The organism is Bradyrhizobium semiaridum (assembly GCF_020329505.1).
Classification (GTDB): domain Bacteria; phylum Pseudomonadota; class Alphaproteobacteria; order Rhizobiales; family Xanthobacteraceae; genus Bradyrhizobium; species Bradyrhizobium semiaridum.
On sequence record NZ_JAGKJJ010000015.1, the window covers coordinates 114,845 to 171,009 of the forward strand.

Below are 56,165 nucleotides of genomic sequence, written 5' to 3' on the forward strand. Positions count from 1 at the left end.
TGTAGTCGGCGATCGAGCCGGAGCCGAACACGCCGCCCATCACGCCGCCCGGCATCAGCGTGTCGGAGGCGAACAGCAGGCCCTTGTCCGGGTCGAACAGGGTGATGCAGGCCGAGGTGTGACCCGGCGTGTACATCACGGTGAGGCGGAAATTGCCGAGGTCGATCAGATTGCCTTCCTCGAGCCAGAGGTCGATGTCGATCGGCACGTTCGGCTCGTTGAACATCTTGCGCAGCATCGAGAAGTCGTCGCGCAGCATGATCTTGTTGGCGGCGAGCCGGTGCGCCGCGATATAGGCGCTGCCGTGGAATTGATAGGCCGCGCCGATATGGTCGAGATGCTCGTGGCTCAGCACCACCATGTCGATCATGTCTGGCGTCACGCCGATATGGCCGAGGCAGGCGACGAGGTGCGGATAGTTGGTCGACAGCCCCACATCGATCATGATGGTGCGCTTGCTGCCGCGCACCAGATAGGCGTTCGCCGCGCGGTTCTTGAAGCGGACCTGGTAGACATCATCGGCGGCCTGGATCAGGCTCGCGACCTCGGTGTCGAACAGCGTCTTGAACGGGCTCGGGCGGCGGTCGCTCATGGGTTGGCCGCCGCTCGGTAGGTGACGGCATTGGAGGCGCGCAGACGCTTCGACAGCGCATCCATCACCATCAGCGCGAAGGCCGGCTGCTGGCTGACGAGATAGACGAAGCGGGCGTGGTTGATCCGCATCACCCGCGTGTGGGGCGCGGCGGCGATCGCGGTGGCCGAGCGCGCCGAGCCGTCGATCACGGCCATCTCGCCGAAGAACTCGCCCTTGCCGAGGCTGACGATGATCGTCTTGTTGCCGCCGTTCATCTTGGCGATCTCGACCTTGCCGTCGAGCACGACGAACAGCTCGCGGCCGGTCGAGCCTTCCTCAAAAATGACGTCATCGACATCAAATTCATTGATGCATTTCTCGATCGTCATGGCCGTCCTGCCTTCTGGCTGGATGTCGGTGGTATGTTAATCGGGAAAGCGGCTGTTGCAACGGAGTTGGCGCGGATTGCCGCAGGGCAACATCGCCCAAATCCGGCCCGGAAAACTCCCTAAAATTTGGGTAATGCGCCGTGGGGGTAAGGATTTCGCAAGCAATAAAAGTTACCGAATTGTCAACCCAGTCTGGAGACTTTGAACGTGAGTGAGCAGCAGAGCGAGCCGGTGAGCAGCCAAGCCGGCGCCGAAATGGCGGCGAAAAGCGAGCCAGTGTCGGCCGCGGCCCATGTTGAGGCTCCCCTGCTTTCGCCGGAGCAGGAAGAGACCGCCCCCAAAGCCGACGCCCCAAAGGCGGACGCACCGAAGATGGACGCGCCCAAGGTCGAGCCGCCGCCGCTGCCGTCTGCGCCCGAGCCGAAGATCGAACCGACCCGGATGGATGCGCCGAAGATCGAGACCGGTAGCCGCGAGGAGCCGCGTTTCCCCGGCAAGCTGATGATCATGGCCCCCGGCGACCGCAACTGGGACCATGACGCCTCGGCCTCGAAGCCGGCCCCCGAGCAGCCTTCGAAATCGACAGGCAGCCGCCGGTTCGCAGCGATGGCGGCGGTGGTGGCGCTGGCGACGGTGGCCGGCGCGATTGGCGGCGCGCTTGCGACCGCCGGGCTCGGACATCTCGGCCGCACCGATGTCGCGGCTGCACAGGAGGCTGCTGCCAAGGATGCTTCAGCCAAGGAGACGGTCGACGCGTCGATCGCCCGGGTCGAGTCCGAAATCGCGACGCTGAAGGCCAGCATCGAGCAGACCGCAAAGGCCGGTCAAGCCCAGTTCAGCAAAGCCAACGACCGGATCGAGAAGGTCGAGAAGGCGCAGGCGGAGCCGCTGGCCAAGCTCGCCAAGCTCAGCGAGGCCGTCGACAAGCTCCGTGCGCCGCAGGCCGCGGCTGCCGGGGCGGCGACGCCCGTCGCCGCCCGCGAAGTCACCGGCACCGTGGCGCCGCCGCAGGCCACCGCCGCCGCTGCGGCGCCGGCCGCACCCAAGCCCGAAGTCGGCCGCCTGCCGGTGGTCGAAGGCTGGTCGCTGCGCGACGTCGGCCATGGCAGCGCGCTGATCGAGGGCCGTGGCGGCATCTATGAGGTCTATGCCGGCGATCCCGTTCCCGGCCTCGGCCGCGTCGATGCGATCCGCAGGCAGGACGGCCGCTGGGTGGTCGTCACCAGCAGGGGCCTGATCGTCTCGCGCTGATCGCCTGGAACACGACACTACCGAGGCGCTTCACCGCGATGTGAAGCGCCTTTTTTCTTGAATAGGCTTTGCCGCGCGGTGTTAGTGGAGGCATGAGCCGCGCGCTGCGATGCCTTCTTGTCATGTTCCTCCTGCTCTGCGGCGCCGCGCCCGTGCGAGCCGGCGACGACCGCGCGCTGGAGCGTGGCACGGCGATCATCGATCCCGCCATCCTGCGCGCGCTCGATCAGGGCCGATTGGGGCTCGGCCGCATGCTGGCGCCGGAGCGTCCCGCCGGCACGCCGCTGCCCAACAGTGAGCTGTTCAAGCTGTCGTCGATGCTGCCGGTGCGCGAGGCGCTGACGCGGGAGTTCGATCGCTATGTCGAAAGACACAGCGCCAGCCTGCCAAACGAGAGCATCGGCGTCGGCGAGGGCTTTGCCTTCCAGCTGTTCGACCGTGCGCTGCTCGATTCCGCCGACGTCCGCTTCGTGCTTGCAGGCATCGTCAACCGGATGGACCGCGCCTATGTGGCGCCGGATAACTGCGGCGAGATCCGGCTGATCTATCGCCTGACCCGCACCGACCTGCCGCCGATCGGCGAGAACGCAGTGTCGCAGCGCCTGCCGATGACGCTGAACCTGGTGCTGAAGGCGAAGGGCGAGGGCAACGACGCATCGCTGACCTGCCGCGAGATCGCGCGGCGCTGGCTGGCCGCGGGCAGCGCATCTCCGGCGATGGAGCAGCTCTCCGGCAAGAATGGTCCGCTCGACCTGATCAATGACCGTAATATCCAACGCATCGAGACCAATTTGCAGATCGCGCATGCGCCGAAATCGGCGGTGCGCGACTTCCGCACCGACTATCTCATGAAAGTGTTCGACTACGATGCTGCGGCAAAGCGCTTTGCGGAAGCACCGATGGAGAACCAGATCGATCGCGACCGCATTCTCGCCGACGAGGAGCTGCGGCGCGACTTCAAGACGTGGCTGCTCGACCCCGCGCATTTTTCCGAGCTCGATCGCGGCACGCTCGTGATCCCCGAAAGATTTCTCGCACGGGCTGCTGTTGCACCGACCCCGGCCGGTTTCGACGTCAGCGACCTGCAGCCGGAGTTCGGGCTGGTGCAGGGCGAGGGCGCATCCGGCAACGCGGTGTTCTCGGAGGGCGACGTCGTCGGCGCCTTGAAGCGGGCCGCCGCCGACGGGACCAGGCTGCAGAACATCCAGTCGCTCGCCGGCTTCGAACGGCGGCTCAACGACGTCACCTGCGCCGGCTGCCACCAGACTCGCGGCATCGGCGGTTTCCATTTTCCCGGCGTCGACTGGATGGCGGCCAAGCCGTCGAATTCGACGGTGGTACCGGCCTCGCCGCATTTCTTCGGCGACCAGGTCCGCCGCCGCGATATTCTCACGAGCTTCCGCGACGGCGAGGTGCCGGATTTTTCACGCAGCTTTTCGAATCGCCCGCAATTGCGTGGCAGCAGCGAACTTGCCGGCACCGAATACAGCGACGGCTGGGGCGCGCATTGCTATCTGCCGGCGGCGAAACCGTCGGAGACTGATCGCAGTTTCCGCGGCTGGAGCTGCGCCGAAGGGCTCGCCTGTCAGGTCGCGGGAAAGACCTCGCACATGGGGATGTGCTTCGTGAAGGGGCGGTAACGGGGCGGGGACCGGCACGCGCTGGCGTCATTATTTGATGCTATATTGCGGGTCGCGACCAGGACCTGAACGAGCCCTCGAGCGGAGACCGGCCGATGAGCGCCCCCGAGCAAGACAAGCAGCGCAATCGCGAGATCGCGACCAACGAGGCCGAGCGCGAGGCGGTGAGCGCCGTCCGCGTCAGCAGCTGGGCGATCGGGCTCACAGTCATCGTCGGCATCATTGCCGTGGCCATCGTCTGGGCCTGGATGAGCCGGTGAGCTTGCTTCACCGCACGCCCTGCGCACCCGTCGTCCCGGCGAAGGCCGGGACCCATACGCCGCGGCGGGTGTCGTGAACGGGACTCGCCGTTCCAGCAGCGCGCAGCAATCCGCATTTGTGGTTATGGGTCCCGGCCTTCGCCGGGGCGACGCCGAGGAGGAGCGAGGACTGTTCGCCTACGCCACCGCGCCGGATGCGCGCAGCTTCTGGATCGTGGCCTCGTCGTAGCCGGCCTGCCGCAAAATCTCGTCGGAGTGCTCGCCGACCTCGGGCGGCTTGCGCGGCTGCACCTTCCTCGCGCCGTCGATGAAGATCGGGCTGTTGACGGTGAGCATGGTGTCGTTCTCGAAGCGCACCAGCACCTCGTTCTCGATCATCTGCTTGTCGTTCGGGATGTCGTCGAGGATGCCGACCACGCCGAACACGAGGCCATTGCCGTCGAGCACCTTGCGCCACTCGGCGAGATCGCGGGTTGCGAAGATCTCGTCGAAGATCTTGATCAGCTCGACCGAGCGCGCGTGGCGATCCGCCTTGGTAGCGAAGCGCGGGTCGGCGATCAGGTCCTCGCGGTCCATGCAGCGCGCCAGCGTCGGCCATTGCCGGTCTTCGTTGAGCAGCGACAGGATGATCCAGCGGCCGTCCCTGCATTTGTAGTGGTTGGTGACGGCGTTCAGCGCCTCCTCGCGCGGCTTGCGCTTCTTGAACGTCGCGCCGGCGAGCTTGGCCTGCGCCAGCACGCCATTGGCCCAGACGCCGTTGGCCATCAGATTGGTCGCGACATGCGAGCCCTTGCCGGTCTTCTCGCGCTGGAACAGCGCGGTGACGATCGCACCATAGAACGCCATCGCGCAGGGATGGTCGCCCATGCCGGCGACCGACCGCGCCGGTGTGGTCTCCTCGTCGGCGCGCACCAGGTCCATCAGGCCGGAGCGGGCCCAATAGGCATTGGAATCGAAGCCGGGCTTGTTGGCCTCTTCGCCCTTCTCGCCATAGCCGGTGAAGGAGGCGTAGATCAGCCGGTCGTTGAGATGGGCGAGGTGGTCATAGGTGATGCCGAGCTTGGCGCGCACCTGCGGCGGCATGTTGGTGATGAAGACGTCGGCTTCAGTGACCAGTCTGTAGAGCACCTGCTGCGCCTCGGGCTTGGTGAGGTCGAGCGCCAGGCTCTTCTTGTTGCGCGCCTCCAGCATCCACGCGAAATTGTGCTCACTCGCGGGGTAGCCGGGCAGATTGGGCAGGTTGCGATAGGGATCGCCGGTCCCCGGCGGCTCGATCTTGATGACGTCGGCGCCGAAGTCGGACAGCACGGTGGCGGCCGCGGGCGCCGCGATGAAGCTCGCGCAGTCCAGAACCTTGAGCCCGTCAAAAATGCCTTTGTCCATCGTGCCGTCGCTCCCGTGGCGCCTTGTTGGTGTTTTTCCGGTGGCTGGAATATCGCATGCGATGATCCCGATCTGGGGCCATTTGACCCATGTTGACGGGATGATGCAACGGCGCTCTTTGCGGGGCCTCATTGCGAGCGAAGCGAAGCAAATCCATGCCTCGTGGCTGGAGTGACCGGGCGATCCAGTATTCCAGAGACAGTCGTTATTGAGCCGATAGGCCGCGGGTCGCCCGGTCCATGTGCGCAATTGCGCACAGGCCGGGCGATGACAGCGGTGGGTGACGGGACTGAGAGCACCTATCCTACAACACTACTCCACCCCCGCCATGAGCGCCGCGTTGCCGCCCGCAGCGGCGGTGTTGATCGTCACTGTCTGCTCGGTGGCGAAGCGGGCGAGGTAGTGCGGGCCGCCGGCCTTGGGTCCGGTACCGGAAAGGCCGCTGCCGCCGAATGGCTGCACGCCGACCACAGCGCCGATCATGTTGCGGTTGACATAGATGTTGCCGACCTGGAGGCGATCGATCACCTCCTCGATGGTGTCGTCGATGCGGGAATGGATGCCCAGCGTCAGCCCGAAGCCGGTCGACTCGATCGCGGTGAGCACGTCGCCGAGCTTCTCGGCGCGGTAGCGCACGACGTGCAGGATCGGGCCGAACACCTCTTCTTTCAGCTGGCCCGCCGCCGACAGCTCGAAGATGTGCGGCGCGACGAAATTGCCTGACGGCGCCGCGCCGGCGAAATGCACGCGCGCTTCCTGCTTCATCTTCGCGATGTGCGCATCCAGCCGCTCCTTGGCCTCGGCATCGATCACCGGCCCGATATGCGTCGACGGATCGGAGGGATCGCCGAGCTTCAATTCGCGCGCGGCGCCCGCGATCATCTCGATCATGCGGTCGGCGACGTCGTCCTGCACGAACAGCAGCCGCAGCGCCGAGCAGCGCTGGCCGGCGGAACGAAATGCCGACATCACGACATCGTCGGCGACCTGCTCGGGCAGCGCGGTGGCATCGACGATCATCGCATTGATGCCGCCGGTCTCGGCGATCAACGGCACGATCGCGCCATCCTTGGCCGCAAGGGTCCGGTTGATCGACCGCGCCACCTCGGTCGAGCCGGTGAAGACGACGCCAGCGATCTGGGGATGGGCGACCAGCGCGGCGCCGACTGCGCCGTCGCCCTGGACGAGATGCAGGGCGGCCGCCGGCACACCGGCCTCATGCAGCAGGGCCACCGCCTCAGCCGCGATGCGCGGCGTCTGCTCGGCCGGCTTCGCAACCACCGCATTGCCCGCCATCAGCGCCGCCGTCACCTGGCCGAGGAAGATCGCCAGCGGAAAATTCCATGGCGAGACCGCAACGAAAACGCCGCGGCCGCGCAGCACCAGCACGTTGCTCTCACCGGTCGGTCCCGGCATTACGTCGCCCGCGCCGAACATGGTTCGCCCGAGCGCCGCGTAGTAGCGGCAGAAGTCGGTCGCCTCGCGCACCTCGGAGAGCGCGTCGTCCAGCGTCTTGCCGCCCTCGCTCTGCAGCAGCGCGATGAAATGCGCGCGGCGCTGCTCGAGCAGATCGGCGGCCTGGTCGAGCATGGCCGCACGCCGCGCCGCCGGCGTATCGTTCCAGGCCTTGAAGCCGCGCCGCGCGGCGGCGACGGCGGCGTTCGCCTGGTCGGTGGTGGAGAGTGCGACGGCGCCGGATGCTGTCTTGCGCTCGGCCGCTATCGCCGCCGTCAGCGCGTCGAGCGCCTTGCGTTCGCCGAATTCGATGCCGTGCGAGTTCTCGCGCTGCGGCCGGTAGAGATCGGCCGGCGCCGGAATGCCGGGATGGCCGGCATTGGCGTCGGCGCCGATGATCCCGGCCGGCCGGCGCAACAGGTCGGCGATCGGCACCCGGTTGTCGGCGGCGAGCGCTACGAAGGAGGAATTGGCGCCGTTCTCGAGCAGGCGGCGCACCAGATAGGCGAGCAGGTCGCGGTGGCTGCCGACCGGCGCATAGGTGCGATGGGCGATCTCGGGACGATCCTTGCCGAGCTGCTCGTAGAGCGCTTCGCCCATGCCGTGCAGCCGCTGGAATTCGAAGCTGGCCGGATCGTCGGCGAGTTCGAGGATGGTCGCGACCGTCAGCGCATTATGCGTGGCGAATTGCGGAAACAGCCGTGGCCGCAGGCCCAGCAGCTTGCGCGCGCAGGCGACGTAGTTGAGGTCGGTCATCGCTTTGCGCGTGAACACCGGATAGCCGTCGAGCCCGCGCTCCTGCGCGCGCTTGATCTCGGTGTCCCAATAGGCGCCCTTGACGAGGCGCACCATCATCCTGCGGTTCAGGCCGCGCGCGAGTGCATCGACATAGTCGATCACTTCACTGGCGCGCTTCTGATAGGCCTGAATGGCGAGGCCGAAGCCGCTCCATCCGGCGAGCGATGGGTCGGCGAACGCCGCAGCGATCACGTCGAGCGACAATTCCAGCCGGTCGGCCTCCTCGGCGTCGACGGTGAAGTTGAGATCGAACGCCTTGGCGCGGCGCGCCAGATCGATCAGTTGCGGCACCAACTCGGTCATCACCCGCGCGCGGCTCACCGCCTCGAAGCGCGGATGCAGCGCCGAGAGCTTCACGGAGATGCCGGGACGGTCGGGCAGGGGGTCTTGGCCGGCCGCCTTGCCGATCGCATCGATGGCGCGGGCGTAGGATTCGAAGTATCGCCTGGCGTCATCGGCGGTGCGGGCGCCCTCGCCGAGCATGTCGAAGGAATAGCGCGAGGTGCGCGCCGCATGCGACTGCGCGCGCGCCAGCGCCGCCTCGATGGTCTCGCCGAGCACGAAATGGCTGCCCATTAGCCGCATCGCCTGCCGCGTCGCTGCGCGCACCGCCGGCGCGCCGAGCCGCTTGGTCAGCCGCCCGATCGTGCCTTGCGGCGTCTCGCCGGGCTGGATCACGCGCGCCGACATGCCGAGCGCCCAGGCCGAGGCGTTGACCAGGAACGCGCTCGATCGGGTCTCGTGGTGGACGAAGTCGCCCTGGCCGAGCTTGTCCTCGATGAACTGGTCCGCGGTGCGCGCGTCGGGCACCCGCAGCAGCGCCTCCGCCAGCACCATCAGCGCCAGCCCCTCCTTGGTCGAGAGCGCGAACTCCCGCAGCATGTCCTCGACCCCGCCGAGCGGATCGTCATTGGCCCTGATCGCCTCGATCAGGCGCGTCGCGCTGCGGTCGATCCGCCCCTCGCGGTCCGCGCCGAGCTCGGCATCCTGGCGCAAGCGGGCGGCGATGGCGGCGTCATCAGGCGCGTAGGGCGCGCTGAACGGCGGCGGGACGGGGGACGGGTCAGGCATGGCGGTTCCCTTGGATTGCACGGAGATCACCTACGCGCTCGTGAACCGTAGTTCGATAGACAAATTAGCAGATTTGCCTTAGAAAATCCGGATTATATCATACTAAGCCGGACATATGACAGATATCGACAAGACAGACCGCAAAATCCTCTCGATCCTGCAAGGGGATGGGCGGATTGCCAATGTGGAATTGGCCGAGCGGATCGGCCTGTCGCCGACCTCGGTCGGCGAACGGCTGAAGCGGCTGCAACGGGATGGCTTCGTCGAGGGCTACGGCGCGCGACTCAATCCGCACCGGCTCGGCCTCGGCCTGCTGGTGTTTGTCGAGGTGCTGCTCGACAAGACCACGCCCGACGTGTTCGAGAAGTTCGCCAGGGCCGTGCAGACTGCGCCCGAAGTGCTGGAGTGCCACATGGTGGCCGGCGGCTTCGACTATCTGGTCAAGGCGCGCGTCGCCAACATGACCGCCTATCGCCGGTTTCTCGGCGAGACCCTGCTGGCGCTGCCGGGCGTGCGCGAAACGCGGACCTACGCGGTGATGGAGGAGGTCAAGCGCGACGCGCCGCTGCCGGTCGGTTAGAACGTGATCCCACGCGTAACGGACGCGAAGGATTTCTGCAGAGGTCTGTGGTCAAACAGCAACGCCCCGCTCGATGTGATCGACCGCCATGCTCGCGGTGTATTGGCATCGTATTCCTGGCACGGTAATCCCTGCTGCCAGTTGGGGCAGCGATCATGAAAGAGACCGATCAGCCGATACGAACGATGCGCGCCGGGTTTGCCGGCGCATTGGCTGGGGTCATGCTGCTGCTGCCGTCAACGGCTCCGGCCGATGCGGCCGAGCTCAGCGCAGGCATTGCCCAGCTCTACACTTCCGTTTCGATCTATCCGCCGTCGGCGACCTCGATGACGGTCTGCTACGGCTTCGTCTGCCGGCGCCGCGAGACACTCGACTTCTCCGCGGCCGACAGGGCCGCGCTGACCAAGATCATGGCGAGCGGCCGCGCCAACGCCGCCGCCGAGCGCGCGGCCGTGCAGAAAGCGGTGATCTGGTTCGATCGCCGCATGGGACCGATCCTCGGCACCGACAAGCGGGTGCCGAAAGCGGATTTCCGCGCCAACGACGACAAGCACAATTACGATTGCTGGGACACCACCCGCAACACCACCAGTCTGATGCTGGTGATGCAGATGTGGAACCTGTTCAAGTTCCACGACATCGGCAATCCGCATTACCGCGGCTTCTCGCTCGGCCAGACCCCGCACAACACCGCCGTGCTGGTGGAGCGCGCGACCAAGGTGGAGTGGGCAGTGGATCTATGGCCGCGCGGTTATTTGCAGGCACCCGACGTCATGACCGTCGCCAAATGGGTGACCGAAGATTGAACGGCTGGCATTGGTGGCGCGGCGGTCGCGCCTGCGGCCTTGGCGACAATGGCAATGCCGGCGCAGGCAAACCGAACAGGTGATACGCTTCGGCACGCCGGTGCTGGCGGCCGCGAGAAAATCGAACGCCCCGACAATCCAACATGTGGCGCGCGGGCAGGTGCCCGCCCCGCCGAACGTCACGTTGTCTGGGTTGCTGGTTCGGCCTCACCCCCGAACGTTGTCCGAGAGTGCGCCGCTAGGTCCGGCGCGGTCGCGCTAGACCTTGAGGTTCTCAGCCGACGTCTTGCCGCGATTTGCGATCTCTTCGTATTCGACTGATTGACCCTCGTTGAGCGTCTGAAGACCAGCCTTTTGGACTGCAGAAATATGCACGAAAATGTCCTTGCCGCCCGATGCGGGCTGGATGAATCCATAACCCTTGGTCGGGTTGAACCACTTCACGGTACCTTTGGGCATTCCAGTCGTCTCCGCGGAATCAAATCGAAACAGACCCGCCGGTCCCCGCACAACCGGCTTGTCCGCAAGCACAGGATAGCAGTTTGAAAAAAGCTGGGTAGATCAAACGACGGTGTGTTTTTGCGTCGGAACAACCCGCTTTACGGCAATTTGGCGCCGGGTTGCCTGTTTCATGATCATTTGATGCACTGCAAAACGGGCGCCGAACGGCCTCCCCTCGTCATTCGGGGGCACGCCAACGGGTCCGCGCGAAAGCGCGGCCCGATGACAGGCTCCACCCGGAATCCCATCAGCCGCGCGATCCAGTACGCTGCGGCCTCTCGGTTCTAGCACTGCAGCCTCTGGAATACTGGATCACCCGGTCAAGCCAGGCTTCGCCCGCAATGATGTTCTTCAATACGTCGCAGCAAGATACTCCACGATCTTGCCAACATCGGCATCGTCGATCGGCGCGCCGTAGACCTTGATCATCTTGGTCACCTCGGCCTGCCAGAAATCCTTCTTGAACTTCTCGCCCTGCGGCTGGGTCTTGATGTAGTCGGCCGAATGGCAGGCGGTGCAGTTGTTCTGCACCACGTCGAGGTTGGGGCCCGGCTTGAGGGTCGTGGTCTCCTCGGGGACCGTATAGTTCAACGGGGCGGCCGTGGCGGCAGCGATCGACAGCGCGGCGATCGCACAACATGCGAGAAGCAGCTTGCTGGTCATGATGCCCTCTCCTCACGCCGCGGTGACGCGCACGGTTTCGACGACGTTGCGCAGGTAGCCGGCCGGATTCCACAACGGGTCCATCGGCTGGGTGTCGCCGGCATTATTGGTGGCGCGCACCTTGATATCCCAGGCGCCGGCGGCGAGCTTCACCGGCAGCTTCCATTCGCGGAAGGCGTATTTGCCGAGGTCCTTGCCGAGCTTCGCGTTGGTCCAAGTCTTGCCGTCGTCGGTCGACACCGCGACTTCCTTGATCCCCTTGCCGCCGTCGAAGGCGATGCCGCGCAGCATGGTGCGGCCGGCCTTCAGCTTGGCGCCGTCGGTGACGCTGGTGATGAACGAGCGCACCGTGAAGCGGTTGATCGGAATCGTCGCCTTCGGCGCGGTGCCGGGTTCGACCGCGTTGTTGGGCGTATCGGGGATCCGGTAGGCGGACTTCATCCAGAAGCCCTCGAACACGCTGTCGATCACGGTGATTTCATTGAGGTGCTTGACCCAGTAGGTGCCGTAATAGCCGGGCACCACGAGGCGCAGCGGAAAGCCGTTGAGGAACGGCAGGTCCTCGCCGTTCATGCCGTAGGCCAGCATCACCTCGCCGTCGCGGGCATGGTCAATGTCGAGCGCCTTGACGAAGTCGGGGGTCTTGTCGCTGACCGGGCCGTCCATGCCGTTGAAGGTGACCTGCTTGGCGCCGGCCTGCACGCCGGCCATGTCGAGCACCGTCTTCAGCGGCACGCCGCGCCAGCGCGCGCAGCCCATCGCCCCGTTGCCGAGCTGGCCGCCGGCGACCCGCGGATTGAAAAAGCCGCGGCTGTTGCCGGAGCACTGGTTGACGGCGACGATCTCCGTCGCCTTCATCTTCATGATCTCCTTCAGCGACAGCTTCAGCGGCTTGTCGACCTTGCCCTTGATCTCGATCGTGAACTTGTCGGGATCGAGATTGTAGGGAAGGTCGGCGAGGTGATAGCGGACGAAGAACGCGTTGTTCGGCGTCAGCGGGCCGTCATTGAAAATCGAGAACGGCGTTTCCAGCTGAGGCGGCCGGCTGGTCAGGCCGATCATCGGGCGCTTTTGCGGATAGCGCACCAGCGGCCGCTCGCCGTTGCCGAACGGCAGCGTCACGGTGTCGAGCGCGAACGCGCCCTTGGCTCCCAGCCCCGTGACCAAAGCGGCCAGTCCGGCGCGTTTCATCAAGTCTCGTCGATCGAGCATTCCGCTTCCCCCGAAGCCGTTCTGTCGTGAGCCGGTCATCACCAAGCTCAGCCTGCCTCGCGCACTCGGTTCACGCTGATGCGCACGAGGCACAAATGTCGCACCGGGGAACCTGAAGTCAATTGATGCTTTCGCAGCGTCCACCGGCATTGCGTTGCAAAAATGAAAAGCCCCGGCCACGCGGGCGGCCGGGGCATTTCCATCGAACGGAAAGTCCGATCAGTAGCAGACGTTCACGGTGCGATAGCGGTAGCCGTAGGGCGTCAGCACCAGGCGGGTGACGTAGCAGCTGGAGTTGACGAAGCCGACGCCGATGCCGAAGCCCGGGCCCCAGTAGTGGTGATGATGCGGATGCCAGCCACCGCCGAACGGCTTGGCCGATGCAGCGGACGGCGCCAGCGCGGCGGCACCGAGGATGGCAACAGTGGCGAGAGCAAGGGTCAGTTTGCGAAACATGGCGGTCTCCTTCGATTGCGCGTTGAGCTCTGTCGCGGCGCGGGTTGCGGTGTTGCCCATCGCCAATCAGTCGTGCTCGCTAGCGGCAACGTTCGAGGGTTTTGGCTGAACGCCTGTTCAGGTGTGCGGCAGGTCACACTGGAGCTGAAGGCCGTCACATCGTGGTTGCGGCGCTGAACCTTTCAGGCCGCAACGGCACGCTTCGCGTCGAGCAGCGTTGCGAGCACGCGGGTCTTGTCGACCGTGCGCACCGTCATCGGCTCGTTGCGGCCGCGGATCGCGACGTCCTGCGCAGGCAGGGCGTCCTCGGTGAGGCCGGCCGTGGCGCGGACCTCATCCGAGATCACCGCCTCGCAGGCCAGCGACTTCGTCATGTCCTGCAGCCGCGCCGCGACGTTGACGGCGTCGCCGAGCGCGGTGAACACCATGTGATCGCGATAGCCGATGTCGCCGACGATCACCTCGCCGCCATGGATGCCGATGCCGAAGCGGATCGGCTCGTGCAGATCGTGGCTCAGGAACTGGTTCAGCTCGTCGATATTGACCGCGATCAGCGCCGCGGCGCGCAGCGCCTGGCGGCAGGCCTGTTCGCGGCCGACGGTGAGCCCGAACAGCGCCAGCATGCCGTCGCCGATGAACTGGTTCGGCCGGCCGCCGGCCTCCAGCACCGCCTGCGACACCGCGCCGAGGAAACGGTTGACGATGAACACGGTGTCGAACGGCAGCCGCTTCTCGGCGAGCTGCGTCGAGCCGCGCATGTCGACGAACAGGCTGACGAGGTAACGCTCCTGGCCGACCCGCGCCGGATTGTCGGCGGTCGCATTGGCCGACATTGTGTGCGGCAGGAACAGCTGGAAGAAGGTGATGTCGCCGGTCGGGCGCAGCTGGCAGGCCAGCCGGATCGACGGATCGTCGCTGCCGACCCGGTGCAGCACGAAGGCCTCGCGCGGCGACGGCTCGGGCAGCGCGACGTGGTTGCCGATGACGCGGATGCGGCAGGTCGAGCAGCGCGCGCGGCCGCCGCAGACGCTGGCATGCGGCACGTTGTGGCGCAGGCTCGCTTCCAGCACGCTCAGGCCCTTCGGCACCCGCACGGTGCGGCCGTTGCCGTAGGACAGCACGATCATGCCGCCGCGGCGCTCGAGCAGGGCGCGCGCGCCGCGCGCGACCAGGACGAGGCCGAGCAGGCCGAGATAGCCGATCGTCAGGCCGCTGGTGATGCTGTCGAGTGTGTTGCCCTGCGCCGCCGTGCCGAGCTTCTGCACCGACAGCTCCTCGCGCCGCCAGTCGGCGTCCTGATAGTCCGACATCGTGATGCGGCCGCCCTGATAGATGCCGAGCATCGCCAGCGTCGGGATCAGCACGGCCGCCGCAAGCAGGAACGGCGCGGCGCGCCTGAAGAACGTCCGCAGCCGCAGCCAGAAATACAGGCCGATGCAGCCATGCACCCAGGCGACCACCAGCACCGCCAGCATGGTCCACAGCCGCGCCGGCGAGGCGATGAAGAACAGATAGAGTTCCTGCGGGTAGAGCTTCTCATGCCCATACAGCGCCTGGCCGAGCCGCACGCCGACGACATGGGCGACGATCAGCATCGGGATGCTGAGGCCGAGCGCGAGCTGCAACGGCTCGATCGCGCGCCAGCGGAATTCGCGGCGCTGGTACAGCGCCCAGATGCCAAGCGCGGCATGCACCAGGCAGGCGCTGTAGAACACGATCGCGACGGGGAGGAACTGCCAGAACTCGGTGTGGTAGTAGACGCCGGCCGCCAGCGCCTCCATCGAGATGTTGCCGAGCGCGTGATTGAGGAAATGGCTCACCAGATAGGCGAACATGATCGTGCCCGTGATAAGGCGGACCTGCCGCAGTCCGACGCCGCGGGCCATGTCCTGCAGATGTTCACGCGAGGGCGAGGTCATGTGATTCATGATCGGCAAGTCTAGTGGTTAATTCCCGCGGTGAATACCGTAGCGAGCAAGCGCGCTGCCCTTGCTTCGCCTCTCGCCTTTTGGGAGACGCCGGATCGCATCGCAAGATGCGATCCGGGTGAGGGGTGACGGTCCATCGAGGGACTTCCGCTACGGATACACCTGAACCCCTCACCCGGATTTCCCGCGTGCCGCGTGAAATCCGACCTCTCCCACAAGGGGAGAGGTGAAGCCAAGCACCGTGGCGGGTGCCGCGGCACGTTGACACCCCCGCCGGCTTCGAACAAAAAGCCCGCCGTGACGATAGGCTCTGCCGATAACATCCGCCTTAAGCCGGCCCGCTCGCGCGCGCCCGATTGGCGCGGTGTGATCGCCGTGATCGTGGCGATGACTGCGATGCGGCTGGTCTATGCCCATGCGCTCGATCTGCGCACCGACGAGGCCTATTACTGGACCTGGTCGAAGGAGAGCGTGCTGTCGTTCCTCGACCATCCTCCGATGGTGGCCTGGTTCATCCGCTTCGGCACCGCAATCTTCGGCGACACCAATCTCGGGGTTCGGTTCGGCGGCATCGTGGCGATGCTGGTGACGCAGCTTCTGCTCGCCGACATCGTCCGCCGCGTGACGTCGAACAATATCCGCGCTGTCGTCCTCGCGCTGCTGCTGCCGGAAGCGGCGCTCTATTACGGGCTGCTGATGGCCAAGGTGGCGCCCGACACGGCGCTGATCCCGTTCGCCGTGGCGATGCTGTGGTCGCTGGTGCGGCTGGCGCAGAGCCATGACGGGCGCTGGTGGCTCGCCGCCGGCCTGTTCGCGGGGCTGTCACTATTGTCGAAGTTCACCGCGGTCATGCTGGTGCCGGCGGTCGCAGCCTTCGCGCTGGTGCCGGACTGGCGCTGGCGCTGGCTGCGCAGCCCGTATCCCTGGCTCGCGGCGCTGATCGCCATCGCGGTGTTCTCGCCGGTGCTGATCTGGAACGCGCAGCACGATTGGGCCTCGTTCCGCTTCCAGGCGGTGCGCGCCACCGCCGAGCGCGCCTTCACGCTGCGCACCGTCGGCGAGTTCATCGGCCTGCAGTTCGGCCTCGTCGGCTTCGTGCTGCTGCCGGTGACGCTGTTCGGCACCGCGCTGACGGCATGGCGCGGCTATCGCAACCGCGAACCGGTCGCGATCCTGCTGTCGACGGCAGTGCTGGCGCCGTTCCTCTATTTCTTCTGGAAGTCGCTGACGCTGCGGGTCGGCGATACCTGGCCGATGTTTTTGTGGCCGGCCGGCTTTGCCGCGGTGGCGATCAACGTCACGCGGATGCCGTTCGAGGGCTGGTCGGCCGGGCTGGTCAGATCGACCATCTTCTGGGCGCGCACCGCAATTCCGGCCGGCATTGCCTTCGTCGTCATCGTGTTCCTGTACTACATGTTCGCGCCGTGGAATCTGACCGGCCATACCGATCCGATCGGCGCCGAGGCCGGCTACGAAAAATTGGCCGCGCGGGTGGAGGCGCAGCTGCAGGCGACCGGCGCCACCTGGGTCGCGACCACGGATTATCGCACCTACGCGATGCTGCGCTGGTTCTTGCGCGGCAAGGTGCCGGTGATCGAGGTCACCGAGCGCGGCCGTTTTCAGGGCTTTGCCGATCCCGGCATGGACCTGATCCGGGATCATGCCGGCCTCTATGTCGGCCGCGAGCCCGAGGACAAGCTGCCGCTGTGGGACGAGACCACGGCGGTGCGCCAGCCGCTCGAACGCGTTGTGCGCAGCTGGCGCGGGACGATGATGGATACATATTCACTGCAGAAGCTCACCGGCTGGACCCCCGATCTGTCGCCGCCGCCGGACACGCCCTTCTTCCGCTGGCGCGTGCTGGCGTTCTCCTTCTCCCCGCTTGCGGGGAGAAGTCGGGATGAGGAGGGAGTCTCGGCAGGGACGGTGAGAGACGGACTCGCGGAGACTCCCCCTCACCCGGATCGCATTGGCATGCGATCCGGCCTCTCCCCGCAAGCGGGGCGAGGCTAAGGCCTGCCGCGCGCTATTCCCCTTCCTCGCGCTTGCTCAGGAGATCCCTTGCCAGATCGGTCAGCGCGGGGCGCGGCAGGGCGTTGAACGGCATCGGGCGCGTCACCTCGATCGCAGCGAGGCCGAGGCGCGCGGTGAGCAGACCGTTGAGCATGCCTTCGCCGAGCCGCTGTGAGAGCTTTGCCGCGATGCCGTGGCCGAGCATCTGCTGGATCAGGCTGTCGCTCCCCGCGATGCCGCCGGTGATCGCAAGATGCGCGATCACCTGGCGCAGCAGGCGGATCATGCCGAGCGCGCCGGGGCGGCCGCCATAGAGCCGCGCCAGCTGCCGGATCATCCGCAAGCTCGCCACGAACACGAACAGCACGTCGATCATCGCGCGCGGTGAGACCGCGGTGACGACGGAGACGCGCTGCGCCGCCGTCGACACCAGCCGCCGGGCTTCCGCGTCGAGCGGCGTCATCAGCTCGCGCTCGGCGAGGCGGATCATGTCAGCGCCGTCGATGATATCGTCGGTGTGGCTCTGCAGGGCGCTGCGGGCGCGGGCGAGCTGCGGGGTCTGGTGCGCGAGCTTGAGCAGATCGGTGACGATGGCCCGGCTCGCGGCGCGGTCGTCGCTGATCAGGACTTCCGCGGCGCGCAGATGCAGCTTCTCGATGGTCGCGAGCCGCGCCAGGCCGGCGAGCTCGCGCATCGTCATGACGGCGAGCGCGACCGCGGCGATCACCGCCAGCCCGAGACCGAGGAAGCCGAGCCCCTCGTTGCGCGCAAAGAGATCCTCGACCAGGTTGATGACGCCGAGCCCGGTGCCGAGCACCACGAGGCCGGCGACCGCGCTCCAGAACAGCGTGCCCCAGCGGAAGCCGCGGCGCGCCGGCACCAGCGGCGTATCGACGGTCGCCGGCAGCTGCGCCGGCTCGGCCTCGGGCACGATCTGGATCGTGCCGCGGGCGAGGCGGCCGGTGTCATCGGGATCGATCACGACCACGCCGGGATCGTCGAGCTTGAACGTCGCCGGCCGCCGGGGCGGCGTCTTGTCGTTCATTGCAGTCTGTCTCCGATCAGGAATTGGAGCGCGCGGTCAAGGCGGATGTGAGGCAGCACCGGCTCGGCATCGCCATTGCGTTCGAGCCTCGGCGGGCGGAAGCGCAGGAAACGGTAATCGGCGCCGTCAGCGCCGGCGCTGGCGAGGCCGCGGAACGTGCCCTTGAACAGCTCCTCGGGATTGTCCGGCAGGTCGCCCGGAAAGGTCGCGACCTCCGTCTCGCCGTCCAGCGTCTCGCCGTTGGCGACTTCGCCCGGTGCCGGCGTGCCGAGGATCGACGGCAACCGCTCGCGGCCGCGCGCGACCTGCGCCTCGCGGGTGGCGCGCACCGCGGCGAGCGCCACTACGTCGATCGCGGCGCCGGCATATTCGGCGCGCTCGGCGGCCTTGGCCACGATCCGCCGCAGCACGGCTTCGAGCCGGTCGTGGCTCTGGTGATGCAGATGATCCGCCTTGGTCGCCGCGAACAGGATGCGGTCGATGCGCGGCCGGAACAGCGCGCTCATGAGCGTGCTGCGGCCGATCCGGAAGCAGTCGAGGATGCCGGCCAGCGCCGCCTCGAGATCGTGCAGCGCTTCCGGCCCCGCGTTGAACGCGGCCAGCGCATCGGCCAGCACGATCTGGCGGTCGAGCCGCGCGAAATGATCGCGGAAGAACGGGCGCACCACGACGTCCTTATAGGCCTCATAGCGCCGCCGCATCATCGCCCATAGCGAACCGTCCGGCGCGCTGCCGCCATTCGGCACATCGAGCGGCGCGAAGGTTAGCGCCGGCGTATCGGCGAGATTGCCCGGCATCAGGAATCTACCGGGTGGCAGCAGGCTCATCGCGAAGCGTTCGTCGCGGCAAGCGCGCAGATAGTCGGTGAACAGCCTCGCCTCGGTGAGCGCGGCCTGCTCATCCACTTTTCCTTCGGGCTTCAGCGTCGCGAGCTGCGCGTGCCAGGGGGCCGCGAGCTTGGCGCGCAGCGGCTCGCGCGACAGCGCGAGGCTTTCCGCCGACCATTGCTCGTAGCTCTTGGCCAGCAGCGGCAGGTCGAGCAGCCACTCGCCGGGATAGTCGACGATGTCGAGGGTCAGCGTGCGGTCCGCGCCATTTTGCCGCTGATACTCGATCACCAGCCGCAGCTCGGAAATGTCGGTGGTCGAATTCGGCCAGCGCCGCTCCTCGACCAGGGTGCGGACATGGTTCTCATAGGCGAAGCGCGGCACCGCATCGTCAGGTTGCGGTGCCAGATAGGCGCGCGCGATCCGTCCCGAGGCATAGGCCTCGAATACCGGGAAGCGGCCGCCGCGGGTCAGCCCGTGCACCAGCGCAGTGATGAACACGGTCTTGCCGGCGCGCGACAGCCCGGTGACGCCGAGCCGCACGGTCGGGTTGAAGAAACCCTCGCCATAGTCGAGCAGCGCCCGCGCCGAGAGACGCGCTTCCTCGACGATATCTGATAGACTGGGGGTCATGGAGGGTTAACAAAAACCCGGCAGAAGGGGCCAAAAGGGCAGGCGATCACCTCGCAAGTTGGCGATTATCGGGCCAAAATCAAGCTTCACATTTCCGGCGCCTTTGCGGGCGAGGGAGTGAAGGCCTCGTCCATATTCCATCGACCCTGAGGAAAGCGTTCCGGCATGACGATCTTCCGCCTGAAGCAACTCGCCTCGACCTCGATCCACGCGGCCGGTGCCGCGCTGTGGAACTACGATCGCGCCGAGCTGATCGCCGACGGCGTCGTGCACATCGTCGGCCTGTGTTTCGGGCTGGTCGCCGCCACCGCGCTGATCGTGCTGACCGCGGTCTATTCCGGGCCGTTCGAGATCGCCGTGGTGTCGGTCTATGTCGCGGGCCTGCTGGCGATGCTCGTGCTGTCGGCGACCTATAACCTCTGGCCGGTATCGCCTGTGAAATGGCTGCTGCGGCGTTTCGATCACTCGGCGATCTATCTGTTGATCGCGACGACCTACACGCCGTTCATCGTGCAACTCAAGGAGAGCTACCTGGCGATCACGCTGCTGTTCGGCGTCTGGTGCGTCGCCATTTTCGGCATCTGGCTCAAGCTGCGCTATCCCGGCCGCTTCGACCGGCTCTCGATCGGGCTTTACCTGGCGATGGGCTGGAGCGGCGTGATGCTCTACGACGCCGTGGTGAAGACGCTGCCGGCGATCGCGCTCGGCTTCGTGCTGGCCGGCGGCATTCTCTACAGCTTCGGCGTGATCTTCCACTCCTGGCGCCGGCTGCGTTTCCAGAACGCGATCTGGCATGGCTTCGTGCTGTTAGGGGCCGCCTGCCACTACACGGCCGTGTTCGATGTCGTGCTGGCGAGCTGAGCCCTCGCCAACCGCGACGGATGGGCTATCATATCCCCGATAGCACTCAGACTCCGGGAGGATGGCCATGCAGGTGGCGGGTAAGGTTGTGGTGGTCACCGGCGGTGGCAATGGCATCGGCAAGGCGCTGTGCGAGGCGTTCCATGCCGCGGGTGCATCCAAGGTCGTGGTGGTCGACCTCGACCATGCCGCGGCGGAGAAGGTCGCGGCGTCGGTCGGCGGCGCGGCGTTCAAATGCGACGTCGGGCAGGAGAAGAACATCCTGCATGTGATCGAGGAGACCGAGCGGATGTTCGGCCCGATCGCGCTGTTCTGCTCCAATGCCGGCATCGGCGGCGGCTTCGATCCGCTGTCGGTGAATGCCGGCGGCACCTCGGACGAGCCGTGGTCGCGGAGCTGGGCGATCCACGTCATGGCCCATGTCTATGCCGCGCGGCATCTGGTGCCGCGCATGAAGGCGCGCGGCGGCGGCTACTTCCTCAACACGATTTCCGCCGCGGGCCTGTTGTCGCAGGTCGGCAGCCCGGCTTATTCCACCACCAAGCACGCCGCAGTCGGCTTTGCCGAGAATCTCGCGATCTCGCACCGCGCCGACAACATCAAGGTCTCGATTCTCTGCCCGCAGGGCGTCGACACCAACATGCTGCGCTCGATCCCGAAAGGCCCGCAATCCGGCGACGGCGATCTCTCGGCCGAGCAGGTCGCGCAGGATGCACTCAAGGGCATCGAGCAGGAGACCTTCCTCATCCTCCCGCACCCGCAGGTGCTCGGCTACATGCGCAAGAAGACCGAGAACTACGACCGCTGGATCGGCGGCATGGCCAAGATCCAGGCCAAAATGCGCGAGACGCATGGGAAGTAGGGATGGTGATGGGCGCTCCGCCCACTCACCGTCCTTGCCAGGAGCGAAGCGACGAAGCAATCCATCTTTCCGCTGGCGCGGATACATGGATTGCTTCGCTCCGCTCGCAATGATGTGGAGATATCTTGTCTAGCTCTTCTGCGCGTAGAGCAGCGGCACTGCGGAATCCACCATCACCTCGATCAGGCTCGCGCCTTGATGCGACAGGGCGCGCTTGTAGGCGGCGGCGAGTTCAGACGATTTCGTCACCCGCACCGCGTCGCAGCCCATGCCTTCGGCGAGCTTGACGAAATCGATGTTCGGCAGTTCGAGGCCCGGCACGTTGCGCACCTGCATGACCTGGCTGAACGAGCGCATCGCGCCGTAGCCGGAATTGTTCATCACGACGACCGTCAGCGGCAGCTTGCGCTGTGCCGCGGTCCACAGTGCCTGGATCGAATACATCGCCGAGCCGTCGCCGATCAGGCACACGGTGCGGCCCTCGCGGCGACCGAGCGCCATGCCGACCGCGGCGGGCAGGCTGTAGCCGAGGCCGCCGCTTGCCATGGTGTAGAAACTGTCCTGACCGCGCATCGGCATCACCTTCTGCATCAACGGCCGATGCGAGGGCACTTCCTCGACCAGCGCATCCTGCGGCCCCATCGCGGCGGCGAGTGCATGCAGCGCGTATTCGGCGGGGATCGGATCGGCGGCCGCCGGTGCCGGCGGCAGCACGCGGCCGGCCGGCGCGGTGCGCTTGGTTTCGGGCAGCAGATCGAGCAGTGCCGACAGCGCCGGCTTCATCGTCGCGATGATGCTGTGGCCGGCCGGTGTCATCGCGGCAGCGTCGGGATCGTCGGTGATCTGGAAGATCGGCGTCGCGCCGTCGAAGATCGCGGCATGCCCCTCGACATGGAAGGTGAACACCGGCGCGCCGATCACAACGACGAGATCATGATCGCGCAGCGCATCGGAGAGCTGGCCGGGCGAAGCGTGCAGGAAGCCGGCAAACTGCGGGTGACGTTCGGGGAACGAGCAGCGCGCCGAGAACGGGCTGGCCCAGACCGGGGCCTTGGTGCGCTCCGCGACGTCAACCATCAGGTCGACCGCCTCGGCGCGATCGACCGCGGGACCGACCACGAGGGCGGGTCGCCTGGCCTCGCCGAGCGCCGCCACCAGCGCCTTCATCGCGGACGGATCGGCACCGATCTCGCGGCTGACCTGGCGTGCCTCGACCGGCTGCGTTGCGCGCGCCCAGTCGTCGATCGGCACCGAGACGAAGGTCGGCCCGCACGGCGGCTGCATCGCGACGTAATAGGCGCGCGCGATCGCGGCCGGCACGTCCTCGGCGCGCGCCGGCTCGACCGCGAATTTCACGTAAGGCCGCGGGAATTCGCTGGCGCGCTCGGCGTAGAGGAACGCCTGTAGGGGCATGATCGAGCGCGCCTGCTGGCCGGCGGTGATCACCAGCGGGGTCTGGTTGCGATAGGCGTTGTAGATGTTGCCGAGCGCATTGCCGACGCCCGCCGCCGAATGCAGGTTGACGAATCCGGCATTGCGCGTCGCTAGCGCATAGCCGTCGGCCATGCCGACCACGGAGGCCTCCTGCAGGCCAAGCACGTAATCGATGTCCTCGGGCCAGTCGCTCAGGAACGGCAACTCGGTCGAGCCGGGATTGCCGAACACCTTCTTGATGCCCCATGCGCGCAAGAGGCCGAAGGTGGCGCCCTTGACGGTGACGGTTTTGCCTTTCGCGGCAGCGGGCTTGCGTGACGACATCGGCGGCTCCCCATTTCTGGTGTCTTGGCTTGCCGCCATTGCGCCGAGCGCAAATGCCGAAAAGCAATCCACCTCTCGATGGATTGCTGCGCAATGTCAAGCCGCTGCCGGGCACAAGCGTCGAGCGAACGCCGGGCAAGGAACCGGTTAATTCGCCTTCTGCAGCGCGGCGGTCTGCTTGGTGAGTTGCTTGTCGAAGTCCTGCTCGAGCCCGGCCACGTAACTCGCGTTCTCGCCCGGCTTGACGAACGGGTTCGGCGCGTCGTCCTTCATCTGCGCGCGCTTGTCCTGCATGTTGTAGACCTCGGGATGCGGCCCGAGCAGCACGTCGACCTTCATCGCCTTGACCTTGGCGAAGGTCGAACGGTAATCGTCGACGATGCCGGGATAGGTGGGGTGGCCGACCAGCTTGTTGAGCGCCACCGTTCCGCTGCAGAAGAACAGCACGTCGCGGTTTTGGCCGCCGTCCTTGACCGTCATCTCCCAGCTGGTGCAGCCGGGTGAATGGCCGGGCGTCGCATGCGCGGTCAGCGTGATATCGCCGAGCGTCACCCTGTCGCCCTCCTTGACGGTGCGGTCGACCTTCACCGGCGGAAAGAACAGGTCGGTGTTCTTCTCGTCGCCCGGATAGTAGCCGCCCTCGAGCAGCGCCTTGTCGCGCTCGCCGGCGATCAGTTGCGCGCCCGTCTCCTTCTTGATTTCGGCGAAGCCGCCGGTGTGATCGAGGTGAGCATGGGTGTTGAGGATGATCTTGATGTCGCTGACCTTGAAGCCGAGCTTGGCGATGCTGTCCTTGATCATTCCGGTCGACTGCGGCATCGCCGTGTCCATCAGGATCAGGCCATCCGACGTCTTGATAATGTAGACCGCGATTCCGTCGGTGCCGACATAATAGATATTGCCGATCAGCTGGAACGGGTTGAACGGCGTGGTCCATTTCTTCATGACGACAGCCATGAAGTCCTTGATGGATTGCGCCTGCGCGCCGGTTGCAAGCAGCGCCAGCGCGCATAGCGCGGCCGCGATCGTCCTCATGGGTTGCCTCCCTGCTGGTTCTTGTTGTTGGTCGCGCGGCGCACTATGCGTGCTGCCGCGACCGATCGCAAGAACTCCGGCAGGGGACTGGTGCTCATCGACCGCGGTGTCGCCGATCGCAAAACGCATGACGGCTCCTGTCCCGTGTTCCAGTGGCGGCGGGACAGTTGCACGGCGCCACGCCAATGCCGATCAGACCAACTCACGCAGCAGCGCGATCAGGCGGCCGCATTCAGCGTCGGTGCCGACCGTGATGCGCAGGAAGTCCTCGATCCGGAGTTTCTGGAAATGCCGGACCAGCACGCCGCGCTCGCGCAGCCGGGCTGCGAGATCGGCGCCGCGATGGCGGGGGTGGCGGGCAAAGACGAAGTTCGCCAGCGACGGCAGCACCTCGAATCCGAGCTCGGACAGACCGTGCGTCAGCGCCTCGCGGCTGGCGATGATGCGCGCACGGGTCTCGGCAAACCATTGCTCGTCCGCGATCGACGCGGCTGCACCGGCCAGCGCGAAGCAATCCAGCGGATAGGAGTTGAAGCTGTCCTTGACCCGCTCCAGCGCCTCGATCAGCGGCCGTTGGCCGATCGCGAAGCCGACGCGCAAGCCGGCCAGCGCACGCGACTTGGAGACGGTCTGGATCACCAGCAGGTTGTCGTGGCGCGCGACCAGCGGCACGACGCTCTCGGCGCCGAAATCGACATAGGCTTCGTCGACCACGATCAATCGATCGGGATGTTCGGCAAGCAATGTTTCGATCGCGGCGCGCGGCAGCGCGATGCCGGTCGGCGCGTTCGGATTGCACAGCAGGATGGCACTGCCGGGCCGCCGGTAATCGGCGGTCTGCACGCGCATCGCGTCGTCGAGCGGCACCGTCTCGTAGCTGATGCCGTAGAGGCGGCAATAGACCGGATAGAAGCTGTAGGTGATGTCGGGGAACAGCAGCGGCGCGTCGTGCTTCAGCAGCGCCGGGAAGGTGTGGGCCAGCACCTCGTCCGAGCCGTTGCCGACGAACACCTCATCGGACCCGACACCGTAGCGGGCCGCGATGGTCTCGCGCAGCGCGGTCGCGCGCGGATCGGGATAGAGCCGCAGCCGCTCCGCCGCAGCGGCGATCGCCGCCAGCGCATGCGGTGAGGGCGGATAGGGGTTCTCGTTGGTGTTGAGCTTGATGAGGCCGTCGATCTTCGGCTGCTCGCCAGGCACGTATGGCGACAGATTGTGGACGACCGGACTCCAGAAACGACTCATGATGTGCGACCCCAGGGAGGATCGCAGCGCAGTAGGGGAAGCGAACGTCTTGCGAAAGCCGCGTTGCGGCGCTCAGGTATCACCAGGTCGCCGTGCCCTTCATGGTCGGCTGCCCTTCCGCATTCGCGGTCCACAGTTCCATGCCGCCATCCTTGTCGCTGGCATTGACCGAGAACTCGCTGCCCTCGAACAGCGGCTGTACGCCGCGGTAGGAAAGCTTCTTCGGCGGCTTGCCGCCGCGCAGCTTGGCGGCGAATTCGACGATGAAGGCAGCCTGCAGCGGGCCGTGGAAGATCAGGCCAGGATAGCCCTCGACCTTGGTGACGTAGTCGCGATCGTAGTGGATGCGGTGGCCGTTGAAAGTCAGCGCCGAATAGCGGAACAGCAGCACCGGATCGGACATATGCGCCTCGCGATGCTGCGCAACCGGGGGAGGCGGCGGCGCCTTCGTTGGCGCGGCCGACGCTGCGCTGGTCATCTCGCGATAGACGATGTCCTGCCGCTCGCGGATCGCAAGGCCGCGCGACGTCGTCACCTCATGATTGACCGAGACGAAGCACAGCGTGCCGGTCGAGCCCGACTTCACCGTGACGTCAGCAATCTTCGAAGTCCGCTTCGGCTCGTCGCCGATGCGCAGGGCATCGAGGAATTCCAGCTCGCCGCCGGCCCACATCCGGCGCGGCAGCGGCACCGGCGGCAGGAAGCCGCCGCGGGTCGGGTGACCGTCGGGGCCGAGCTGCGACATCGGGAACACCGGCTGGCCGAGGCACCAATGCGTGGTCCACGGCGCGGCATCGCCCGTCTTCGGCTCGCCGATCTCCTGGAACAGCGTCGCGCGCAGGCCCTTCACCAGGTGCGCGGTGACGACATCGGTCGCTTCCGCGCTGCGGCCGATCCATTGGCGGAGATGATCGAGGTCGAGTTTGTCGGTCATGATGTTCTTGCTCCGGGCGGGAGTTCTTTAGAGCGCGATGAAGTCGGTTTGAATCAGGTGTTGCAGCAGGTTCGGTGCACCTCTCCCGCTTGCGGGGGAGGTCGGCGCGTAGCGCCGGGTGGGGGCTCTCTCCACGATGTGACTCGCGGAGAGAGCCCTCCCCCGCAAGCGGGCAGGGCAATCGCATATGAAAACTCTGGTGGCGCCAGCATCGGTGGACGGCTCCCTCTCCCGCTTGCGGGGGAGGGCTGGGGTGGGGGGTCTCTCCACGAATCATACTGCGGAAATAGCCCCCACCCGGATTGCATCTGCGATGCGATCCGGCCTCCCCCGCAAGCGGGAGAGGCGAAGCGAGCCAGCGGCTCATCCAGCGCCCTTCATATGCGATTGCCCTGCGCAAGCGGGGGAGGGGGCACAGCTCGTTCGCGGTGGCGCGTCGGCCTGATCTCATCTTGTCCTAGCTAGCGTTTGGTGCGCTCGCCGATCGCAGGCACTTTGCCGTAGTGCCTGTCCTCGCCGACGACGATGGCGGCCGGCGCCGGATAGCTCACGCGGCCGTTGGGCGTGTCGACCTCGATGCGGCGCAGATGCGGGTGCCTGGCGAGGTCGTCCATGTTGTTGACCTCGGCAAAGGCAATGTCCGCTTCCGCCAGCTTTGCCAGCAATTGCTCGCGCGTCAGCCGGCCGAAGGCGTCGCTGACGATCCCGTCGGTCAGCGCGCGGTTGCGCACGCGCTCCACCATGTTGGCAAAGCGCGGATCGTCCGGCAGTGCGGGCTGATCGAGCACCTTGGCGCACAGCGTCTTCCACTCGCGCTCGCTCTGGATCGAGATCAAAATCTCCTTGCCGTCCTTCGAGCGGAACACGCCATAGGGCGCGATCGAAGGATGGGCGAGGCCGATCCGCTGGGGCGACTTGCCATCCTCGGCATTGAGCAGCGGCACGGTGAGCCAGTCGGCCATCACGTCGAACATCGAGATCCGGATGTCGGCGCCTTGTCCGGTGCGGCCGCGGCCGATCAGTGCTTCCAGGATCGCAGCATGCGCGGTGGCGCCGGTGGCGACGTCGACGATCGACATGCCGACGCGCGAGGCGCCCTCGGGGCCGCCGGTTATCGAGGCGAGGCCGCTCTCGGCCTGGATCAGCAGGTCATAGGCCTTGCGGTCGGCGTAGGGGCCGCTGTCGCCATAGCCTGTGATCGTGCACATGATCAGCTTCGGATAGTCCTTGCGCAGCCGCTCGCGCGAGAAGCCGAGCTTGTCCATCGAGCCGGGCTTGAGGTTTTGCAGCAGCACGTCGGCGCCCGCGATCAGCTGCTCGAGCTGGGCGCGGCCTTCCTTGGTGGCGAGATCGACCACCGCGGAATCCTTGCCGCGGTTGAGCCAGACGAAATAGCTGCTCTGGCCCTTCGCCGCGGCATCGTAGCCGCGGGCGAAATCGCCCTCGGGCCGCTCGATCTTGATGACATGGGCCCCCGCGTCGGCGAGGCGTGACGAGCAAAACGGCGCGGCAACCGCCTGTTCGACGGCGATGACGGTCAATCCTTCAAGCGGCAACATGATGCGAACTCAGTAGGAGCGGGGCATGCCGAGCACATGCTCGGCGACGTAGGAGAGGATCAGATTGGTCGAGATCGGCGCGACTTGATAAAGCCGGGTCTCGCGGAACTTGCGCTCGACGTCGTACTCCTCGGCGAAGCCGAAGCCGCCATGGGTCTGCACGCAGGCATTGGCCGCTTCCCAGGAGGCGTCCGCCGCCAGCATCTTGGCCATGTTGGCCTCGGCGCCGCAGTCGAGCCCGGCCTCGTATTTTCGGGTGGCTTCCTTCACCATCAGCTCGGCCGCGCGCATCGACGCGTAGGCTTTCGCGATCGGAAACTGGATGCCTTGATTCTGGCCGATCGGCCGGCCGAACACGCTGCGCTCCTTGGCGTAACCGGTCGCCTTCTGGATGAACCATTTGGCGTCGCCGATGCATTCGGCGGCGATCAGGATGCGCTCGGCATTCATGCCGGAGAGGATGTAGCGAAAACCCTTGCCTTCCTCGCCGATCAGATTATCCGCCGGCACCTTCATGTCGGTGAAGAACACCTCTGTCGTGGCGTGGTTCATCATGGTGCGGATCGGGCGGATCTCCAGACCCTTGCCCTTCACCTCGCGCATGTCGACGATGAACACCGAGAGCCCGTCGGTGCGCTTCTTGGCGCCTTCCTTCGGCGTGGTGCGGGCCAAGAGGATCATCAGGTCGGAATATTCGGCGCGGCTGGTCCAGATCTTCTGGCCGTTGACGATGTAATGATCGCCCTCGCGGCGCGCGAAGGTTTTCAGCGAGGATGTGTCGGTGCCGCTGGTCGGCTCGGTGACGCCGAATGCCTGCAGCCGCAATTCGCCGGTTGCGACCTTCGGCAGATATTTCGCCTTCTGCGCATCGTTGCCGTGACGGAGCACGGTGCCCATCGTGTACATCTGGGCGTGGCAGCCGCCGCCGTTGCAGCCGGCGCGCTGGATCTCCTCAAGGATCGCCGCCGCGGCCGACAGCTTGAGGCCCGCGCCGCCATATTCTTCGGGGATCAGCACCGAGAGATAGCCGGCCTCCGTCAGCGCATCGACGAACTCCTTCGGATACGCCATCTGGCGATCGAGCTTGCGCCAGTATTCGCCGGGAAACTGCGCGCAGAGTTTTGCGACGGCGTCGCGGATGTCGGAATGATCGTCTTGCTGAATGTCGTGTGCGGTCATTGGTTCTTCTTGTCGCGAGGTTGCACCTGAAGCGGGATCAAAGTGCCCGCCATTGTGGGGCCCCGGTAAATTCCCTATGCTGTTTTGTTATAGCGTATGAACCTGCCTTCCAGGATTGGCAAGTATGGATTTCCGCCAGCTGAGGACCTTTGCATGTGTCGCGGAACTCGGCAGCCTGAGCAAGGCGTCCGATACGCTGCGGGTCGCGCAGCCGGCCCTGAGCCGGCAGATCAAGCTCTTGGAACACGAGCTACGCACCGAATTGTTCACCCGCAACGGCCGCGGCATGGTGCTGACTGATGCCGGCCGGCTGCTGCTGACGCGCACCAGCGGCATCGTGCGGCAGATCGACCAGATCCGCGACGACATCCAGTCCGCCGGCGGCGCGCCGTCCGGACGCGTGGTGCTCGGACTGATCCCGACGGTGAGCTGCGTGCTGTCGGCGCGGCTGGCGCGGCGCACGGTGGAGCGCTATCCCGGCATTTCGCTCTGCATCGTCGAGAGCTACAGCGGCCATCTGATCGAATGGCTGCATCGCGGCGAGATGGATCTTGCCGTGATCTACGGCCCGTCGGTCGACCTGCATCTGGCGGTGCAGAGCCTCGGCCGTGACTCGATCGTCGCGGTCGGTCCGCGCGGCAGCGGGCTGAAGCAGAAGAAGCAGGTGGATATCGGCTGGCTGCTGCGTCAGCGCCTGGTGCTGCCCAGTCATTCGCACGGGCTCCGCGCGCTGATCGAGCACGCGGCGGCGAAGCGCAAGCTCGACATCGACGTCAAGCTCGAGGCGGATTCCTTCCGCGTGCTGACCAGCCTGGTCGAGGAAGGGCTTGGGTACACGCTGCTGCCGCCGTCCTCGGTCCGCGCCGAGGTCGCCGACGGCCGGCTCGAGACCGCGCCGCTGGCACGGCCGGCGCCGCGCCGCGAACTGGCGCTGGCCTCGCCGGTCGAGCATCCCGGCTCCAATGCGATCACGCTGATCGCAAGGCTGCTGCGCGACGAAGTCGCGGCCTGCCGCGCCGAGGGGCTTTGGGACATCCAGCTCGCCTGAGCGCGGCTGTGGCATCAACTCACCGCCAACCCAAGGTGGGCACGAAAGCGGTTCTTCAGGTACGTCCCGTCGCGCGGCGGAAGCGCGCGCTCGACTTCACCCGCCGCGATCCGGATCCGCGCCAGCCGCGGGCCGCCGCCGGTGTCGCGCAGACTCGCGCGGAAACGCTCGATGCCGGCCATGTCGGCAATGTCGGAAACGCTGCCGATGCCTGCGCCGCTTGCGATCACCTCGAGCTTGGCGCCCAGCCCGGAATGGCTGAGCTGCATCCCGGTCTCGCCGAAATGGCCGTTGTCGAGCACCGCGATCGAGAGATTGCCGGGCTGCTTGGTCGCGATGGTGAGCAGGCTGCCGATCCCCATCAGTTGCTCGCCGTCGCCGGTGATCACGAGCACCGGGCGCTTCGGCTGCGCCAGCGCGAGGCCGAGCCCCATCATCGCCGCGCCGCCCATCGCGCCCCACAGATAGAAATTGCCGGGATGCTCGCCGGCGTCGAACACGTCATACGAGGACGAGCCGAGCCCGGAGATCACCAGCAGATCGCCGCGGTCGGCGAGCAGCGCCTTGACGGCGGCGCGGCGGTCGAGCGTTCCAATTGGCGCTGACATCAATGCGTCTCCTTGGTCCACTTCTTGCGGCCGATCATCCGCTGCGAGATCAGGACCGCGACCTGCTGGTCGCCGTCATAGGCGAGCGAGGCGGCGGCCGAGATCACCTCCTCGGCGTCGTCGGGGTTGTCCAGCCGCAGCACGGTGACGCCCATGATCTCGAAGGCGTGCGGCGTCGCCCGGCCCATCGGGATCTGCCAGGGATTGAACTCGGCCCATTCGCCGCGCATCGTCACCAGCGTCAGCAGCGGGAAGCGGCAGCTCGCCATCAGCGACAACATGTTGACGCAATTGCCGACGCCGCTCGACTGCATCAAGAGCACCGCGCGGTCGCCGCCGAGCCAGGCGCCGGCGGACAGCGCGACGCCTTCCTCCTCGGTGGTCAGCACGGTGGTCTTGATCGCGCCGTCGGCATGCGACAGCTTGATCAGCTTGGAATGTCCGGCATCGGGGACGTAGGACAGCTGCGCGACGCCGAAATCCTTCAGCGTGCGGTAGATCGCGACCGGCCAGTCGGTGCTGGTCGCGCTGTCCTGGTGAACGGCAATCTGGTCCATCATGGCCTCGGTTTGGGCCAGCGCAGCGGCGCGGCCTCACACCGCAGGCATAACGCGCGGGTGGGCGCTACTCTCTTCGCATCTGGATCGCGCAGCTATGCCGGAATTCTATAACCGGCTGCGTCCCTTGGCGGGTTCGTCGCGGCCTACGTGGTCGCTTTCAATCCCGCGGCGAAAAGCGCAACTTTTCCGGCATATTGATATACTCGTCGTATTTTCAGGTATCAGGGCATGATTGTCCGAGATCGGTTTCGCGGCCTCTTTCCGAAGTATTTCCTCGCGCTCTTCATGGCCGTCGCGATTCCGCTTGCGATCAACGGCGGGATCGAAGCCTGGTTCGGCTATCGCGACCAGCGCGCGCGGCTGGACCAGCTGCTCGGCGTTCAGGCGAGTTCCGCCGCCGCCGAGATCCACAACTTCATTTTCGACATCACGACCCAGCTCGGCTGGCTGGTGCAGCAGCCATGGACCGACGAGCCGGACGAGCAGCGGCGCACCGACGCGCAGCGCCTGTTGCGGCAGGCGCCGGCGATCGCCAGCCTGACGCTCGTCGACAACAAGGGGCACGAGCGCCTTTACGTCTCGCGGCTCGGCCTCAACCGCATCGAAAGCCGCGCCGACCGCGCGACCAATCCTGCGCTGGTCGGCGCCCGCGCGAGTCGGGTCTGGTTCAGCGACGTCAGCTATAATCGCGGCTCCGAGCCGTATCTGACGGTTGCCACCGTCGGCAATCGGCCGGCGGCCGGCGCCGTCATCGCCGAGGTCAATCTCAAGCTGATCTGGGACGTGATCTCGGCGATCAAGGTCGGGCAGACCGGCATCGCCTTCGTGCTCGACCAGCCGGGCCGGCTCATCGCGCATCCCGATATCAGCCTTGTGCTGCGCGGCGCCGAAGCGTCGACGTCGCAGCCGTTCCGCAGCCTGCGCGAGGCGATCGGCCCGGGCGTCGGCTTTGCAACCAGCCAGGATGCCCGCGGCCGCATGGTCGCGGCCAGCGCGGCGGCCGTCGCCGGGCCCGACTGGACCGTGGTGGTGGAGCAGCCGATCGCCGAAGCCTACGCGCCGATCTATGCGGCGCTGTGGCGGACCGCGGCGCTGCTGGCGGTCAGTACCGTGTTCGCCGGGCTGCTCGCCTATGCCCTGGCGCACCGCATGACCGAGCCGATCAAGCTGCTCGAAGAGGGCACCGAGCGGATCGGCGCCGGATCCTTCGAGCACCGAATCTCGATCCAGACCGGCGACGAGTTTCAGCGCCTCGCCGACAGCTTCAACCGGATGGCCGGCGAGCTGGCGCTGGCGCAGCAGCATCAGGAGCGCATCGCCAAGCTGAAGCGCTTCCTGGCGCCGCAGGTCGCCGATCTCGTTGACCGGGCCGGCGACGACAGCGTGCTGGACGGCCGCCGCACCGACGTCGTCGTCGTGTTCTGCGACCTGCGCGGCTTCACCGCGTTTTCCGCCGGCGTCACTCCCGAGGAAGTCATGGGCGTGCTGTCGGACTATTACGCGGTGCTCGGCCGGGTAATCGCGCAGTTCGAGGCGACGCTGATCAGCTTCTCCGGCGACGGGCTGATGGTGCTGGTCAACGCGCCCGTGCCGGTCGAGCAGCCGGCGCTACGGGCCGTCGACCTTGCGATCGAGATGCAGAAGCGCGTGCAGAAGCTGATCGCCGGCTGGCACGCGCGCGGCTATCAGGTCGGGTTCGGCGTCGGGCTCGCCGGCGGACCCGCGACCGTGGGCCGGATCGGCTACGAGGACCGGCTCGACTACACCGCGATCGGCAGTGTCGTGAATCTCGCCGCCCGCCTGTGCGCATCTGCCGCAGACCGCGAAATCCTCGTCGATGCGGACGTTGCCGCAAGTGTGAGAGACCGGCGCTCCGTGCGCGATCTCGGGAATCGGCAAATCAAGGGCTTCGACGAGGCAATTCCGGTGTTTGGAATTTCTTACGATGCGCACTAGGCGATGCCGCCTGGCGCAATCCGCTGGCGACTGTCCTTCTATCGTGGGCTATGATTTGACCGACGGCGAACGGCAGCGGGTTGCTTGAGCATGACAAGCGCTGATACCAGTGCAGCAACGTCGCGCGGGCGCATCAGGCGCCGCGACGTCCTCATGCTGGCGGCCGCCGCCGCGGCCTGGACCACATCCGCACGCGCGCAGAAGATGCCTGTGATCGGCTATCTCTGCCCGGAATCGCCCGACCTGTTCGATAGTCGCCTGCGGGCCTTCCATCAGGGGCTCCGCGAAGCCGGCTTCGTCGAGGGCCGCAACGTCGCGATCGAGTATCAATGGGCCAACGGCCAATATGCGCGCCTGCCGGCGTTGGCGGCTGAGCTGGTCGCGCGCCACGTCGACGTCGTTGTCGCGCCCGGCGGCGCGCCGGTTGCGCTGGCCGCGAAAGCCACCGGCACGGCCAGCACGATCATCTTCGAGATGGGCGGCGATCCGGTCCAACTCGGCGTGGTCGACAGCCTGCCGCGGCCCGGCGGCAACATCACCGGCGTGTCGAGCCTGAGCGTCGACGTGTCGCCGAAGCGGCTCGAGCTGATGCACGAGCTGCTGCCCACGGCGACCAGGCTGGCGGTGGTCGCCAACCCGACCAGCCCGACCGCCAGTTCACAATTGCAGAAGCTCCGCTCCGCCGCCGAAACCCTCGGGGTCCAGCTGCGGATCCTCAACGCCAGCAAGGAAGAGGAGTTCGAATCCGTCTTCGCCGCGGTGGCGAGCGAGGCGGCCAACGGGCTCGTCTTCACCTCCGATCCCTATTTTGCATTCCGCAGCCGTCGGCTCGCCGACCTCGCGATCAAATACGGCCTGCCGGCGATCACGCAGACCCGCGATTTCCCGATCGCCGGCGGCTTGATGAGCTACGGCGGCGACTTCGTGCAGTCGCACCGGCGCGCCGGCATGTATGCCGGTCGGGTTCTCAAGGGCGAGAAGCCCGCCGATCTTCCGGTGCAGCTCGTCACCAAGGTCGAGCTGGTCATCAACCTGAAGACCGCCAAGCTGCTCGGCCGTGAGTTCTCGCCCTCGGTCATCAGCGGCGCGGATGAAGTGATCGAGTAGTCTGTCGTCCCGAAGCATCAGCCCGCGGGCTTGCTCGCCATGAAGACATACATGTCCCAGAACGTCTCCGGATGCTTTTCCTCGAAACGGTGCCACTGATCGAGGTCGGTCTCGTCGGCCGTATCCGGAAACTGCCTGCGAAATCTGTCCACCACCGCCGGATCGTCGAACGGTTCGAAGCCGAGGAACGACAGACCGTTGTTGTCCAGGAACGCCGCGATCTGGGGAATCGTCAAGCGGTGCTCCATGACGTTGAACAGGAGGTCGCGGCAGCCGCTCATGCTGTAGAAATCCCGCGCGCCGAGCAGCATCGGCCATTGCTGCGGTTCGCGCATGATGTCCTGGCGGCATCGCCTGATGTCGTCGGCCGTGGCGCGATAGCCGCGCGCCGCGATGCGCGCGCGCGCCTCCACGATGACGCGGCGCGCCAGCTCGCTGTAGAGCCCGATCCGCATCTTGCCGCCCGGCCGCAGCAGCGAGACCAGCACGCGCCAGCCGGCGGTCGGCTCGGCGAGGTGATGCAGCACGCCGACCGACTCGATGTGATCGAAGCTGCGGTCGATCGCGCCGAGCTCCAGGATATCCGCCTGTGCATATTCGATGTTGCGCAGGCCCAGCTCGCGCGTCTTGCGGCGGGCATAGGCGAGGCTGGCGAGACTGATGTCGACCGCGAGCAGGCGGGCATTCGGATAGACCTGCGCGATCTGGACCGCATGCGAGCCGGTGCCGCAACCCGCGATCAGGATGTCCAGCGCGGCCTGCCGTTCTCCAGACGGCACGATCCTGCCGCGCGCCTGATCGGCCGCGAAGGCGGTCAGCGGGTTGATGGTCCAGCGCGGATAGGGATTCTCCTGGTATTGCCGCATCACCTCGATCGACACGCTGTCCTTGACCGGGGTGAGCGTCGCAATCGCGCTGCGATCGTTCGCTTCCTCCAGCGGCTCGCGGAGCTGCACCTGCAACAGGCCGGCCACGCTCGCGGGCCAATCCCGGCGCAGTAGCGCGTCCGCCGCCGGTAGCGCGTGAAGCGGGAAGTAGGCGGCGACGACGGCCAGTGTAAGCGGAGCAATGGTTCCGCCTGACGAGAGGTCGTGCAACATTCGATCGCGCAAGGCTGCCGCATGATCGCTTTCCGCCTCGTTCTGCGCATAGGCGTATTCGCAGATGAAACATTGCCGGGCGAGGGCGCAGGCAAAGGCGAGGACATCGTCGCCGATCTCGCCAGCTTTGCCCTGTTCGCCGGCGAGCCGCAGCAACTCGGCGCGGGCATGGCCGAGCAGCACTTCGAGCTGCATGCTTGCCAGCGTCGTCGCTTCCAGCGCGCAGCGCATAAAGAGGTCACTTGCCAGCGGGACGATGCTTTCGCTGCCGAACAGGTCGGCGCCGGAGATCGCCAGCGGCCAGTTGCGGGCAATCCGCTGCACGTAGGCGGCGATGACCGGGCTCTGCAGGATGAAGCCGACGGCTCTCCCTTCCATGCCGAGCGCCAGCGCCTTGCTGAAATGTGCGACCGCCTTGCTGCGTTGTCCTAGCGCTTGGTACGAATTGCCGGCGTTGTAGTGACAGGCGGCGTTGACCTCGTCCGCGGTGACCGCCCTGGTGAACATCTTCACCGCGCCGCGGTGATCGCCCGCGGCCTGCGCCATCAGGCCGAGCAGGTTCAGGCTCTGCACATGATCGGGCTCGCGCGCGAGAATGTCGCGGCAAATCGCCTGTGCTTCGTTGACGCGGCCCATTCCGCGCAAACGGCTGGCCTCGGCGGCGAGGTCGGCAATGCCGAAACCGGCCGCGAAGGCGGGCGCGGTCGCCCCTGCTGTGGAGGCGCCGCGTTGCTTCTCGGCCGCACGTCGTGCTTTTCGGTTCATGTCCCGTCAACCGTCTGGGCTGCAAGACGCACGCTTACAGCCAAGGAGGATCTACCACAATGTCGACGGTGGCGGACACGCTTGTGCGAGCTCGCCTCCGCGCTCAGCCGCTCGGTTGCAGGAACGTGCCGTATTGCCTGCTCGCGGCGACGGTGGCGGCGACCTGTCCGATCACGCGCATCGCCGCCATCATCGGCCAAGGTCCCAAGCTCACCCGCCGAACACCGGCGCGAGCGAGATCGGCGATCTCGGGGACACCCTGCGTCACCATGATGTTGACCGGCAGCGGCGTGCGTTGGACCAGCCTCTCGATCTGGGCGAGGTCGGTGAGGCCGGGCACGAAGATTCCGTCGGCGCCGGCGTCCGCATAGACCGCCGCGCGCCGCGCTGCTTCTTCCAGGCACTGGTCAGACGATCCGAACTTCAGCAGGAACGGATCGGTCCGCGCATTGATAAACAGGTCAATTCCGAGTTCCTGCGCCGTGACGCGCACCGCCCCGATCTTGGCGGCATGCTGCTTCGGATCGACGAGTTGCCGCTGGCCGCCGGACAGCCCGTCTTCGATATTGATGCCGATGGCGCCGGCCTTCACGATCGCGGCCGCCGCCGTCGCGGCCGCCTGCGGCGTATCGCCATAGCCCGCCTCCAGATCGATCGAGACCGGAACCGAAACCGCCGCGGTGATCCGCGACACCAGGCCGGCCACCATGTCGAACGGGACATGCTCGCCGTCGGCATAACCGAGCGCCGCCGCGACCGCACCGCTGCTGGTCGCGATCGCCGGGGACGTCTTTGCAATCGCCCTGGCGGTGGCGACATCCCAGGCGTTGAAGAGGACGAGCGGATCGCCTGTCCTGTGAAGACCGCGAAACGTCGCGGCGTATTGTTGCTGTGTCTTAGCGTCCATCGCGCGCACTCCTGTTGAGAGAATTTTGAAAGATCGGGCCTGCGGTCGGCGCGCGTTCAGTCGGGCGCGTGCGTCCTGAACCAATCCATGATCAGGCCGTTGACTTCGGCCTCGCGCTCGAGGTGCGGGAAGTGGCCAACGTCGGGCAGCACGACGCGCCGGTGCGGCCCCTTGAACAGCGGTTCTTCCTGCATCGAATACCGCGCTGTCGGGTCGTTGCCGCCATAGATCGTCAGCGTCGGCGTTTGCATGTCGGTGATCGGCAGTCGGCCCGCAACTCCCGCATCGACAAGGCCATTGTAGTATTTCAGCGCCGCCTTCAAGGTGCCGGGAGAGCCGAGCGTCTGCTTGACCGAGCGCAGATGCTCGTCGTTCTCCAGGGTTGGCGACCACAACTTCCAGGGATAGTCGACGAACGGCAGTCCCTCGATGTTGACCGCCGAGTGTGCGCCGGGCACCGTGAAGAAATAGACATGGAAGACGGCGCGAACGGCATCGGGATCGCTCCTGATGCTCGCGATCGTGATCGGGTGGGCGGTGTTCATGACCACGGCGGCCTTGATCGCCGCAGGCGCAGTCGAGAGCGCCTGAAAGGTCGACGTGCCGCCCCAATCCATGCCGACAACGCGTGCCTGTCCGTCGTCGCTCAGCGCCGCAATCAGCGCTTCCAGATCCTTGCCAAGCTCGATCGGATCGAAAACCCCGTTCGCCGGAATCTCGGTCGGCGCATAGCCGCGCAGGAACGGCGCGACCGCGCGATATCCGGCATCGGCAAACACCTGCAATTGCTTTCGATAGGACCAGGCGTTGTCGGGAAAGCCGTGCATGAACAGGACCAGCGGCCCGCTGCCTGTTCGAGGTAGGCAAACCGCACGCCGTTGGCCGTCACGTATTTCAGCACCGGTTCGCTGCCGGTGACATCAGGAATTGCCAGTGCGTTCATCGTCGTTTTCCTTTTTATGTGCGTAGCGCATATATGCGCAGCGCACATATATTTGGTCAAGTTGTTTTTTGTGTGCTGCGCACATATTGTTGGCGCATGGACACTGAAATCGCCAATCTGCTGGGAGCGCTTTCGCTCGCCGTCATGGACCGGATCGAGCAGGGCGCGCGCGAGGTCATCGGCCGTGGCGGCGAGACGCCTGCGGCGCTCATCGTCATCGGTTATGGCGAGGGCATGACCAACGAGAAGCTGCGACGGATCCTCGGCCTGTCGCATTCCGGAACGGTCCGGCTGGTGGACCGCCTGGTGTCGGATCAGCTGGTCGAGCGGCGGCCGGGCGATGACGCCAGGGAGGTCGCGCTGCATTTGACGCCCAGGGGCGCCGCGGCCCGGAAGGAACTGATGGCTTCGCGGATTTCAGCCGTTGCATCGCTGCTGAATGTGCTGTCGCCAGCGGAAACCAAGCGGCTCGGCACGCTGATCCGCGACGTGCTGATGAGGCAAGACACCAGCGAGATGGATCGCTTCACGATCTGCCGGATGTGCGACGACAGGGTGTGCACGCGCTGCCCGCTGCCGACCGCCAAGGGCAAACGCGGTCGCTGACGACGGGCCGGAACTTCACAGGAACGATGCGTCGCGGGGCAGGTTGTTGGATGTCATCAACCGCGCAAGGCACCCTGGATGCCGAATGTCCCCGACCGATCACTTGCCGTCTGGTGTTTTTCCTTTCTTCTTCTAAGTGCTTGCGGCGAGGACAAGGTCGACTGCGATTCGATCGAAACGCGGAATGCGGTGCTCAAGAGGGTCGCGGACGACCATCGCAATCCGCTGGTCAATTACGCCGCGAAGGAATCGACGGCGAAGCCGAGCCCGGAGAACAGCAAGCCGCTCTATTTGCTTGGCGAGAAGATTGTCACCACGTCGACCAGTCCGGACAAGCGAACGCTGCAATGCAGCGGCGGCATTTCGGTTGCCGTCGGCGACGTGAAAGTCTCGAAGGAAATCGAGTTCACAGTGCAGCAAGCGCCGGACGGCAAACTATCCGTCTCGGTTGTCCCGTTTCAATTTTGAATTTGGCCGCCGTCCGCGGCGGGGCAGCGTCAGCCCGGGATCCGCACCGGCAGGGTCTCGATGCCGCGGACGAAGCTGGAATAGACCCGCTTCGGCTCGCCCACCACCTCGATGCGGTCGAACCGCTTCAGCATCTCTTCCCAGACGATCCGAAGCTGCAGCTCGGCGAGGCGCATGCCGACGCAGCGGTGGATGCCGAAGCCGAACGACAGATGGATGCGCGGCCGGGCGCGGTCGATGATGAACTCATCGGGACGGTCGATCACCTCGTCGTCGCGGTTGCCCGAGACGTACCACATCACGACTCGGTCGCCTTTCCTGATGGTCTTGCCACCGAGCTCGGTGTCTTGCAGCGCGGTGCGCCGCATGTGGGCGAGGGGGGTCTGCCAGCGGATCACCTCGGGCACCATGGTGTCGATCAGATCAGGATTCTCCTTCAGCTTCCTGAACTGCTCGGGATGCTCGTGCAGCGCCAGCACCGAGCCGCTCATCGTGTTGCGCGTGGTGTCGTTGCCGCCGACGATCAGCAGGATGATGTTGCCCATCAGATTATCGGGATCCATGTGCCGGGTGGCGTCGCTATGCGCCATCATCGACAACAAATCGTTGCGCGGGGCCGAGTTGACGCGCTCGTTCCACAGCTTCGAGAAATAGGCGTAGCACTCGTCCATCTCGCGCCGCCGCTGCTCCGGCGACTCCACGACGCCGCTCTTCGGCAGCGCGGTCGAGACGTCGGACCAGCGCGTCAGCTTACGCCGCTCCTCCCAGGGGAAGTCGAACAGCGTCGCCAGCATCTGGGTGGTCAATTCGATCGAGACGCGCTCGACGAAGTTGAAGGTCTCGTTGCGCGGCAGATTGTCGAGCACGCTCTGCGAGCGCTGCCGGATCAGCTTTGCCAGCTCGTCGAGATGGGTCGGGGTGAACATCGGCGAGACGGTCTTGCGCTGATGGGCGTGCTTCGGCTGGTTCATCGCGATGAAGCTCGGATAGTCGTAGCCCGGCGGCACGTCGCGGATCGAGATGCCGCCGAGCGTCGAATCCGAGGAGAAGATGCCGTGGCTGGTGTCGACATGCATGATGTCGTTGTACTTCACCACCGACCAGTACGGCTCGATCGGCGCGTTGGTGCAGTAATGCACCGGCTCTTCCTTGCGCAGCCGCTCGAACCACGGCCACAGCGTGTCGTCGCGGAACAGTTTTGGTGCGCCGGGATGAAAGTCCTTCAGCGGCGTCGCATAGGCTTCCTCGCGTGCCTGGCGCAGCAGCTCGGCCCGGTCGGCGCGGATTGCGGTCTGGACGTTCATCGTGATCTCTCTCTCCATGCAATTTTGTCAAAGCCACACGGAAGGCGGTAGGGCTCTCTCCCCCCTTGCGGGGGAGAGTTGGAGAGAGGGGTGAGCCCCGAGCACTGCCCATGCGGCTTGCCCCTCTCCCTAACCCTCCCCGCACACAAGTCGAGCTTGCCCGACTTGTGCAAATTCATGATGCGCAACCGGGGTAAACCCCGGTTGCGCTGGGGAAGGGAACCCATCCGCTCGTGCCTTCCTGACTCAGGCCAAGCGATTCAAATGTTTCAACACGAGAGCTGATGCTTGCCTCTCACGCGGCAATCTGCACCGGCAGCGTCTCGTAGCCCTTGATGAAGCTTGAATACACCCGCTGCGGCTCAGCCACCACCTCGATGGTGTCGAAGCGCTTGAGGATCTCTTCCCAGATGATCTTGAGCTGCAGCTCGGCGAGGCGCAGGCCGACGCAGCGGTGGATGCCGAAGCCGAACGAGATGTGGGTGCGCGGCCGGGCGCGTTCGATGTCGAACTCGTAGGGCCGCTCGATCGCTTCCTCGTCGCGGTTGCCCGAGACGTACCACATCACGACCTTGTCGCCCTTCTTGATCTGGCGCCCGCGGAACTCGTAATCGGCCAGCGCCGTACGCCGCATATGCGCGAGCGGCGTCTGCCAGCGGATCACTTCCGGCACGAAACTGTCGATCAGCGCCGGGTTCGCCTTCAGCTTGCGATACTGTTCCGGATGCTTGCTCAGCGCATAGATGCTGCCGGACAGCGTGTTGCGCGTGGTGTCGTTGCCGCCGACGATGAGCAGGATCAGGTTGCCGAGGAAATTCTTCGGGTCCATGTTCCGCGTCGCTTCGCTGTGCGCCATCATCGAGAGCAGATCGCTCTTCGGCGGCTGGTTGCTGCGCTCCTTCCACAGCCGTGCGAAATAGCTCGCGCATTCCATCAGTTCGGCCTGCCGCTCGTCCTCGGTGGCGACCAGGCCGCCGGCGCCGGGCAGGGTGGTCGCGACATCGGACCAGCGCGTCAGCTTGCGGCGGTCCTCCCAGGGGAAATCGAACAGCACCGCGAGCATCTGCGTGGTGAGTTCGATCGAGACCTTGTCGACCCAGTCGAACACCTCGCCGCGCGGCAGATTGTCGAGGCATTCGGCCGAGCGCTTGCGGATGTTGACGGCGAGCTCGTCGAGATGGGTCGGCGTGAACATCGGCGCCACGGTCTTGCGCTGCGCCGAATGGCGCGGCTGGTCCATCGCGATGAAGCTCTCGCGGCGCAGATCCGGCGGCACATCACGGATGGTGATGCCGCCGAGCGAGGCGGCCGAGGAGAACACCGAATGGTTGGTCTCGATGTCCATGATGTCGTTGTATCGGGTGATCGACCAGTACGGCCCGAACATCGAGTCCTTGCAGTAGTGCACGGGATCTTCGCGGCGCAGCCGGTCGAAATAGGGCCAGAACGTATCCGACTTGAACAATTCGGGATCGCCGGGATCGTAATCGGCAAGCGCAAGCGTGTTGGCACGCTCGCGCGCGGCGTCCAGGTTCGCGTCTTTGACGAGATCGATGGTCCCGTGCATGTGGCGGCTCCTCAACCGTTTCGTCGGCCGGGGCATCGCCGGCCGATGTTTTAGTGAATTACATTCTCATTCCCGGGTTTGCGCAAGTGCCCTCATCGCACATTTGGCCGCATCGGTAGCCGACCAAAGCGGCCGTTTCCGGACCTTCCGTGGCGGCGGAGGAGGGCCGGGGGTTGTTTGAAACGGCGTTTGATTTCGCCGAGCCAACAACGGCGAGGGAGCAAGCGGCACCCCTCTCCCCACCCTCCCCCGCAAGGGGGGCGCAAGAGGGGAGGGAGCCTGCGAGCCGTGCTCGTGGCTCAAAGAATTGGCGTGTCCTTCGACGCAGCAGCGTGAGGTGAGCACGCTGGTGGGCTCCCTCCCCCCTTGCGGGGGAGGGTTGGGGAGAGGGGTAAGCCGCGGATGACAGCGATGATGACGGCGCACGCCTCCATCAACGACCGTTTTGCGCCCCGGGGCACGCGTCACCATTCCGCGCAACACCCCGTTAATCCAAGCCGATTGCATTTGGCCCAAACTGCGCCCGCGCTCTCGACGCGGCGTGAAACCTGGATCACACTCGCAGCGACAAATCTGTGCTTTTGATACGCAGAGATTGTCCCGTCCTGGAGCCATCCCGTGAATGACATGAGCTGGACCCCGCTGGGGCCGCCGCAACCGCCGCCGATGCCGGTCGCGTTCTCCGGGAGCCGGAAGGAGTTCTTCCGTCTGGTGGCCCGCGGTGCTGGGCTCGAGCTCGTCACGGTGGGCTTTTACCGCTTTTGGCTCGTCACCGACATCCGCCGTCATCTCTGGTCGAACACGCAGATCGACGGCGACGCGCCGGAATATACCGGGCGCGGCAAGGAGCTGCTGATCGGCTTCCTGGTCGCGCTTGCGATCCTGGTGCCGATCTATCTCGGCTATTTTCTCATCGGCATCGAGGCGGAGCACGCCAAGGCGTTCGCCTCGATCCCGCTGGTGGCCTTCTTCTATCTGTTCGGCCAGTTCGCGATCTACCGCGCCCGGCGCTATCGCCTGACCCGCACGGTGTGGCGCGGGGTGCGCTTCTGGATGAGCGGCTCGGGCTGGGTCTATGCGCTGAAGGCCGCGCTGTGGGGCCTCCTGGTGCTGGCAACGCTCGGCCTGGCGCTGCCATGGCGCGAGGCCGCACTCGAGCGCTACAAGATGCGGCATTCCTACTACGGCGACCTGCAAGGCTCGTTCGAGGGCCGCGGGTGGGAGTTCTTCAAGCGGGGCTGGTGGCTGTGGCTGCTGGCACCGTTCGCGATGTACGCCGTATTCCTGGCGCCGTTCGTCTGGGCCGCGTTCAAGGCGGTCGAGTGGCGCTGGTGGCTGTCGGGTATCCGCTTCGGCGGTGTCAGGCTCGAATCCACCCTGCGCCGCAGCGCGCTGATCGGGTTGTACTGGAAAGTGATCGGCTGGACCGTGCTACTCGGCATCGTATTCGGAATCTACGCCTTGCTCTGCACGCTGCTGGTGGCGAGCATGGACGGCTCCTCGATCGAAGACTTCTTCAAGGCCGAGTCGGCCGCCAAGAGCATTCCGTGGCTGGTGCTGCTCGGCATCGGTTACCTTGCCTTTGCGCTGGCAATGAATGTGGTGATGCGGGTCTATCTGATGCGCGACCTCTGGGTTCGCGTGCTGTCGACGACGATCGTGCACAATCTGCAGGCGGCCGCCGATGTCACCGCGCGCGGCGAGCTCGCCAATGCGCTCGGCGAAGGCTTCGCCGACGGTCTCGACGTCGGGGGCTTCTAGAGCATGATCCGGAAAAGTGCGAAGCGGTTTTCCGAAAAGATCATGCTGAAGCAAGGAGCTAACGCGCGATGACGATTCAACCCAACCTCATCGCGTGTTAGCATCATGACGTTGGATGGCGACGCTGCCGATGCCGCACCTCCCGCGCCTGGCGCCACAGCGATCTATTTCGACGGCACGTCGAACCGGCGCCGCGTGGTCGTACCAAAACTGTCCGACGCGCTCGAGATCAGGGAGGACGGCGAGCGACTGGCCCGCTGGGCCTATGCCGACATTCGCCGCGCCGACAGTCCGGCCGGCCTGCTGCGGCTGAGCTGCCTGACCGCACCGGCGCTGGCGCGGCTCGAGATCCGCGACGAGAAGCTCGCCGCCACGGTGATCGCGCTGTGCCGGCAGCTCGACGAAAACCTGCCCGGCCGCAAGGGCGTCGGCGCGATCGTCGGCTGGTCGCTGGCGGCGGCGGTGTCGATCGTGCTGGTGGTGCTGTTCGGCGTGCCGCTCGCCGCCGACCGGCTGACGCCGCTGGTGCCTGCCTCCTTCGAGCGGCGGCTCGGCGACGTCGCCGAGGCGCAGGTCAAGGTGATCTTCAGCGACAAGCGTTGCAACAATCCCGCCGGGCAGGCCGCGTTCGAAAAGCTGGTCGGCGCGCTCCGGCAGTCCGCAGGGCTCGACAAATCGGTGCAGTCGGGCGTGCTGGCGACGCAGGTCGCGAACGCGTTCGCGCTGCCGGGCGGCAAGGTCTATCTGTTCGACGGACTGCTGGCCAAGGCCGAAAGCGCCGACGAGGTCGCCGGCGTGCTGGCGCACGAGCTCGGCCATCTCCGCCATCGCGACAGCATGCGCGAACTGATCCACAATGGCGGCACCGCGTTCCTGATCGGGCTGTTGTTCGGCGACATCACCGGCTCCGGCGCGCTGATCTTCGCCTCGCGCACGCTGGTGACGTCGTCCTATTCGCGCGACGCCGAAACCAATGCCGACAGTTTTGCGATCGAGACCATGCACCGGCTCGGCCGTCCCGCCAAGCCGATGGGCGAGCTGATGGTCCGCGTCACCGGCAACGAAGGCGGCAAGGGACTGTCGATCGTCTCCAGCCATCCGCTGTCCGAGGGCCGTCTCGCGCGCATGGGCAAGGCCGATGCCGGTAGCAAATTGAACGGCGCGCCGCTGCTGTCGGCAGCCGAGTGGCGCGCGTTGAAGGGAATCTGCGCGGGGGCAGGGGCAAGCAAGCTGTAATTGCTGCGCTCCGCCGCAAACCCGGCTGTCATCGCCGGCTTGCCGTCTACGCTGAAGCTTCGGCTCGCCCAACGTCGCAAGCCCCGTCGAAGCCTTGGCGTAGACGGGACCGGACGATCCAGTATTCCAGAGGCCGCAGTGATCGGCCGAGGGGCCGCGGCGTACTGGGTCCCCCGCCTTCGCGGGGGACGACATCGCGCATGCGGTGGCAGCCGCGCCGGCGTTTTCACGTCCTTTCTTCAGATGATGAAGTCGGTCGGATGCAGGCTTGCCGCGTGGACGCCGTCGAGCGTGATGGTGTCGCTCGCCGACAGATGGATCACGGCATCGCCGGCAGCATTGTCGCTGATCAGGCTCGACAGCGCGGTCCAGTCGGCAAACCCGTAGTCGTGCACGTTGATCAGGTCGTGCTCGGCCGCGGTGCTGCCGACCGCGCCCTGGTCGAAGTCGGTGATCAGGTCGTTGCCGGAGCCGGTGTTGAACACGAAAGTGTCGCTGTTCGCTCCGCCGTTGAGCTCGTCATTGCCGGCGCCGCCGTTGAGGATATCCCTGCCGCCGGTGATCGAGCCCGGCGTGGCGGGGCTATAGCTCGCCGCATCGCCGAACAGGTAATCCTTGGCCGCGCCGCCGGTGAGGATGTCGTTGCCGCCATGGGCGTTGCCGGACATGGTCGGCGCGTCGCCGAACAGCCGGTCGGCCGCATCGTCGGTGTAGTCGGTGCTGATCTTGACGGAGAGGATGTCGTCCCCGCCATGGGCATTGTCGGTCAGGGACGTTGAGGAATCTCCCGACAGCGCAGCGCCGGCCCAGACGTTCTCGCCGCTCATGGTCAGCGTGAGATTGTCGTTGCCGCCATGCGCATCACCGCTGATCGTGCCGATGGCGTCGCCGCTGACCCTTGCTGCGCCCTCCCGGGTGTCGAGACTGATATCGAGCGAGTCATTGCCGCCGCGCGCCGTGCCGCTCATGGAACCGCCGGCATCGCCGGCATAGACATTGTCGTAGCCTCGCCAGCCGCTCGCGCCGGTGATGGTGTCGCTGCCGCCTTGCGAGTGACCCGTCATGTCGCCGACGACGTCGCCGTAGACGTGCACGTTGGTGTACATCGAGGTGGAATCGACGTTGATCGTGTCGTTGCCGCCTTTGGCGCCGTCGGTCATCGCCTGGGCATCGCCGACTACGAGGCCGGTGTTCCAGCCGTAGCCGATATTGGCCGTGATCGTGTCATTGCCGCCGTGGGACAGGCCGTGCAACGTCGTGTTGTCGTCGCCGAAGATCGTCAGATTGGCTTCGGGCTGGGTGACTCTTGCCGTCACGGTGTCGTTGCCGCCCCAGGCGTCAGTGGTGGTCGGAAAGTTCGGATCTCCGTAGACGGTTTCGACCTGACCAAACTGGTCGAGCAGGACGTCGATGGTGTCGTTCGGCAGATGTTGCATGGCGTAACTCCCAGTTCATTGTCGGAAAGCGGGCCTGACGTCGGCAAATTGATTGCGAGACGCGTTGCGGCCACGCTTCGCGGAGACGACTCTAGTTTGGCTCGATGGCAGAGGTTTGCTGGAATTCGGGACAGAGTTTGATTGCGACAGGTTTCGCGGCGCCGCGCAGCGGAACTCGTTGTCGCGTGGTCGCATCGTGACGTCGTCCCGCACGTCACCGGGACGACGTCGTCGCTCCTGTGCAGCCTTCTCTAGATGATGAAGTCGGTCGGATGCAGGTTCGCCGCGTGAACACCGTCCAGCGTGATCGAGTCGTTGGCGGAGAGATGGATCACGGCATCGCCGGCGCTATTGTCGCTGATCAGCTTCGACAGCGCCGTCCAGTCTGCAAAGCCGTAGCTTTGCACGTCGATCAGGTCGTGTTCCACCGCGGTGCTGCCGACGGCCTTGTTGCCCTGATCGAAGTCGTTGATCGTGTCGTTGCCGGAGCCGGCGTTGAAGACGAAGAAGTCGCTGTTGCCTCCGCCCCACATCTGGTCGTTGCCGGCGCCGCCGTTCAGCGTATCGATGCCGCCGGTGATCGAGCCTGATGATGCGGGCTTGTAAGTCCACGCATCGCCATACATGAAATCCCGGCCCGCGCTGCCGTTGAGGATGTCGTTGCCGCCATGGGAGTTGCCTTCCATGATCGGCGCATCGCCGTACATCTGCGAGACCGCATCCGTATTTTGACCGTCGAGCTTGGCAGTGAGCACGTCGTCGCCGCCCTGGCTGATATCCATCAGCGAGGTCGACGAATCCCCCGACAGAGTTCCGCCCGAAATGGCGCTGTCGCCGTCGAGGGTTAGGGTCAGATTGTCGTTGCCGCCATGGGCCAGGCCGCGCAACGAACCGATGGCGTCGCCGCTGACAGTCGCCACGCCGTCGGTGGTGAGCACGCTGACATCGAGCGTGTCGTTGCCGCCGTGCGAGGTGTCGATCATGGAACCGCCGGCATCGCCGGCGAACAGGTTGGCGCCGCCGCGCCATCCGATCGAGCCCGTGATGTCGTCATTGCCGCCATGCGCATTGCCCGACATGTCGGCCGCGGCATCGCCGTACGCCGACACCGTCGTGTAGACGGTGCCGTGGGCATCGGCGACGATGGTGTCGTTGCCGCCCTTGGCATCGTCGATCATCGATTGGGTATCACCGACCACGACGGCCGTGTTCCAGCCGCCGCCGATGTCGGCGAACAGCGAGTCGTTTCCGCCCTGCGAATGACCAAGCAGCATCGTGTGGTCGTCGCCGAAGATCGTCAGCCTGGTATTGAGCTCGGTGACGGTGGCCGTCACCGAGTCGTTGCCGCCCACGACGTCGGTGGATGCCGGAAAGCCGGGGTCTCCGGACACGGTCGCGATTTGGCCAAATTGGTCGAGGGTGACGTCGTAGGTATCGTTCGGCAGATGCTGCATGGCGTAACTCCCGGTTCATTGTCGGAAGCGCGCCTGACGCCTGCATCGTTTTCGCAAGACGCGTTGTCGGCACGCTTCACCGGGAGCGAATCTACTTTCGGTAGATGGCAGTGATTTGCAGGAAATAGGGAGAGAGTTTGATCGCGCGGAACCGCAGTGACGATCATGCAGATCGCCATCGCAGGCTGCACGTTCGTGAAGCTTCGATGATCCGCTTGCAAAAGCACGCCAGCGTGACAACGCCGGCGCGTCTGCGTGCTACTTCACCAGGCGGAATTTGCCGCCGTCCACCTTGATCAGAAACGCGGAGCGCTCGTCATAGCCGTTGTGATCGGTCGGGCTCATCGTCGACAGGCCGTTGTTGAGATAGACGTCCTTGCCGCGCTCCAGCTCATCGCGCAGCGCGGCACGGAATTCCGCCGTGCCGGGTTTGGCGACTTTGAGCGCATTCTGCGCCGCCCGCTTGAACAGCGTGACGGCGTCCCACAGATGCGCGGCGAAGATGTTCGGCTTTGCGCCGTTGACCTTCTGGTAGGCCGAGACCAGTTCGTCGTGCGCCTGCCGGAACGGATCGCTCGCCGGCAGATCGTCGGCGATAGTGAAGGCCTCGCCGGTGAACACCGCGCCCTCGACATTCTTGCCGCCGAGCTTGATGAATTCTTCCGACGCGACGCCGTGGGTCTGGAAGATCTTGCCGGCATAGCCGCGCTCGCGCAGCGCCTCCTGCGGCAGCACCGCGGGCGTGCCGGCCGAGGCGATGAACACCGCCTCCGGGTTGGTCGCGATCACCTTCAGCGCCTGTCCCATCGCACTGGTGTCCGACCGCGCATAGACTTCATGCGTCGTCACGGTGATGCCGAGCCCGGGCGCCAGCTTGGAGACCTCCTTGTAGTAGCCTTCGCCATAGCCGTCGGAGACGCCGATATAGCCCAGCGTCTTGATCCCGGACTTGGCGATGTACTTCAGTATCGCCGACGCCATCAGATCGTCATTGGGCACCACCTTGAACGCCCAGCGCCGCTTGTCGTCGATCGGCTGCACGATCGCGGTCGCCGCGGCCAGCGAGATGATCGGTGTCTTGGACTCGAAGGCGACGTCGAGCATCGGCATCGTCACCGGCGTCAGCGAGGAGCCGATCAGGATGTCGACGCCGTCCTGGATCACCAGGCGGCGGGCGTTCTGCGTGCCCTTGGTCGGATCGGATTCGTCATCTAGCGCGATGTAAGTGACCTTCTCGCCGCCGACCTCCTTCGGCAGCGCGGCGATCGCCCGCATCTGCGGCTGGCCGAGCGCCGAGCCCGGCCCGGATCCGGAGACCACGATTCCGACCTTGATGTCGGCCTGCGCAGGTGACGCGATCAGGGCCGCGCTCGCGAATATCCAAAGTCCGGCCATGGCCAGCTTCATTGCAAATCCTCCCGGAAACTTGTCTTGTTTGCTGTGCGCCGATGATAGCCGACGGACGGCCGATCCTGCATCATATTGATTCTGATGATGGCGCCTGTCCCACGGATTGGGGACAGCGGGCGGATCGAGCTACGCAAGCCGCGGCGCCATTGCTTTCCCGAGCGGAGCAAGTCGCCTCACGAGGCGCACGGCTGTTCGAGGTGCCGGCAGCGTCTTGCGCCCCTTGGGTTGAACATCGCAAATGTCTCCCGCACGCGCGCCGCCGGAGTCGCATCGATCGGCGCTGCGGAAGTGACATTCGTACCGGGACGGAATGCGTCTACGCCCGGCCAGCGACGCGCAACGACGGTCTCGACCGGAGGCGCGAACGGGCCGCCGTCGCCGAAGCCGGCATCGTAGATGTAAAGGCCGGCAAGGAAGATCGACATGCAGGCAATAAATATTCTGAAAACAGGCATTGTGCTTGCGCCTTCTTGATTGCGGCGACAATGCCCGTGTGAGGGTGAACCCTGCGTTTAGCCGTCCAGCTGATCGGCCAACACGGTTTTCACTTCATGAATGAGACGGGTAAACCGGCCGCTTACCAACGCGTTCAACGCCTCGGCAACCAGACTTCCTCACCGGCCGGCAACAAGTTTGCTGCATTCATGGGCGAAGCCGGAAAGAAAAAGGGACGCGCCATGTTGGTTGCCATTCGCATCATGATCCTGCTCGCAAGCGCCTATGCCCGGTCGGCGGTCGCAGAGCTGCAATTCGCGCCGTTGCCGGGTTCGGCCCTCTCGGCGCAGCAATAGGTCTTTCGAACTTGCGGAGCTCCAACTTGCCGATTGTCGTCGCGCATGCCGACCGGCCGTGAGATGGCCGCGCCGTGCGCTATACGTGCTTTGCCACCTTGCGCGTTCGCGCGGCTCCGGCGCCCGTCACCGCCGGCTTGATGTTCCACACCACGCGCACCGCGGCGAAGGCCTGCGCGATGGTCGGCTCGTGGCGGCGGGCGGCGAGGCAGGCGAGGCTGAGGTCGCAGGTGATCTTCACTTTGTCGGCGACCACGAAATGCCTGGGACGCGCCAGCCGCGGCGCCAGCACCACGTCGCGCGCCAGGCTGAGGCAGATGCCTGACTCGACGAAGTCGATCATCGCCTCCTCCTGGTCGGTGAAGGCAACGCGTTTCGGCAGGGCGCCGAGCGGACGGAAGATGTCGTCGAGCAGCCGCCGGTGGCCGGAATGCAGCGGCGTCGCGAGCCAGGGCAGCTGCGCCAGCTCGCTCCAGCCCTTGCCCATCACCCTGTCGCTCCAGCCCATCGGCGCGATCACGCGGTAGTCATAGCTGAGCAGCGGCGCCAGCACGAAGCGGCCGTCCTCGATGGTGCGCTCGGCGAAGCTGTGATGCGCGAGCTGGTCCGCCGGCGTCGCGTCGACATAATAGCCGACATCGAGCTCGCCGCGGCCGACCTGCGCTAGCACATCGTCGCTGACGCCGTGGCGCAGGAACACCTCGGTGCGTTGCGCCGAGGTGGCGAGGCTGCGCACGAATGGCCCGAGCCGGGTGAATTCGGGATCGAGGATGGTGCCGACGCGCAGCGTGCCGCGCTGCGCCTCCTTGAGCGCATCCGCCGTCGCCTTGAAGTCGGATGCCGCGGCCACCGCCTTGTGCGCCAGCGGCAGCAGCGCGACACCGGCCTCCGTCAGCGTGAAGCCGGCAGGGGTGCGGTTGAACAGTTGCAGGCCGGTGCTCTCCTCCAGCCCCTTCAGTTGCAGGCTCACCGCCGGCTGGGTCAGCTTCAGCACCGACGCGGCACGCGACACGGTGCCCTCACGGGCGACCGTGATGAAGCAACGCAGGGCCTGGGTGCGGGGAAGCTCGCTCATCTGGCGCGCTTATAGCACAGTTTCGGCCGCACATCCGACCGGAACCGTGCGTTGAGGTCACGGTGTGACGCAGCTGCAACTTGCGGCGGCCGTCAGGCCGGACGTCATGCGATGACGCCCTCGGCGCGTGCGCGGACCTTGGGGGAGGCGAGGCAGGTTGCGACCGCCTCTCCTCTCGTCATTCCGGGGCGTGCGTAGCGCGAGCCCGGAATCCATCGGGCTGCAGCGTTGGTGGATGAATGGATTCCGGGCTCTCGCTTCGCGAGCCCCGGAATGACGGGGCAGAATGCTCCACTTGAGTTGCCCTATGCGTCAAGCGCCGCCGTACATTCTGCATCCCCACGCAATGGCTCGTCCTGCCAGCGTGTCGCGGCAATCAGCATCTGTGGCTATGGGTCCCTGCTTTCGCAGGGACGACGGCGGTGTGTGCGGCGGTTATTTCGCGTCCATCACGCGCGACCACCACCTCACTCCAGATGATTCACCTTCTTCACCCAGGCGCGGACGTCGGCGAGCACGTCCGGCAGCACCGCCTTGACCTCCTGCACGGTCATGCCGGGCTTGATGCGGGGGTCGTAGAGCATGTTGAGCAGATACTGGTCGTAGACGTCGAAATAGCCCATCGAGACGCTGTCGTTGAACATGGTCCACGGCACGGTCGCGGTGTCGTTGATCGGGCCGAGCGACTGCAGCAACTCCTCATAGGCGCAGTCGAGGAAGACGAAGTCGCCATTGTCGACGGTCAGGATGACGTCGGAATGCTCGATCTCGTAGTTCTCGTTCTTGCGGAAGCCGGACAGGCATTGCGGGTCGAGCGAGGAGCGGATTTCCTTGGCGCGCTCCTGGCCGTAGAAGCCGGCAATGGTGCGATAGAGGTCGCGGTCGTGCACCAGCTTGACCTGTACGTTGGCGGCCTCGCTGTCCTCGGTCATCGCTATATCGAGATGCTGCACCTTGGCGCGGATGTCGGCGACGACCCTGGCGAGCTGAGCCTTGCGGTCCGCGCGCTTGCCGTCGGCGAACACGCGCACCGGGCTGTCGTATTTGCGGATGCGATCGACCCGCCCGGCGAGATGGTATTCGGCGCCGAACGCGGTCTTCAGAAAGCCTTCGACGATCTCGGTGTCGGTGAACACCTTCTTCTCGTGGCGCTGGCGTGCGGCGATCGCCGGAACCTCGGCGACGGCCGCGTGCGCGATGGCGTCCGCAACCGGGGCGGCGAGCACAAGCGCAACAAGGAGCAGCGTCGAGGCAGAATGTCGGGACATTGGAGCGACGCTGCCGGAAGGTTTGCGGCAGCGCAAGCGGGCATCAGCGCACATGCCGCGTGGCGGCGCCGGGTTCCCCTGAAATCGTCACGTTCAGTTCTTCACCACCACGGTGGTGCCGACCGAGACCCGGCTGTAGAGGTCGGTGACGTCGTCATTGGTCATGCGGAAGCAGCCCGACGAGACCGCCTGGCCGATCGTCTCCGGCTCGTTCGAGCCGTGGATGCGGTAGAGCGTCGAGCCGAGATACATCGCGCGGGCACCGAGCGGGTTGTCGATACCGCCGGACATGTGCCGCGGCAGATCGGGGCGGCGGCGCAGCATCTGGGACGGCGGCGTCCACGACGGCCACTCCTTCTTCGCGGTGATGCGGTGCACGCCGCTCCAGCGGAAGCCGTCGCGGCCGACGCCGATGCCGTAGCGCAGCGCCTCGCCGCCCGGCAGCACCAGATAGAGCCGGCGCTCGGCGGTGTTCACGACGATGGTGCCGGGCGCGTACTTGGTCGGGTAGGTGACGATGGTGCGCGGGATCGGGCTGGCGCGGCTGCCGGAGTAGATGGCCGAGTTTCCGCCGAAGAAGTCGTTGAAATCGGTGCTCTCGGCCAAGGCCTGGCCGCTGCCGGCCACTACCGTGAGCGCGGCCAACATCAGGGCAATCGGGCGCATCATCATCGTCCTCGCGAACAATCAAATATGAGGCCAGACAGGCCACAATTGACGGCCTTTCGCAAGCGACGAAGCCGTGAGCGCACCCAGTTTCCGGCAACACGGTTTAAAAAGGCAACACACCCTAAGCGATAGCTGCCTTGCCGGGCCAAGCCTTTGACGAAGCGGATGAAGAATGGTTGATCTGGACCGACCTCAAGAACATCTCGAAACGGGAGCGAGACCATGAACGGTGCGGAAAGCCTGGTGCGGACATTGGTCGCGGGCGGCGTGGACGTCTGCTTTACCAATCCAGGCACGTCGGAGATGCATTTCGTTGCCGCGCTGGACAAGGTCCCCGGCATGCGCTGCGTGCTCGGCCTGTTCGAGGGCGTGGTGACGGGCGCCGCCGACGGTTATTTCCGCATGAAGGGAACGCCGGCCTCGACGCTGCTGCATCTCGGGCCCGGTCTCGCCAATGGCCTCGCCAACCTGCACAACGCCAAGAAGGCGCATTCCGGCATCGTCAACATCGTCGGCCAGCACGCCACCTATCACATCGGTTACAACGCGCCGCTGACCTCGGACATCGAGGGATTGGCGCGGCCGATGTCGTCCTGGGTCCGCACCTCGCCGGATGCCAAATCGGTCGCATCAGATGGTGCTGCCGCGATCGCCGCGGCGAAGAGCGCGCCGCCGCAGATCGCAACCCTGATCCTGCCCGCCGACACCGCATGGAACGAGGCCGACGGTATTGCCGACGTGCCGGCCGATACGCAGCGTCCGAGCTACTCGCCGCAGGCGGTGGACGCCGCGGCGAAGATCCTGCACGGCGACGCCGCGCACACATTGCTGCTCGTCACCGGCAGCGCGCTGACCGAGCAGGGCCTCGCGCTGGCCGAGCGGATCGCGGGCAAGACCGGCTGCACCGTGATGGGCCAGACCTATCACCCGCGGATGGCGCGCGGTCGCGGCCGCTTCTCGATCAACCGAATCCCCTATGTGATCGAGCAGGCGCTGCCGATCCTGAAGAATTTCCGTCACATCGTGCTGGTCGAGGCCAACGATCCCGTGGCGTTCTTCGCCTATCCGAACAAGCCGAGCATGCTGAAGGCCGAGGGCTGCGAGGTGCATCGCATGACCTCGTGGGGCGAGAACTCGGTCGCCGCGCTCGAGGCGCTCGCCAACGCGCTGCATGCGACGGCGCAGGACGTCAAACCGCAACAATTGCAAGAACTGGTCAAGCCGACCGGCGCGCTCAACCACGCCACGATCGCGCAGGCGATCGCCTGCGCGATCCCCGAGAACGCGATCATGGTCGACGAATCAGTCACCACCGGACGCGGCTTCTTCCCGCCGACGGCGGCGGCCGCGCCGCACGACTGGCTGCAGAACATGGGCGGCTCGATCGGCTTCTCGACGCCAGTCGCGACCGGCGCCGCCGTGGCCTGTCCGGACCGCAAGGTGATCTGCATGGTCGGCGACGGCAGCGCGATGTATACGATCCAGTCGCTGTGGACGCAGGCCCGCGAGGGACTGAATGTCGTGACCATCGTGTTCGCCAACCGCATCTACCAGATCCTGCGCGGCGAGTTCGACGGCGTCGGCGCCGGCGAGCCGGGCCAGCGCGCGCAGGACATGCTGAAGATCGACCGTCCGACGCTCGACTTCGTCGCGCTCGCCAAGGGCATGGGCGTGCCGGCCCGTGCCGTCACGACGGCGGATGAGTTCAACAAGGCGCTGGCGGAAGCCGTCGCGGAGCCCGGTCCGCGATTGATCGAAGTGCAGATGTAGACGCGGGATCAATAATGGCCGCGGCGGCGGCCCGTGCAGTCGGAGGCGTCATGCAGGCCGAACTGAACAAGGTGATCGCCGCCCTGGCCGAGTTTTACGCGCAGGAGCAGTTCCTGCTGGAGCGCGACCTTGGCGAGCGGACACTCACTCACCGCCTCGCGGTGTATGTCGAGCGGCAATTTTCCGGCTGGCAGGTCGATTGCAATTACGACCGGCTCGGCGAGCGCACGCTGCGGCTGCCGCGCGGCTCGATCATCTCGACCGACGACCATCTCGGCAAGTCGATCTATCCCGATATCGTGGTGCATCAGCGCGACATTCCCAACAATCTGCTCGCGATCGAAGTCCGCAAGGACAGCAATCACCAGCCGATCGAGCACGATCTGCACAAGCTGCAGGCGCTCACCGACCCGCATGTCTGGTTCGCCTTTGCCACCGGTGTGCTGCTCACGCTTGGCCGCAGCGGCGTGGGATTTACGGAGGTCTATGTCGGCGGCGTCGTCGAACGCATTGCATCGCTCTGGTTTGCCGAGCGGCTGCGCGACAGCGCACTTGCGCGCGCGACAATGGCCCCCATTAATTCTGAGTTCGGTGTTTGCCGTGATACCCCGTTTGGGTCATGCGCCGCTCACATTCGTGCGCCACAAGTAAGGCGCGGAAGGTGGAGCAATTTCTGAGGCTGGTGGTCTTTTTCAGTACGATCCGATGGCGGTGCGCATCACCGGTTTCGCTTCGTTTTCGCTCCCCCTTCCGCACTTTCAATTCGCGCACTTCACTTCATCGGCGCCCGACATCGGCGCATCCCGATCGCGGCGCCGACGAAGCCGAGCAACCACGCCGAGACAGCGAGAAGGCCGCCCCGAGGCGGCCTTCGGCGCGTTTGGCGCGCTTCTGCTTATTGCTTGGCTGCATCGTCGCCGGATTTGGCGCTCGACTTCTTGGCGGCCGTTTTCTTCGCCTTCTTCTTCGGCGCCATCTTGCTCGCCTCGCCTTTCGTGGCGGTGTCGGCGCTTTGCGCAGCGGGCGCCGGGCTGGCGCCGGCCTTGTCCTGCGCGAGCGCGGTGGACGACAGCAAAGCCACGGCGGTGGCGGCGAGGATCAGTGTTCGCATCGGATGGGGTCTCCCGTTGGTTTAGCGGCGGGCCTCAACGAGACAGAATGTCGCAGGGTTCCGCTGCACGGATCAGCTGTCCGTGACCGGTGCGTGATGACGGGAGGATGGATAGGTATCGCGCCTGGGAGCAGCCCGCTACCGGCTCATTTCCGCAAGATGATGAGCGCTTCCCGGTAGAGTTGCGAGAACGAGACCGCCAGCGCGCTCGACAGCAGGAATATCGAAATCCTGTCGTAGTCGGCAGCGGTAGGCCAGGTGAACTCGAAATAGGGCGGCAGGAACCCCCAGCAGACGATCGGAATCGTGATGATGGTGGCAAAGGCG

General features: G+C 65.8%; 49 protein-coding genes and 1 pseudogene (2 of these 50 running past the window's edge). 18 read left to right on the forward strand and 32 right to left on the reverse strand.

The features are described 5' to 3' along the window. Both J6500_RS18675 and J6500_RS18680 read right to left on the reverse strand, forming a co-directional pair. Window positions 1-592: the 5' portion of an MBL fold metallo-hydrolase gene (locus J6500_RS18675; RefSeq protein WP_225714158.1), read on the reverse strand. It extends 218 nt beyond the left edge of the window; only the first 592 of its 810 coding nucleotides appear in the window; the start codon lies at window positions 590-592; its stop codon lies off the left edge, out of view. Then, window positions 589-963, reverse strand: coding sequence for a Crp/Fnr family transcriptional regulator (locus tag J6500_RS18680; RefSeq protein ID WP_225714159.1), 375 nt, complete (start codon window positions 961-963; stop codon window positions 589-591). The genes J6500_RS18675 and J6500_RS18680 overlap by 4 nt, the downstream gene beginning before the upstream one ends. A 201-nt stretch (window positions 964-1,164) precedes the next feature. On the opposite strand from J6500_RS18680, the gene J6500_RS18685 reads away from it, so the two are divergent. The 3 genes from J6500_RS18685 (at window position 1,165) to J6500_RS18695 (ending at window position 4,114) form a co-directional block, all read left to right on the forward strand. After that, window positions 1,165-2,214: a hypothetical protein gene (locus J6500_RS18685; RefSeq protein WP_225714160.1), complete on the forward strand. Its 1,050-nt coding sequence runs from the start codon at window positions 1,165-1,167 to the stop codon at window positions 2,212-2,214. Window positions 2,215-2,306: 92 nt separating this feature from the next. Continuing rightward, complete coding sequence (locus tag J6500_RS18690; protein WP_376707824.1) at window positions 2,307-3,854, forward strand: hypothetical protein; 1,548 nt, start codon at window positions 2,307-2,309, stop codon at window positions 3,852-3,854. A gap of 95 nt (window positions 3,855-3,949) precedes the next feature. After that, window positions 3,950-4,114: a hypothetical protein gene (locus J6500_RS18695; protein ID WP_225714162.1), complete on the forward strand. Its 165-nt coding sequence runs from the start codon at window positions 3,950-3,952 to the stop codon at window positions 4,112-4,114. Between the two features lie 177 nt (window positions 4,115-4,291). Here J6500_RS18695 and J6500_RS18700 read toward each other — a convergent pair whose 3' ends face one another. Together J6500_RS18700 and putA are read right to left on the reverse strand one after the other, a co-directional pair. Then, window positions 4,292-5,497 carry a CaiB/BaiF CoA transferase family protein gene (locus J6500_RS18700; protein WP_225714163.1) on the reverse strand — a complete coding sequence of 402 codons (1,206 nt, stop codon included), beginning with the start codon at window positions 5,495-5,497 and terminating at the stop codon, window positions 4,292-4,294. 312 nt (window positions 5,498-5,809) lie between these two features. Next, window positions 5,810-8,821 (reverse strand): bifunctional proline dehydrogenase/L-glutamate gamma-semialdehyde dehydrogenase PutA, encoded by a 3,012-nt coding sequence (gene putA / locus J6500_RS18705; RefSeq protein ID WP_225714164.1) that lies wholly within the window; start codon window positions 8,819-8,821, stop codon window positions 5,810-5,812. Window positions 8,822-8,936: 115 nt separating this feature from the next. Here putA and J6500_RS18710 point away from each other — a divergent pair, with 115 nt between their 5' ends. Beyond that, on the forward strand, window positions 8,937-9,401 hold the full coding sequence (locus J6500_RS18710) for an Lrp/AsnC ligand binding domain-containing protein (RefSeq protein ID WP_225714165.1): 465 nt from the start codon (window positions 8,937-8,939) through the stop codon (window positions 9,399-9,401). Between the two features lie 185 nt (window positions 9,402-9,586). Then, window positions 9,587-10,207, forward strand: coding sequence for a hypothetical protein (locus tag J6500_RS18715; protein ID WP_376707825.1), 621 nt, complete (start codon window positions 9,587-9,589; stop codon window positions 10,205-10,207). Between the two features lie 258 nt (window positions 10,208-10,465). Here the strand turns inward: J6500_RS18715 and J6500_RS18720 are convergent, their stop codons facing one another. From J6500_RS18720 to J6500_RS18740, 5 genes are all read right to left on the reverse strand, one after another. Continuing rightward, window positions 10,466-10,666, reverse strand: coding sequence for a cold-shock protein (locus J6500_RS18720; RefSeq protein ID WP_057019268.1), 201 nt, complete (start codon window positions 10,664-10,666; stop codon window positions 10,466-10,468). 393 nt (window positions 10,667-11,059) lie between these two features. Next, window positions 11,060-11,371 carry a SorB family sulfite dehydrogenase c-type cytochrome subunit gene (sorB, locus tag J6500_RS18725; protein WP_225714166.1) on the reverse strand — a complete coding sequence of 104 codons (312 nt, stop codon included), beginning with the start codon at window positions 11,369-11,371 and terminating at the stop codon, window positions 11,060-11,062. A 12-nt stretch (window positions 11,372-11,383) separates the two neighbouring features. Next, on the reverse strand, window positions 11,384-12,583 hold the full coding sequence (sorA, locus tag J6500_RS18730) for a SorA family sulfite dehydrogenase catalytic subunit (protein ID WP_225714167.1): 1,200 nt from the start codon (window positions 12,581-12,583) through the stop codon (window positions 11,384-11,386). A gap of 219 nt (window positions 12,584-12,802) precedes the next feature. After that, on the reverse strand, window positions 12,803-13,039 hold the full coding sequence (locus tag J6500_RS18735; protein ID WP_225714168.1) for a hypothetical protein: 237 nt from the start codon (window positions 13,037-13,039) through the stop codon (window positions 12,803-12,805). Between the two features lie 182 nt (window positions 13,040-13,221). Then, window positions 13,222-14,958: an adenylate/guanylate cyclase domain-containing protein gene (locus tag J6500_RS18740; RefSeq protein ID WP_225714213.1), complete on the reverse strand. Its 1,737-nt coding sequence runs from the start codon at window positions 14,956-14,958 to the stop codon at window positions 13,222-13,224. A 396-nt stretch (window positions 14,959-15,354) separates the two neighbouring features. Between J6500_RS18740 and J6500_RS18745 the strand changes: the two genes are divergently transcribed. Beyond that, window positions 15,355-16,980, forward strand: a complete 1,626-nt coding sequence (locus tag J6500_RS18745) for a glycosyltransferase family 39 protein (protein WP_225714214.1) — start codon at window positions 15,355-15,357, stop codon at window positions 16,978-16,980. Between the two features lie 13 nt (window positions 16,981-16,993). Here J6500_RS18745 and J6500_RS18750 read toward each other — a convergent pair whose 3' ends face one another. After that, window positions 16,994-18,025: a YcjF family protein gene (locus J6500_RS18750; protein ID WP_225714169.1), complete on the reverse strand. Its 1,032-nt coding sequence runs from the start codon at window positions 18,023-18,025 to the stop codon at window positions 16,994-16,996. Next, window positions 18,022-19,485: a YcjX family GTP-binding protein gene (locus J6500_RS18755; protein WP_225714170.1), complete on the reverse strand. Its 1,464-nt coding sequence runs from the start codon at window positions 19,483-19,485 to the stop codon at window positions 18,022-18,024. Before J6500_RS18755 ends, J6500_RS18750 begins: the two co-directional genes overlap by 4 nt. A gap of 165 nt (window positions 19,486-19,650) precedes the next feature. Here J6500_RS18755 and trhA point away from each other — a divergent pair, with 165 nt between their 5' ends. Together trhA and J6500_RS18765 are read left to right on the forward strand one after the other, a co-directional pair. Then, on the forward strand, window positions 19,651-20,346 hold the full coding sequence (gene trhA / locus J6500_RS18760; RefSeq protein ID WP_225714171.1) for a PAQR family membrane homeostasis protein TrhA: 696 nt from the start codon (window positions 19,651-19,653) through the stop codon (window positions 20,344-20,346). Window positions 20,347-20,413: 67 nt separating this feature from the next. Next, window positions 20,414-21,208, forward strand: a complete 795-nt coding sequence (locus J6500_RS18765; protein WP_225714172.1) for an SDR family oxidoreductase — start codon at window positions 20,414-20,416, stop codon at window positions 21,206-21,208. Between the two features lie 129 nt (window positions 21,209-21,337). On the opposite strand, the gene mdlC is transcribed toward J6500_RS18765, so the two are convergent. The 6 genes from mdlC to J6500_RS18795 form a co-directional block, all read right to left on the reverse strand. Continuing rightward, window positions 21,338-22,966: a benzoylformate decarboxylase gene (mdlC, locus tag J6500_RS18770; RefSeq protein ID WP_225714173.1), complete on the reverse strand. Its 1,629-nt coding sequence runs from the start codon at window positions 22,964-22,966 to the stop codon at window positions 21,338-21,340. A gap of 147 nt (window positions 22,967-23,113) precedes the next feature. Beyond that, entirely contained in the window at window positions 23,114-24,001 is an 888-nt protein-coding gene (gene blaBJP, locus J6500_RS18775) for a BJP family subclass B3 metallo-beta-lactamase (protein WP_225714174.1), read from the reverse strand. Window positions 24,002-24,193: 192 nt separating this feature from the next. Then, the gene (gene hisC / locus J6500_RS18780; RefSeq protein WP_225714175.1) at window positions 24,194-25,246 is read right to left on the reverse strand and encodes a histidinol-phosphate transaminase; all 1,053 of its coding nucleotides are present in this window, start codon (window positions 25,244-25,246) and stop codon (window positions 24,194-24,196) included. A gap of 79 nt (window positions 25,247-25,325) precedes the next feature. Next, on the reverse strand, window positions 25,326-26,180 hold the full coding sequence (locus J6500_RS18785) for an HTD2 family dehydratase (protein ID WP_225714176.1): 855 nt from the start codon (window positions 26,178-26,180) through the stop codon (window positions 25,326-25,328). A 461-nt stretch (window positions 26,181-26,641) separates the two neighbouring features. Then, a complete protein-coding gene (locus J6500_RS18790; RefSeq protein ID WP_225714177.1) occupies window positions 26,642-27,739 on the reverse strand; it encodes a CaiB/BaiF CoA transferase family protein in 1,098 nt (365 codons plus the stop codon). Between the two features lie 9 nt (window positions 27,740-27,748). Beyond that, window positions 27,749-28,918 (reverse strand): acyl-CoA dehydrogenase family protein, encoded by a 1,170-nt coding sequence (locus J6500_RS18795; RefSeq protein ID WP_225714178.1) that lies wholly within the window; start codon window positions 28,916-28,918, stop codon window positions 27,749-27,751. 124 nt (window positions 28,919-29,042) lie between these two features. On the opposite strand from J6500_RS18795, the gene J6500_RS18800 reads away from it, so the two are divergent. Further along, window positions 29,043-29,966: a LysR substrate-binding domain-containing protein gene (locus J6500_RS18800; protein ID WP_225714179.1), complete on the forward strand. Its 924-nt coding sequence runs from the start codon at window positions 29,043-29,045 to the stop codon at window positions 29,964-29,966. Between the two features lie 14 nt (window positions 29,967-29,980). Here J6500_RS18800 and J6500_RS18805 read toward each other — a convergent pair whose 3' ends face one another. After that, window positions 29,981-30,574, reverse strand: a complete 594-nt coding sequence (locus J6500_RS18805; RefSeq protein WP_225714180.1) for a thiamine pyrophosphate-dependent enzyme — start codon at window positions 30,572-30,574, stop codon at window positions 29,981-29,983. Then, window positions 30,574-31,134 (reverse strand): thiamine pyrophosphate-binding protein, encoded by a 561-nt coding sequence (locus J6500_RS18810; protein WP_225714181.1) that lies wholly within the window; start codon window positions 31,132-31,134, stop codon window positions 30,574-30,576. Before J6500_RS18810 ends, J6500_RS18805 begins: the two co-directional genes overlap by 1 nt. Before the next feature lie 228 nt (window positions 31,135-31,362). On the opposite strand from J6500_RS18810, the gene J6500_RS18815 reads away from it, so the two are divergent. Together J6500_RS18815 and J6500_RS18820 are read left to right on the forward strand one after the other, a co-directional pair. Next, entirely contained in the window at window positions 31,363-33,090 is a 1,728-nt protein-coding gene (locus J6500_RS18815; RefSeq protein ID WP_225714182.1) for a cache domain-containing protein, read from the forward strand. A 153-nt stretch (window positions 33,091-33,243) separates the two neighbouring features. Continuing rightward, window positions 33,244-34,197 (forward strand): ABC transporter substrate-binding protein, encoded by a 954-nt coding sequence (locus tag J6500_RS18820; RefSeq protein ID WP_225714215.1) that lies wholly within the window; start codon window positions 33,244-33,246, stop codon window positions 34,195-34,197. A gap of 17 nt (window positions 34,198-34,214) precedes the next feature. Here J6500_RS18820 and J6500_RS18825 read toward each other — a convergent pair whose 3' ends face one another. From J6500_RS18825 to J6500_RS18835, 3 genes are all read right to left on the reverse strand, one after another. Further along, the gene (locus J6500_RS18825; RefSeq protein WP_225714183.1) at window positions 34,215-36,062 is read right to left on the reverse strand and encodes a class I SAM-dependent methyltransferase; all 1,848 of its coding nucleotides are present in this window, start codon (window positions 36,060-36,062) and stop codon (window positions 34,215-34,217) included. A gap of 103 nt (window positions 36,063-36,165) precedes the next feature. Next, complete coding sequence (locus tag J6500_RS18830) at window positions 36,166-36,969, reverse strand: isocitrate lyase/PEP mutase family protein (protein WP_225714184.1); 804 nt, start codon at window positions 36,967-36,969, stop codon at window positions 36,166-36,168. Window positions 36,970-37,025: 56 nt separating this feature from the next. Continuing rightward, window positions 37,026-37,796 carry an alpha/beta fold hydrolase gene (locus tag J6500_RS18835; RefSeq protein WP_225714185.1) on the reverse strand — a complete coding sequence of 257 codons (771 nt, stop codon included), beginning with the start codon at window positions 37,794-37,796 and terminating at the stop codon, window positions 37,026-37,028. Between the two features lie 212 nt (window positions 37,797-38,008). On the opposite strand from J6500_RS18835, the gene J6500_RS18840 reads away from it, so the two are divergent. Further along, complete coding sequence (locus J6500_RS18840; RefSeq protein WP_225714186.1) at window positions 38,009-38,518, forward strand: MarR family winged helix-turn-helix transcriptional regulator; 510 nt, start codon at window positions 38,009-38,011, stop codon at window positions 38,516-38,518. A 78-nt stretch (window positions 38,519-38,596) separates the two neighbouring features. Next, complete coding sequence (locus tag J6500_RS18845; RefSeq protein WP_225714187.1) at window positions 38,597-38,986, forward strand: hypothetical protein; 390 nt, start codon at window positions 38,597-38,599, stop codon at window positions 38,984-38,986. A 29-nt stretch (window positions 38,987-39,015) separates the two neighbouring features. Here the strand turns inward: J6500_RS18845 and J6500_RS18850 are convergent, their stop codons facing one another. Further along, window positions 39,016-40,290, reverse strand: coding sequence for a cytochrome P450 (locus J6500_RS18850; protein ID WP_225714188.1), 1,275 nt, complete (start codon window positions 40,288-40,290; stop codon window positions 39,016-39,018). A gap of 295 nt (window positions 40,291-40,585) precedes the next feature. Continuing rightward, window positions 40,586-41,857 carry a cytochrome P450 gene (locus J6500_RS18855; RefSeq protein WP_225714189.1) on the reverse strand — a complete coding sequence of 424 codons (1,272 nt, stop codon included), beginning with the start codon at window positions 41,855-41,857 and terminating at the stop codon, window positions 40,586-40,588. A 627-nt stretch (window positions 41,858-42,484) separates the two neighbouring features. On the opposite strand from J6500_RS18855, the gene J6500_RS18860 reads away from it, so the two are divergent. Next, window positions 42,485-43,618: a DUF898 family protein gene (locus J6500_RS18860; protein ID WP_249781563.1), complete on the forward strand. Its 1,134-nt coding sequence runs from the start codon at window positions 42,485-42,487 to the stop codon at window positions 43,616-43,618. A gap of 105 nt (window positions 43,619-43,723) precedes the next feature. Next, on the forward strand, window positions 43,724-44,854 hold the full coding sequence (locus tag J6500_RS18865; RefSeq protein ID WP_225714191.1) for a M48 family metallopeptidase: 1,131 nt from the start codon (window positions 43,724-43,726) through the stop codon (window positions 44,852-44,854). A gap of 239 nt (window positions 44,855-45,093) precedes the next feature. Here J6500_RS18865 and J6500_RS18870 read toward each other — a convergent pair whose 3' ends face one another. The 3 genes from J6500_RS18870 to J6500_RS18880 form a co-directional block, all read right to left on the reverse strand. Continuing rightward, on the reverse strand, window positions 45,094-46,290 hold the full coding sequence (locus tag J6500_RS18870) for a calcium-binding protein (RefSeq protein WP_225714192.1): 1,197 nt from the start codon (window positions 46,288-46,290) through the stop codon (window positions 45,094-45,096). 251 nt (window positions 46,291-46,541) lie between these two features. Beyond that, window positions 46,542-47,744, reverse strand: a complete 1,203-nt coding sequence (locus J6500_RS18875) for a calcium-binding protein (protein WP_225714193.1) — start codon at window positions 47,742-47,744, stop codon at window positions 46,542-46,544. Window positions 47,745-48,002: 258 nt separating this feature from the next. Next, window positions 48,003-49,151 carry an ABC transporter substrate-binding protein gene (locus J6500_RS18880; protein ID WP_225714194.1) on the reverse strand — a complete coding sequence of 383 codons (1,149 nt, stop codon included), beginning with the start codon at window positions 49,149-49,151 and terminating at the stop codon, window positions 48,003-48,005. Between the two features lie 554 nt (window positions 49,152-49,705). On the opposite strand from J6500_RS18880, the gene J6500_RS18885 reads away from it, so the two are divergent. Then, window positions 49,706-49,945, forward strand: a complete 240-nt coding sequence (locus J6500_RS18885) for a hypothetical protein (RefSeq protein WP_225714195.1) — start codon at window positions 49,706-49,708, stop codon at window positions 49,943-49,945. 79 nt (window positions 49,946-50,024) lie between these two features. Here J6500_RS18885 and J6500_RS18890 read toward each other — a convergent pair whose 3' ends face one another. From J6500_RS18890 to J6500_RS18900, 3 genes are all read right to left on the reverse strand, one after another. Further along, the gene (locus J6500_RS18890) at window positions 50,025-51,020 is read right to left on the reverse strand and encodes a LysR family transcriptional regulator (RefSeq protein WP_225714196.1); all 996 of its coding nucleotides are present in this window, start codon (window positions 51,018-51,020) and stop codon (window positions 50,025-50,027) included. Window positions 51,021-51,487: 467 nt separating this feature from the next. Beyond that, on the reverse strand, window positions 51,488-52,288 hold the full coding sequence (locus tag J6500_RS18895; RefSeq protein ID WP_225714197.1) for a DUF2927 domain-containing protein: 801 nt from the start codon (window positions 52,286-52,288) through the stop codon (window positions 51,488-51,490). A gap of 93 nt (window positions 52,289-52,381) precedes the next feature. Then, complete coding sequence (locus tag J6500_RS18900) at window positions 52,382-52,957, reverse strand: L,D-transpeptidase (RefSeq protein ID WP_225714198.1); 576 nt, start codon at window positions 52,955-52,957, stop codon at window positions 52,382-52,384. Between the two features lie 222 nt (window positions 52,958-53,179). Here J6500_RS18900 and J6500_RS18905 point away from each other — a divergent pair, with 222 nt between their 5' ends. Both J6500_RS18905 and J6500_RS18910 read left to right on the forward strand, forming a co-directional pair. Continuing rightward, a complete protein-coding gene (locus J6500_RS18905) occupies window positions 53,180-54,727 on the forward strand; it encodes an acetolactate synthase large subunit (protein ID WP_225714199.1) in 1,548 nt (515 codons plus the stop codon). Between the two features lie 50 nt (window positions 54,728-54,777). Continuing rightward, a pseudogene (locus J6500_RS18910) lies at window positions 54,778-55,290 on the forward strand (hypothetical protein); the annotation flags it as partial. Window positions 55,291-55,622: 332 nt separating this feature from the next. Here J6500_RS18910 and J6500_RS18915 read toward each other — a convergent pair. Beyond that, the gene (locus J6500_RS18915) at window positions 55,623-55,838 is read right to left on the reverse strand and encodes a hypothetical protein (protein ID WP_225714200.1); all 216 of its coding nucleotides are present in this window, start codon (window positions 55,836-55,838) and stop codon (window positions 55,623-55,625) included. 146 nt (window positions 55,839-55,984) lie between these two features. Continuing rightward, window positions 55,985-56,165, reverse strand: the final stretch of a protein-coding gene (locus tag J6500_RS18920) for a DUF4118 domain-containing protein (protein ID WP_225714201.1). Its footprint extends 191 nt past the window's final position; only the last 181 of its 372 coding nucleotides appear in the window; its start codon lies off the right edge, out of view; it ends in the stop codon at window positions 55,985-55,987.

Excerpts from the sequence above, each read along its gene's own strand:
- J6500_RS18680 (WP_225714159.1), bottom strand. The coding sequence starts at position 963 with ATGACGATCGAGAAATGCATCAATGAATTTGATGTCGATGACGTCATT.
- J6500_RS18690 (WP_376707824.1), top strand. The coding sequence starts at position 2,307 with ATGAGCCGCGCGCTGCGATGCCTTCTTGTCATGTTCCTCCTGCTCTGC.
- J6500_RS18695 (WP_225714162.1), top strand. The coding sequence starts at position 3,950 with ATGAGCGCCCCCGAGCAAGACAAGCAGCGCAATCGCGAGATCGCGACC.
- J6500_RS18700 (WP_225714163.1), bottom strand. The coding sequence starts at position 5,497 with ATGGACAAAGGCATTTTTGACGGGCTCAAGGTTCTGGACTGCGCGAGC.
- putA (WP_225714164.1), bottom strand. The coding sequence starts at position 8,821 with ATGCCTGACCCGTCCCCCGTCCCGCCGCCGTTCAGCGCGCCCTACGCG.
- J6500_RS18710 (WP_225714165.1), top strand. The coding sequence starts at position 8,937 with ATGACAGATATCGACAAGACAGACCGCAAAATCCTCTCGATCCTGCAA.
- J6500_RS18715 (WP_376707825.1), top strand. The coding sequence starts at position 9,587 with ATGCGCGCCGGGTTTGCCGGCGCATTGGCTGGGGTCATGCTGCTGCTG.
- J6500_RS18720 (WP_057019268.1), bottom strand. The coding sequence starts at position 10,666 with ATGCCCAAAGGTACCGTGAAGTGGTTCAACCCGACCAAGGGTTATGGA.
- sorB (WP_225714166.1), bottom strand. The coding sequence starts at position 11,371 with ATGACCAGCAAGCTGCTTCTCGCATGTTGTGCGATCGCCGCGCTGTCG.
- sorA (WP_225714167.1), bottom strand. The coding sequence starts at position 12,583 with ATGCTCGATCGACGAGACTTGATGAAACGCGCCGGACTGGCCGCTTTG.
- J6500_RS18735 (WP_225714168.1), bottom strand. The coding sequence starts at position 13,039 with ATGTTTCGCAAACTGACCCTTGCTCTCGCCACTGTTGCCATCCTCGGT.
- J6500_RS18740 (WP_225714213.1), bottom strand. The coding sequence starts at position 14,958 with ATGACCTCGCCCTCGCGTGAACATCTGCAGGACATGGCCCGCGGCGTC.
- J6500_RS18745 (WP_225714214.1), top strand. The coding sequence starts at position 15,355 with ATGACTGCGATGCGGCTGGTCTATGCCCATGCGCTCGATCTGCGCACC.
- J6500_RS18750 (WP_225714169.1), bottom strand. The coding sequence starts at position 18,025 with ATGAACGACAAGACGCCGCCCCGGCGGCCGGCGACGTTCAAGCTCGAC.
- J6500_RS18755 (WP_225714170.1), bottom strand. The coding sequence starts at position 19,485 with ATGACCCCCAGTCTATCAGATATCGTCGAGGAAGCGCGTCTCTCGGCG.
- trhA (WP_225714171.1), top strand. The coding sequence starts at position 19,651 with ATGACGATCTTCCGCCTGAAGCAACTCGCCTCGACCTCGATCCACGCG.
- J6500_RS18765 (WP_225714172.1), top strand. The coding sequence starts at position 20,414 with ATGCAGGTGGCGGGTAAGGTTGTGGTGGTCACCGGCGGTGGCAATGGC.
- mdlC (WP_225714173.1), bottom strand. The coding sequence starts at position 22,966 with ATGTCGTCACGCAAGCCCGCTGCCGCGAAAGGCAAAACCGTCACCGTC.
- blaBJP (WP_225714174.1), bottom strand. The coding sequence starts at position 24,001 with ATGAGGACGATCGCGGCCGCGCTATGCGCGCTGGCGCTGCTTGCAACC.
- hisC (WP_225714175.1), bottom strand. The coding sequence starts at position 25,246 with ATGAGTCGTTTCTGGAGTCCGGTCGTCCACAATCTGTCGCCATACGTG.
- J6500_RS18785 (WP_225714176.1), bottom strand. The coding sequence starts at position 26,180 with ATGACCGACAAACTCGACCTCGATCATCTCCGCCAATGGATCGGCCGC.
- J6500_RS18790 (WP_225714177.1), bottom strand. The coding sequence starts at position 27,739 with ATGTTGCCGCTTGAAGGATTGACCGTCATCGCCGTCGAACAGGCGGTT.
- J6500_RS18795 (WP_225714178.1), bottom strand. The coding sequence starts at position 28,918 with ATGACCGCACACGACATTCAGCAAGACGATCATTCCGACATCCGCGAC.
- J6500_RS18800 (WP_225714179.1), top strand. The coding sequence starts at position 29,043 with ATGGATTTCCGCCAGCTGAGGACCTTTGCATGTGTCGCGGAACTCGGC.
- J6500_RS18805 (WP_225714180.1), bottom strand. The coding sequence starts at position 30,574 with ATGTCAGCGCCAATTGGAACGCTCGACCGCCGCGCCGCCGTCAAGGCG.
- J6500_RS18810 (WP_225714181.1), bottom strand. The coding sequence starts at position 31,134 with ATGATGGACCAGATTGCCGTTCACCAGGACAGCGCGACCAGCACCGAC.
- J6500_RS18815 (WP_225714182.1), top strand. The coding sequence starts at position 31,363 with ATGATTGTCCGAGATCGGTTTCGCGGCCTCTTTCCGAAGTATTTCCTC.
- J6500_RS18820 (WP_225714215.1), top strand. The coding sequence starts at position 33,244 with ATGCTGGCGGCCGCCGCCGCGGCCTGGACCACATCCGCACGCGCGCAG.
- J6500_RS18825 (WP_225714183.1), bottom strand. The coding sequence starts at position 36,062 with ATGAACCGAAAAGCACGACGTGCGGCCGAGAAGCAACGCGGCGCCTCC.
- J6500_RS18830 (WP_225714184.1), bottom strand. The coding sequence starts at position 36,969 with ATGGACGCTAAGACACAGCAACAATACGCCGCGACGTTTCGCGGTCTT.
- J6500_RS18835 (WP_225714185.1), bottom strand. The coding sequence starts at position 37,796 with ATGCACGGCTTTCCCGACAACGCCTGGTCCTATCGAAAGCAATTGCAG.
- J6500_RS18840 (WP_225714186.1), top strand. The coding sequence starts at position 38,009 with ATGGACACTGAAATCGCCAATCTGCTGGGAGCGCTTTCGCTCGCCGTC.
- J6500_RS18845 (WP_225714187.1), top strand. The coding sequence starts at position 38,597 with ATGCCGAATGTCCCCGACCGATCACTTGCCGTCTGGTGTTTTTCCTTT.
- J6500_RS18850 (WP_225714188.1), bottom strand. The coding sequence starts at position 40,290 with ATGAACGTCCAGACCGCAATCCGCGCCGACCGGGCCGAGCTGCTGCGC.
- J6500_RS18855 (WP_225714189.1), bottom strand. The coding sequence starts at position 41,857 with ATGCACGGGACCATCGATCTCGTCAAAGACGCGAACCTGGACGCCGCG.
- J6500_RS18860 (WP_249781563.1), top strand. The coding sequence starts at position 42,485 with ATGAGCTGGACCCCGCTGGGGCCGCCGCAACCGCCGCCGATGCCGGTC.
- J6500_RS18865 (WP_225714191.1), top strand. The coding sequence starts at position 43,724 with ATGACGTTGGATGGCGACGCTGCCGATGCCGCACCTCCCGCGCCTGGC.
- J6500_RS18870 (WP_225714192.1), bottom strand. The coding sequence starts at position 46,290 with ATGCAACATCTGCCGAACGACACCATCGACGTCCTGCTCGACCAGTTT.
- J6500_RS18875 (WP_225714193.1), bottom strand. The coding sequence starts at position 47,744 with ATGCAGCATCTGCCGAACGATACCTACGACGTCACCCTCGACCAATTT.
- J6500_RS18880 (WP_225714194.1), bottom strand. The coding sequence starts at position 49,151 with ATGAAGCTGGCCATGGCCGGACTTTGGATATTCGCGAGCGCGGCCCTG.
- J6500_RS18885 (WP_225714195.1), top strand. The coding sequence starts at position 49,706 with ATGAATGAGACGGGTAAACCGGCCGCTTACCAACGCGTTCAACGCCTC.
- J6500_RS18890 (WP_225714196.1), bottom strand. The coding sequence starts at position 51,020 with ATGAGCGAGCTTCCCCGCACCCAGGCCCTGCGTTGCTTCATCACGGTC.
- J6500_RS18895 (WP_225714197.1), bottom strand. The coding sequence starts at position 52,288 with ATGTCCCGACATTCTGCCTCGACGCTGCTCCTTGTTGCGCTTGTGCTC.
- J6500_RS18900 (WP_225714198.1), bottom strand. The coding sequence starts at position 52,957 with ATGATGCGCCCGATTGCCCTGATGTTGGCCGCGCTCACGGTAGTGGCC.
- J6500_RS18905 (WP_225714199.1), top strand. The coding sequence starts at position 53,180 with ATGAACGGTGCGGAAAGCCTGGTGCGGACATTGGTCGCGGGCGGCGTG.
- J6500_RS18915 (WP_225714200.1), bottom strand. The coding sequence starts at position 55,838 with ATGCGAACACTGATCCTCGCCGCCACCGCCGTGGCTTTGCTGTCGTCC.